The organism is Motilimonas sp. 1_MG-2023 (genome assembly GCF_030547455.1).
Taxonomy (GTDB): Bacteria; Pseudomonadota; Gammaproteobacteria; order Enterobacterales; family CBDFNC01; genus Motilimonas.
Genome location: NZ_JAUOPX010000001.1, coordinates 1 through 57,671, shown reverse-complemented (window position 1 = coordinate 57,671; position 57,671 = coordinate 1). Strand labels below are relative to the sequence as shown.

49 protein-coding genes (1 of these 49 running past the window's edge) are annotated in these 57,671 nt (G+C 44.0%); 10 read left to right on the top strand and 39 right to left on the bottom strand.

Annotation, left to right across the window (positions count from 1 at the left end; all coding sequences use genetic code 11):
- Positions 1 to 628 carry the 5' portion of a hypothetical protein gene (locus Q4519_RS00245; RefSeq protein WP_303508253.1) on the bottom strand. It extends 383 nt beyond the left edge of the window, so only the first 628 of its 1,011 coding nucleotides appear in the window; the start codon lies at positions 626 to 628; the stop codon falls past the left edge of the window.
- Between the two features lie 406 nt (positions 629 to 1,034).
- On the opposite strand from Q4519_RS00245, the gene Q4519_RS00240 reads away from it, so the two are divergent.
- Positions 1,035 to 1,805: a transporter substrate-binding domain-containing protein gene (locus Q4519_RS00240; RefSeq protein ID WP_303508250.1), complete on the top strand. Its 771-nt coding sequence runs from the start codon at positions 1,035 to 1,037 to the stop codon at positions 1,803 to 1,805.
- Between the two features lie 110 nt (positions 1,806 to 1,915).
- Here Q4519_RS00240 and Q4519_RS00235 read toward each other — a convergent pair whose 3' ends face one another.
- From Q4519_RS00235 to fdxA, 10 genes are all read right to left on the bottom strand, one after another.
- A complete protein-coding gene (locus Q4519_RS00235; RefSeq protein ID WP_303508247.1) occupies positions 1,916 to 2,824 on the bottom strand; it encodes a hypothetical protein in 909 nt (302 codons plus the stop codon).
- A 35-nt stretch (positions 2,825 to 2,859) separates the two neighbouring features.
- On the bottom strand, positions 2,860 to 3,399 hold the full coding sequence (locus Q4519_RS00230; protein WP_303508245.1) for a hypothetical protein: 540 nt from the start codon (positions 3,397 to 3,399) through the stop codon (positions 2,860 to 2,862).
- 432 nt (positions 3,400 to 3,831) lie between these two features.
- The gene (locus Q4519_RS00225) at positions 3,832 to 4,740 is read right to left on the bottom strand and encodes a hypothetical protein (RefSeq protein ID WP_303508243.1); all 909 of its coding nucleotides are present in this window, start codon (positions 4,738 to 4,740) and stop codon (positions 3,832 to 3,834) included.
- 52 nt (positions 4,741 to 4,792) lie between these two features.
- The gene (locus tag Q4519_RS00220) at positions 4,793 to 6,145 is read right to left on the bottom strand and encodes a hypothetical protein (protein ID WP_303508241.1); all 1,353 of its coding nucleotides are present in this window, start codon (positions 6,143 to 6,145) and stop codon (positions 4,793 to 4,795) included.
- Between the two features lie 226 nt (positions 6,146 to 6,371).
- Complete coding sequence (locus Q4519_RS00215; protein WP_303508238.1) at positions 6,372 to 7,787, bottom strand: hypothetical protein; 1,416 nt, start codon at positions 7,785 to 7,787, stop codon at positions 6,372 to 6,374.
- A 321-nt stretch (positions 7,788 to 8,108) separates the two neighbouring features.
- Complete coding sequence (locus Q4519_RS00210; RefSeq protein ID WP_303508236.1) at positions 8,109 to 9,596, bottom strand: hypothetical protein; 1,488 nt, start codon at positions 9,594 to 9,596, stop codon at positions 8,109 to 8,111.
- Positions 9,593 to 10,687: a hypothetical protein gene (locus Q4519_RS00205; protein ID WP_303508232.1), complete on the bottom strand. Its 1,095-nt coding sequence runs from the start codon at positions 10,685 to 10,687 to the stop codon at positions 9,593 to 9,595. Before Q4519_RS00205 ends, Q4519_RS00210 begins: the two co-directional genes overlap by 4 nt.
- On the bottom strand, positions 10,677 to 10,889 hold the full coding sequence (locus Q4519_RS00200; protein WP_303508229.1) for a hypothetical protein: 213 nt from the start codon (positions 10,887 to 10,889) through the stop codon (positions 10,677 to 10,679). Before Q4519_RS00200 ends, Q4519_RS00205 begins: the two co-directional genes overlap by 11 nt.
- A gap of 3 nt (positions 10,890 to 10,892) precedes the next feature.
- Complete coding sequence (locus tag Q4519_RS00195; RefSeq protein WP_303508226.1) at positions 10,893 to 11,465, bottom strand: DUF4124 domain-containing protein; 573 nt, start codon at positions 11,463 to 11,465, stop codon at positions 10,893 to 10,895.
- Positions 11,466 to 11,717: 252 nt separating this feature from the next.
- On the bottom strand, positions 11,718 to 12,041 hold the full coding sequence (gene fdxA / locus Q4519_RS00190; RefSeq protein WP_303508223.1) for a ferredoxin FdxA: 324 nt from the start codon (positions 12,039 to 12,041) through the stop codon (positions 11,718 to 11,720).
- A gap of 184 nt (positions 12,042 to 12,225) precedes the next feature.
- Here fdxA and Q4519_RS00185 point away from each other — a divergent pair, with 184 nt between their 5' ends.
- A complete protein-coding gene (locus Q4519_RS00185) occupies positions 12,226 to 13,833 on the top strand; it encodes an NAD(P)/FAD-dependent oxidoreductase (protein WP_232800015.1) in 1,608 nt (535 codons plus the stop codon).
- A gap of 84 nt (positions 13,834 to 13,917) precedes the next feature.
- Here the strand turns inward: Q4519_RS00185 and Q4519_RS00180 are convergent, their stop codons facing one another.
- From Q4519_RS00180 to Q4519_RS00145, 8 genes are all read right to left on the bottom strand, one after another.
- Positions 13,918 to 18,471 (bottom strand): hypothetical protein, encoded by a 4,554-nt coding sequence (locus Q4519_RS00180; RefSeq protein WP_303508220.1) that lies wholly within the window; start codon positions 18,469 to 18,471, stop codon positions 13,918 to 13,920.
- A gap of 385 nt (positions 18,472 to 18,856) precedes the next feature.
- Positions 18,857 to 19,369, bottom strand: a complete 513-nt coding sequence (locus tag Q4519_RS00175) for a GDYXXLXY domain-containing protein (RefSeq protein ID WP_303508217.1) — start codon at positions 19,367 to 19,369, stop codon at positions 18,857 to 18,859.
- Entirely contained in the window at positions 19,366 to 20,463 is a 1,098-nt protein-coding gene (locus Q4519_RS00170; protein ID WP_303508215.1) for a DUF4401 domain-containing protein, read from the bottom strand. Before Q4519_RS00170 ends, Q4519_RS00175 begins: the two co-directional genes overlap by 4 nt.
- Positions 20,460 to 21,485, bottom strand: coding sequence for a DUF2157 domain-containing protein (locus tag Q4519_RS00165; protein ID WP_303508214.1), 1,026 nt, complete (start codon positions 21,483 to 21,485; stop codon positions 20,460 to 20,462). Before Q4519_RS00165 ends, Q4519_RS00170 begins: the two co-directional genes overlap by 4 nt.
- 375 nt (positions 21,486 to 21,860) lie before the next feature.
- On the bottom strand, positions 21,861 to 25,265 hold the full coding sequence (locus Q4519_RS00160) for an ImpA family metalloprotease (protein ID WP_303508212.1): 3,405 nt from the start codon (positions 25,263 to 25,265) through the stop codon (positions 21,861 to 21,863).
- Between the two features lie 167 nt (positions 25,266 to 25,432).
- Positions 25,433 to 26,218: a DNA-binding domain-containing protein gene (locus Q4519_RS00155; RefSeq protein WP_303508209.1), complete on the bottom strand. Its 786-nt coding sequence runs from the start codon at positions 26,216 to 26,218 to the stop codon at positions 25,433 to 25,435.
- Entirely contained in the window at positions 26,215 to 27,105 is an 891-nt protein-coding gene (locus Q4519_RS00150; RefSeq protein ID WP_303508206.1) for a DUF692 domain-containing protein, read from the bottom strand. The genes Q4519_RS00155 and Q4519_RS00150 overlap by 4 nt, the downstream gene beginning before the upstream one ends.
- 102 nt (positions 27,106 to 27,207) lie before the next feature.
- The gene (locus Q4519_RS00145; protein WP_232800025.1) at positions 27,208 to 27,663 is read right to left on the bottom strand and encodes a hypothetical protein; all 456 of its coding nucleotides are present in this window, start codon (positions 27,661 to 27,663) and stop codon (positions 27,208 to 27,210) included.
- Positions 27,664 to 28,027: 364 nt separating this feature from the next.
- Here Q4519_RS00145 and Q4519_RS00140 point away from each other — a divergent pair, with 364 nt between their 5' ends.
- Positions 28,028 to 28,858: an HDOD domain-containing protein gene (locus Q4519_RS00140; protein WP_232800026.1), complete on the top strand. Its 831-nt coding sequence runs from the start codon at positions 28,028 to 28,030 to the stop codon at positions 28,856 to 28,858.
- Between the two features lie 159 nt (positions 28,859 to 29,017).
- Here the strand turns inward: Q4519_RS00140 and Q4519_RS00135 are convergent, their stop codons facing one another.
- The 11 genes from Q4519_RS00135 to Q4519_RS00085 form a co-directional block, all read right to left on the bottom strand.
- The gene (locus Q4519_RS00135; protein WP_303508201.1) at positions 29,018 to 29,866 is read right to left on the bottom strand and encodes a Rossmann-like fold-containing protein; all 849 of its coding nucleotides are present in this window, start codon (positions 29,864 to 29,866) and stop codon (positions 29,018 to 29,020) included.
- Positions 29,867 to 29,943: 77 nt separating this feature from the next.
- Positions 29,944 to 30,996, bottom strand: coding sequence for a chemotaxis response regulator protein-glutamate methylesterase (locus Q4519_RS00130; protein ID WP_232800028.1), 1,053 nt, complete (start codon positions 30,994 to 30,996; stop codon positions 29,944 to 29,946).
- Positions 30,989 to 31,609 (bottom strand): chemoreceptor glutamine deamidase CheD, encoded by a 621-nt coding sequence (cheD, locus tag Q4519_RS00125; protein WP_232800029.1) that lies wholly within the window; start codon positions 31,607 to 31,609, stop codon positions 30,989 to 30,991. The genes Q4519_RS00130 and cheD overlap by 8 nt, the downstream gene beginning before the upstream one ends.
- A 2-nt stretch (positions 31,610 to 31,611) precedes the next feature.
- Complete coding sequence (locus tag Q4519_RS00120; RefSeq protein WP_303508194.1) at positions 31,612 to 32,448, bottom strand: CheR family methyltransferase; 837 nt, start codon at positions 32,446 to 32,448, stop codon at positions 31,612 to 31,614.
- 165 nt (positions 32,449 to 32,613) lie between these two features.
- A complete protein-coding gene (locus Q4519_RS00115) occupies positions 32,614 to 34,935 on the bottom strand; it encodes a methyl-accepting chemotaxis protein (RefSeq protein WP_282561069.1) in 2,322 nt (773 codons plus the stop codon).
- 2 nt (positions 34,936 to 34,937) lie between these two features.
- Positions 34,938 to 35,444 carry a chemotaxis protein CheW gene (locus tag Q4519_RS00110; RefSeq protein ID WP_232800031.1) on the bottom strand — a complete coding sequence of 169 codons (507 nt, stop codon included), beginning with the start codon at positions 35,442 to 35,444 and terminating at the stop codon, positions 34,938 to 34,940.
- Positions 35,437 to 37,512 (bottom strand): chemotaxis protein CheA, encoded by a 2,076-nt coding sequence (locus Q4519_RS00105; RefSeq protein ID WP_303508189.1) that lies wholly within the window; start codon positions 37,510 to 37,512, stop codon positions 35,437 to 35,439. Before Q4519_RS00105 ends, Q4519_RS00110 begins: the two co-directional genes overlap by 8 nt.
- Before the next feature lie 27 nt (positions 37,513 to 37,539).
- Positions 37,540 to 37,905 carry a response regulator gene (locus Q4519_RS00100; RefSeq protein ID WP_232800033.1) on the bottom strand — a complete coding sequence of 122 codons (366 nt, stop codon included), beginning with the start codon at positions 37,903 to 37,905 and terminating at the stop codon, positions 37,540 to 37,542.
- Between the two features lie 2 nt (positions 37,906 to 37,907).
- The gene (locus Q4519_RS00095) at positions 37,908 to 39,596 is read right to left on the bottom strand and encodes a SpoIIE family protein phosphatase (protein ID WP_303508187.1); all 1,689 of its coding nucleotides are present in this window, start codon (positions 39,594 to 39,596) and stop codon (positions 37,908 to 37,910) included.
- Positions 39,583 to 39,867 carry an STAS domain-containing protein gene (locus Q4519_RS00090; RefSeq protein WP_303508185.1) on the bottom strand — a complete coding sequence of 95 codons (285 nt, stop codon included), beginning with the start codon at positions 39,865 to 39,867 and terminating at the stop codon, positions 39,583 to 39,585. Before Q4519_RS00090 ends, Q4519_RS00095 begins: the two co-directional genes overlap by 14 nt.
- A gap of 29 nt (positions 39,868 to 39,896) precedes the next feature.
- Positions 39,897 to 41,042 carry a methyl-accepting chemotaxis protein gene (locus tag Q4519_RS00085; RefSeq protein ID WP_303508183.1) on the bottom strand — a complete coding sequence of 382 codons (1,146 nt, stop codon included), beginning with the start codon at positions 41,040 to 41,042 and terminating at the stop codon, positions 39,897 to 39,899.
- 409 nt (positions 41,043 to 41,451) lie between these two features.
- On the opposite strand from Q4519_RS00085, the gene Q4519_RS00080 reads away from it, so the two are divergent.
- Complete coding sequence (locus Q4519_RS00080) at positions 41,452 to 43,890, top strand: EAL domain-containing protein (protein ID WP_303508181.1); 2,439 nt, start codon at positions 41,452 to 41,454, stop codon at positions 43,888 to 43,890.
- Positions 43,891 to 43,973: 83 nt separating this feature from the next.
- On the opposite strand, the gene Q4519_RS00075 is transcribed toward Q4519_RS00080, so the two are convergent.
- The 3 genes from Q4519_RS00075 to Q4519_RS00065 form a co-directional block, all read right to left on the bottom strand.
- On the bottom strand, positions 43,974 to 46,007 hold the full coding sequence (locus tag Q4519_RS00075) for a glycoside hydrolase family 19 protein (protein WP_303508179.1): 2,034 nt from the start codon (positions 46,005 to 46,007) through the stop codon (positions 43,974 to 43,976).
- Between the two features lie 226 nt (positions 46,008 to 46,233).
- The gene (locus tag Q4519_RS00070; RefSeq protein ID WP_303508177.1) at positions 46,234 to 47,424 is read right to left on the bottom strand and encodes an NAD(P)/FAD-dependent oxidoreductase; all 1,191 of its coding nucleotides are present in this window, start codon (positions 47,422 to 47,424) and stop codon (positions 46,234 to 46,236) included.
- A gap of 150 nt (positions 47,425 to 47,574) precedes the next feature.
- The gene (locus Q4519_RS00065) at positions 47,575 to 47,943 is read right to left on the bottom strand and encodes a hypothetical protein (protein WP_232804095.1); all 369 of its coding nucleotides are present in this window, start codon (positions 47,941 to 47,943) and stop codon (positions 47,575 to 47,577) included.
- Between the two features lie 797 nt (positions 47,944 to 48,740).
- Here Q4519_RS00065 and Q4519_RS00060 point away from each other — a divergent pair.
- Positions 48,741 to 49,004 (top strand): Lpp/OprI family alanine-zipper lipoprotein, encoded by a 264-nt coding sequence (locus tag Q4519_RS00060; protein WP_232804096.1) that lies wholly within the window; start codon positions 48,741 to 48,743, stop codon positions 49,002 to 49,004.
- A 283-nt stretch (positions 49,005 to 49,287) separates the two neighbouring features.
- On the opposite strand, the gene Q4519_RS00055 is transcribed toward Q4519_RS00060, so the two are convergent.
- Both Q4519_RS00055 and Q4519_RS00050 read right to left on the bottom strand, forming a co-directional pair.
- A complete protein-coding gene (locus tag Q4519_RS00055; RefSeq protein WP_303508175.1) occupies positions 49,288 to 50,226 on the bottom strand; it encodes a L,D-transpeptidase family protein in 939 nt (312 codons plus the stop codon).
- Positions 50,227 to 50,451: 225 nt separating this feature from the next.
- Positions 50,452 to 50,634, bottom strand: coding sequence for a hypothetical protein (locus tag Q4519_RS00050; RefSeq protein ID WP_303508173.1), 183 nt, complete (start codon positions 50,632 to 50,634; stop codon positions 50,452 to 50,454).
- Positions 50,635 to 50,744: 110 nt separating this feature from the next.
- Here Q4519_RS00050 and Q4519_RS00045 point away from each other — a divergent pair, with 110 nt between their 5' ends.
- Together Q4519_RS00045 and rarD are read left to right on the top strand one after the other, a co-directional pair.
- Positions 50,745 to 51,953 (top strand): RsmB/NOP family class I SAM-dependent RNA methyltransferase, encoded by a 1,209-nt coding sequence (locus Q4519_RS00045; RefSeq protein WP_303508170.1) that lies wholly within the window; start codon positions 50,745 to 50,747, stop codon positions 51,951 to 51,953.
- 91 nt (positions 51,954 to 52,044) lie between these two features.
- Positions 52,045 to 52,962, top strand: a complete 918-nt coding sequence (rarD, locus tag Q4519_RS00040; protein ID WP_232804099.1) for an EamA family transporter RarD — start codon at positions 52,045 to 52,047, stop codon at positions 52,960 to 52,962.
- Here the strand turns inward: rarD and Q4519_RS00035 are convergent.
- The 4 genes from Q4519_RS00035 to Q4519_RS00020 form a co-directional block, all read right to left on the bottom strand.
- On the bottom strand, positions 52,952 to 54,481 hold the full coding sequence (locus Q4519_RS00035; RefSeq protein WP_303508167.1) for a hypothetical protein: 1,530 nt from the start codon (positions 54,479 to 54,481) through the stop codon (positions 52,952 to 52,954). The genes rarD and Q4519_RS00035 overlap by 11 nt on opposite strands.
- Positions 54,478 to 54,999, bottom strand: coding sequence for a hypothetical protein (locus Q4519_RS00030; RefSeq protein WP_232804101.1), 522 nt, complete (start codon positions 54,997 to 54,999; stop codon positions 54,478 to 54,480). The genes Q4519_RS00035 and Q4519_RS00030 overlap by 4 nt, the downstream gene beginning before the upstream one ends.
- Positions 55,000 to 55,030: 31 nt before the next feature.
- On the bottom strand, positions 55,031 to 55,444 hold the full coding sequence (locus Q4519_RS00025) for a globin (RefSeq protein WP_303508164.1): 414 nt from the start codon (positions 55,442 to 55,444) through the stop codon (positions 55,031 to 55,033).
- Positions 55,445 to 55,542: 98 nt separating this feature from the next.
- The gene (locus Q4519_RS00020) at positions 55,543 to 56,094 is read right to left on the bottom strand and encodes a chromophore lyase CpcT/CpeT (RefSeq protein WP_303508163.1); all 552 of its coding nucleotides are present in this window, start codon (positions 56,092 to 56,094) and stop codon (positions 55,543 to 55,545) included.
- Positions 56,095 to 56,285: 191 nt separating this feature from the next.
- Here Q4519_RS00020 and Q4519_RS00015 point away from each other — a divergent pair, with 191 nt between their 5' ends.
- From Q4519_RS00015 to Q4519_RS00005, 3 genes are all read left to right on the top strand, one after another.
- Positions 56,286 to 56,741 (top strand): DUF3592 domain-containing protein, encoded by a 456-nt coding sequence (locus Q4519_RS00015; RefSeq protein WP_303508161.1) that lies wholly within the window; start codon positions 56,286 to 56,288, stop codon positions 56,739 to 56,741.
- 15 nt (positions 56,742 to 56,756) lie between these two features.
- Positions 56,757 to 57,212 carry a hypothetical protein gene (locus tag Q4519_RS00010; RefSeq protein WP_232804105.1) on the top strand — a complete coding sequence of 152 codons (456 nt, stop codon included), beginning with the start codon at positions 56,757 to 56,759 and terminating at the stop codon, positions 57,210 to 57,212.
- A 143-nt stretch (positions 57,213 to 57,355) separates the two neighbouring features.
- On the top strand, positions 57,356 to 57,559 hold the full coding sequence (locus Q4519_RS00005; protein ID WP_303508155.1) for a hypothetical protein: 204 nt from the start codon (positions 57,356 to 57,358) through the stop codon (positions 57,557 to 57,559).
- Positions 57,560 to 57,671 lie beyond the last annotated feature (112 nt).

The following is a 57,671-nucleotide window of genomic DNA, read 5'->3' as shown; positions in this document are numbered from 1 at the left end:
TTTGTGGTGATTGCGCCGCCGGCACGGTTTTAACCACGCCATTAAAATTAGCAAGGTTACCATCGCGATCTTTCACCCATTGTGCCGTAAACCAAATAGCACCACTTAACTGCGCCTCACCAGGGTTATTCACATCTCCGGTAGCACGCGAGCAATGGTTAGCCGCAAACCAATAAGACAACACCGCCTGCTGTGAGTTATCTACCGTACCGTCCACTAAGCTATGTTTTTCTTGATGTACCGCATAAGTGGGTTGGTTTTGATAGGTATCGCCATTGATGCAGCTAGTGAGTGCTTGATCAACCGCATCAAACACAAAGTCCCCTTTAAACTGCGGTGACACATTCAATTCCTGAGTGCGCGCCAAATTGGGTAAGGTAATTTTAGGCGGGGTATAAGGTTGATTAAGCATATCCAGTGGCGTGCGAGCAAAGTTTTCCAACTCAAAAATCACCGACGCCACGGTCACCACGTTATCAGGGGTGATCGCCAGTTGTTTCTTCTCATAAACATGAACCGCATCTGGGCTCACCGATTGACCATCATTGTGGCTACTACCGCCACCACCGCCACAAGCGCTAAGCAACAACATGCTACCTAATGCGCCAACATACGTTAATTGTTTCATCCTGAAACCTCATTTAATTGTCCTGCGCGGATTATGCGCAGTGGGACTAAAAATGAAAAGACTTAACCTTATCTAGTACTTAAAGAACGAACAGCGGTAGAGTTTGGTAGAGGTCATGTCTTGTTGATAAGAGAGCAAAGCCAGCTCGGGCTTAAGGCTGGTTAATCGAACAAGATAAGCATTGCTGGAAGGTTTACTTGGTCAGGCTTCTTATACCTATTAAATTTGATATCCCTATTATTCAAACATTTGCTCCACAATACGATGCCAGTAACCTTGCTCAGTCTGCTGAAATAAACATCTTTAGTTGACTTAGGTCTATATACAACTGGTTGACTATAATGCTCAGATAAGACTTCTGTTATGATAGATTAGATAGTTAACAACACGTCAAGGACCTCGACGAGTGTATAAAATAGTCACTAAGCTAATCACTTCGCTATTGCTTCTATTTAGCTCCGTCAGTATGGCGAAGCAAGTCGTGTTAGTTGGCTTAGCTCATTTTCCTCCTTTTATTGAAGCGCGTGGCAGCCACCTTAGTGGCCTAGCCGTTGATATGATTGACTTAATGAATGCACAGCAAGATAAATACTTGTTCAAAGGAGTAAAAGTGATCCCTGCCACTCGGATCCAACTTTTTAAGCTAGGCCGTTATGATATGTCGATGTTTGACAGCCTGCATTGGGGCTGGCAAGACTTACCGGTAGATGCGTCCAATGTCTATTTACAGGGAGGCGAAGTCTATATTGCCGAGATGAAAGAGGGCCGAGACCAAAGTTACTTTAGTGACTTTAAAAATAAAACCATGGTTGGCGTTGAAGGTTACCATTACGCTTTTGCTGACTATAACGCCGATGCTGATTACTTAAAACAGACCTTTAATATGCAGCTAACCCGCAGCAACTTAGGCAGTATATTAATGATACTCTCGGGAAATCGCGGCGACATAGCCGTGGTTTCCAAGGCCTTTTTGGCGCAATACTTTGCTAACCACCCGCAACATCGTGAGCGCATATTAGTATCTGATAAAATGGACCAAGAATATAATCACACCATCATTCTTCGCCGTGGCATTAAGCCTGATATTGGTGAAATTAACCAACTTTTAAAAGAGTTAGCTGAGACTGGACAACTAGCACAATTATTTCAAAATATTCAATTGCCAAACAAACTTTAGCGATTTCCTCATATGAGCTAGCATTGCTGGAGCCTCACAACAAGATCAAACAACGGCTCGAAAATAAGCAACTGTATTGATTAATATACAAATTTTTTCAAAGCTTACGGTCAAAACCGCTGCCATGGCTTTTCTACTGCCACTTCACCTGCTTTGACTTGCTGCCATAGTTGTTTAAATTCAGGCAAGAAGTCGCCCTGCTCAATTAACTCGCGTAAATAACGCACGGCATTGGCGCGAGGGGTGTCGCCTTCTTGCTCTAAGTCAAAATGAGCAATGCGATAAAGGGCTTTGTGAAACTCCTCTAATACAGATGGATGCAAGATGTCTTTTGAAAATTCATTATCATATTTTAGGGTTGTCATGCACCAATCCAACACATCGGGGTATTGATATAAACAGTCGCGACAAAATATCGACGTAGAATCTTGTATCAGCCAAGCACCAAAAAAACCAAAATGTGTATAACCTAGCATACCAAAGATATCTTGCTCGGCTTTGGCCAGCTTGCGCTCCCTGACATCGGCGCGCCCCGCTGTGATAACCTGCTGCAACCTATTTTTAACGTACAAGGGTTCGGCAAACATAATGCGAAACAGGGTTATATTTTTTTCACCTAGATAAGGGAACTGGTATTCATGTAATGATTTGGTCGTACCGGTATGATCGATAAACTCACTAACAATAAACCTTAACCCTATCAATATATCCAGCTCATGGACTTGTTCAGATTCCATATAAGCTTTAAATAAGGGGGTTAACACCTCGGGATCATCACTGGGATGCAGCCATAAAAACATCATTAAATCCAGCGGCCGCGGCGATTTATCACTGGCTTTTAATTTTTCCCAATTGGGCTGCTTGCCACGTAAATAATAGGCCTTAGCCATATTGGTATCGCCCTTGTTCCTGCGCAGTGCTATGCCCGGCTCGATATCTTGCCACTTGGCTTTGCGCTCGGCCACCCAAGCCTTATCTTTGGTGAGCCAGAAGCGGGTGTCAAGTTGTTGTAAATCCATTAACGCTTTCCTTAAAGGGATTAAGCCAAGCTGGGCTAGTCAAAAATGCAGTGACACTCGTAATCGAGCTCAACGCCCTTGTCGCGTAGCGCCTTAAGTTTCGCATTCGCTTGTGCAATCACTTCTGGAGTTGCTTGGTCGGGAAAATAAATTGCCTGCTCTGCTACATCGCCACCGGGTAAACAAGAGTAGGCGAGAAGATCAACGATATCGACATTCAGATCGAAACGAATTTCGCCGCCAAGGTCAATTGCAGCGCCGCCACAGCCAGCCTCTACCGCCTTTTTGAGCAACTCGATGGCTTGCGCCCGGTCTGCGGGATCGTTTGTTTGGTCAAACGCTTTGGCATGAAAAAATGCTTGCTGATGCAGCCCCTCTTTCATGCCTCGTTGCACTGCAATATCAACCATCATTTGATAAACGGGTAACTCATCCGCCAGCTCTGCCTCGTATTCTTCCTCGTCATCCCACTCGCAAGGATCAAAAGCCACTTTGAACGAGTCCATCAACCTGATTAAGCTCGCATCATTTAACTGCGCTAGCTTCTGCTGCAGCGCCACTAATTCCGGATCCATATATCACTCCTTTACTTAGGTTGTTATTTTCGCAACTTTTGCGGCTCACAAGCCAACTTACCTATTCTGGCCTTGCTTCAACTTGTATATACCCAAGCAACTTCAAGATACTGGTTATCTAACATCATCAATATTAGATGATTTCTATTTTTACCTACATTGCGAAATTAGAATAATTTGACTTGGCGCGCAACGCAGCAAGAGTTGATGAACTTAAAGGCGGGTTAAGGTAGCAATAATGAAGCGACCAGTCGCAAGGCTTTAACACTTTTTAATGCTCTTAAAAAATCCGTTTCATTCATGATTTTCAATATCCAAACATGATGGGGTCAGGTCTTGCATTGTGCAAAGTCTGCACATTGCAAGACCTGACCCCGTTGTTCTTTTTTGTGCGAGGTGCTCGGTTGGCCGCTTATGCCATCCAAAGGATCATCAAAATCGCTGCCATGGCTTTTCCACTTCCACTTCGCCAGCTTTTACTTGCTGCCATATTTGCTTAAATTCAGGCAAGAAGTCACCCTGCTCAATTAGCTCGCGTAAATAGCGCACGGCATTGGCGCGCGGCGTGTCGCCTTCTTGCTCCAAGTCAAAATGAACAATACGATAAAGGGCTTTGTGATATGACGCTAATGCTGATGGATGTTGGATTCTTGCAATAAAATCAGTATCGTAATTAAGGGTTGTCATACACCAATCCAACACATCAAGGTATTGATATAAACAATCGCGACAAAATATCGATGTTAAGTCTTGCAGTAACCAATTACTAAAAAATAAAAAGTGCTCATACCCTAGCATACCGAAAATATCTTGGTTGGCTTCGGCCAGCTTGCGCTCCCTGACATCAGCGCGCCCCGCTGCGATGACCTGCTGCAACCTATTTTTAACGTACAAGGGATCGGCAAACATAATGCGAAACAGAGTTACATTCTTGTTACCTAAATAAGGAAATTGATATTCATGCAGTGGTTTGGTATTCCATGTATGGCGAATAAATTCCGTTGACATAAACCTTAACCCTATCAATATATCCAGCTCATGGACCTGATCAGATTCCATATAGGCTTTAAATAAGGGGGTTAACACCTCAGGATCATCACTGGGATGCAGCCATAAAAACATCATTAAATCCAGCGGCCGCGGCGATTTATCACTGGCTTTTAATTTTTCCCAGTTGGGCTGCTTGCCACGTAAATAATAGGCCTTAGCCATATTGGTTTCGCCCTTGTTCCTGCGCAGCGCGATGCCCGGCTCGATATCCTGCCACTTGGCTTTACGCTCGGCTACCCAAGCCTTGTCTTTGGTGAGCCAGAAACTGGTGTCGAGTTGTGCTAATGTCATCTGTTTTTCATCCTTGATAACCCATTAAATTGCGTTGTCATCACTTAGGCTGCTAGCTCCAACGATTACCGCCTCTTTTCAACTTAAAAGTATAAAGCTGCTTTTCCGGTTGATACTCGGGCGCATCGCGCACTTTAAAGCAAGCTACAAAGTAGGTAATCATTTTGTCAATAATCGCTCTTTGCTCGTCATTAAGCTCGAGTCCAGTTAAATTTAAAGTGAGCTTATTGCTAAAACGCCTATCTTCTCGTCGCTCTTGCTTCTCATGCCAAGCATCTAATATGGCCCAAAGGCGCTCAGTTAAGTGGCGCAACGCGGTATCAAAGCGAGTCGGTAATGGGAATGAGAGTTGAATATCGTAACTGGACTTCAATAAATGATGATGGGTTTGCACCACATTTTGCTCTTCCTCCGTTACTGTTAATTCCGTGCCATCCAGCTCACTTAATGCAAAACTTAATAGTCTGGCGCTAAACTCTGCATGAGTCCGTGCGCGACAATAAATTCGACCATTTAAGTAAGTCCAACTATGAGTATAAGCAAGGGATCGATCGAGTAAGCGCGCCTTCCCCAGCGCTTTGCCACTGGGCACCTCATATAAATAAACCCAGCCGTTGCAACCTTTTTCCAGCTCTTCAAAAACAAGGAGTTTAGTTGCATTGTCAAACAACAAGTGTCGGTAACGATAAGATGAGGAATAGGGCGCGACATCAAATTCCACAAGCTCCAGCGTATCGATATTCCAGAGCCAATGATGCCCAGCCTCAGAAAAAGTGTGAATATAGTTTGAAAAAAAATCAGGGCCTAATGTGTCCGTTAACTCAAGCCGAGTGACTTCCTTACCGGTATTCACGTCTAATGCTACCCAGCTTTTTTTGTGTTCCGTGATAATACAATTCGATTTTTCAGAAAAGGTCCTAAAGGTAAAACTGCCGACATCCGCTTGCCATAATACAGCGCCTGTTAACAGGTCAATTTTCATTAGCGATTTATCGTCATCACGCTCTGCAATACAAAACTGCTCATTGGCAAAAGAAAAAAATACATTACCGCATTTAATTTCAGCCACCTGCTCCCGAGAGGCGAGGTTGTAAATAAAAAAACGTTCCGTATCTTCTTGATAGGAAAAAATAATATACTTTGTTGACACAACAATTTGCCCGACCACATTTTCTGGCAATTGAAATGAAGCAGACTTATTTTCAATGCGGTTAAACCAAGTTAAATAACGCTCATTATCGAGCTTGATATCGATTAAGTTTTTATCAACGTTGCCCACCCTTTTGCCTTGTTCACTATTATATGAATCAATAAAATCAAACGTTGTGGCCTTGTACATAGCAAAAAAGTCAGAATAACGTTCGCTATTAATTTCGCCCATATAACAGGCTATCATTTTTTTCATCTTCAATATTCCTTTCAAAAGGCCTAGCGCTGACGCCAATATCGTACGGCACTGGCTTCAACGTTTCCCACTTGGCTTGCGCTCGACCACCCAAGCCTTGTCTTGAGTGCACCAAAACTGGTATCTAGGGCTTCATGGCTGCCTTTATCAGGCCATCTAATGATGTTGTGATGAAAAAGGCCAATAAATACTGGCCTTTATCATTACCTATCGCCTTGTATCAAGGTTAGTTTAACTTAGTAAACTGCACCGTTTTTGTGACAACGGCACCAGTGGCAACTTCATAGGTGTATAAGTTGTAGCTGTACACTCCCGCTGGCCAATGTTTTGGCACGTAGAAGCTGGTTGGACCATAAATACCGTCTTTAAATAGGTCCACTTTTTTCGAGCCAGTTTTGTTATACACAAAGCCATTTGGCCAAGTGATGTTTTCACCATAACGAATAAAGAATAGTTCAACGGGCATAGAATAGGTTGGCGGCTCAATAAAATACACATCACGCATAAAGGTGATTTTGCCACCTTTGGCTGGCACGATTAAATTAGTGTCAGGTGTGTCCAACATCGTATTGATAAGCACCTTAGGCTCAGGGCCAGCATAAGCAGACTGATGGGTTAAGCTCACCACCTTTAAGCCACCCGCCATGGTGTGAATGCGCACATCAATGTCGGGAGTTTGCAGTGAGGGCAAACTTGTTGGCACGGATAAATCGCCTGTGATGGTTGGATTTGGCATATAAACATCAAGTACAAAATATTGAATAACGGGCGCAGGATTACCAAACTTATCTTGCCCCAATAGCGGATAATGGTAAGCAAAATGATAACCCCTTAACTTTCCTTGGCCATCGGTATGAGCGCCAACTCTTAAAACATCACCCTCTAACTGTGGATCGACTGTGTAGGTATAGTCACCCACGGTTAGCGTTAATTCTGGCGTGCGATCTTCATAGTCTGCATCGGTTTCACCCGTGGACACCTTAGCCAAGTCCGTTTCCCATGAAAGCGTCCCCTTGGCCAGTTGATGCTCGGTAAAAGGCGATTGATTAGCAAATTCCACCACGGCTTCAAAGGCATAACTCACTTTGTCTACATCACCAACAGCATCACCACCAACTTGACTCAGTTCGGCGACATTATTTGGATTGCGCGATGGGAAATGAAGATCAGCCCAGTCGTTACCGGAGCTAAAACGATTAGGCCCAACTACAGGTTGTAAATTAATACTTGAAGGCAGCGACGAGCCAAACTGCGCGCCATCGGCATCAGACATAATGATATCCATGGCTCCAATATTCTGGCCGTTAGCACTCATTAACGGGGCTTGTGATTGGATCACTAGGTCTCTGCGCCCATCGCCCATGCCATGATATAAATGCAACTGAAATGGCGTATACATCGAAGCATCAGCACGATAAGTTTGACCATCTAAAGTCACTTCAATAAAGCTACTGTTTGAAGTATCGACATATTGATGGGTGTATTGATCAGAGAAATTGAGTTGGGATTGGTCGTCGTATGACACCATGCCCTGCACTGGCTGGCCATCAGCAAAACTGCCACTAAATGGTACTTGAACTTGCTTGGCATAGACAGATGTTGCCAATAATGAAGCGGTGATCACACCTAAGGTTTTTAACATAACGGTTCCTTTGCTTGTCATAAATAAACACTACGGCTCGATTACGTCCCAATCGCCACTGCAGAAAATTATCTGACTGATCGAGTCGGCGTGGAGTTATAACGCACAGCTGCAGAAACGGGGTTAAATAATCACAAAAACATAAAAATCGCGTTTCCTATAGCCATCACTATCGAATCAATTCAGTTTTACAGCAAACCGATTAGGGACATGGGCAAAGAGATGAATATGGGACAAGTGAGCTCACTTGCCCCACGTTTATACCCAATCAACTTGAAGATGCATGTTTCAAGCATCTCCAGGTTGATTGGGTATAATGAGCTAGTTTCGCCTAATGGACTTTTCAAACTGATTGCTAATTTGCTTATCGAGTGTTCTTAGACCAAAGGAAATAAGCAAATGGTTTGGAAACTCGGGGGAGATTTGTCGAAAAGTGTACCGAGTTGACGCTCTGCGCCACTTTGTGGCCGGCGTGTATTGACTCATCACCGCGATCACCACAGGCGGCTTGCCAACCAATGGGCCATCAATAAAGGTGAACGTCACCGTGTCTTTATCAGCCTTGCTGGTTACATAACTTGGTAACGCGGCGCTTACTGGAAGTTTAGTTAAATCAACCAGCCAAAACGGCTCTTCTTCACCCACTTTCATATTTTTTGAAATATAAGTTAGGCGCGCCATTTGCAGGGCTTGATAGAGTTTACCGATGTAATGGCCTACGGCATTGGCTGATTCTGCGTCTTCATAACGCACGATGCCTTGGCCTAAATATTTATTCAAACTGGTAAGTACTTGGTCACCCACTTGATAACCACTGCGAAACGCCCAAAGCTTGTCAAACACTTGCTGCTTCCACTGCGCAATTTGCTTATCTGGCAGCACAAATGAAGCTTGCTGAGTCGACTGCTGAGCGGCTAAATATTGTTGGTAGTTAATCCAGATAAAAAAGCTGTCCACTTCTTCACCAATTGCCGAGATCATACTGGCTTGGTAATTAGGCCGCAGATCTTCATCAGCGATATAGCTCAGTCCCTCATCAATAAACTGGTTCAGCTGCCGCCATTCTTGTTCATACAAAGTCAGGCTCAGATCTTGTTGCATACTGGGGTATTCATTACGCCCATCTTGCAAATGCCGACTGATTTCAACGTACTCACTTTGATGTAAGTAATTACCCACTTGGCTATACAGCCCGATACCACCAAAGATAAAACAGAACAGGGCAAATAAGGTGGACGATTGCAGCAGTCTACGCTGCAATGGGTTTTCACGATTAGGTAAGAACAAAGCCAAAGCTAGACCAAGTAGTCCAGCAAAACCAAGCATGGCTAAATAACCACTATACCCTTTCAGCTTTACAAAGTGGTACAACCCCTTACACATCACTAACACGCTGGCGAGATAAGGTAAAACGCCAAAATCGAGGTTTTCCATTCCCGGTAAAAACGCACCTAGTAAGGTGTTATCCACCACATAGCCGATGATTAACAAGGTGGTGGCAAGAGACAAAAAGCGCTGTGCTTTTAAGCCGTCTTGATTCGCTGGCTCGGGCGGTACATCTACTTCTTGCTGCGAGATGACTTGCGCCTTTAAACCTGTGTCAGTGAGTGTACGTTGTAATATTTCGGCATCTTGCTGCGACAAACCTTGACGATAAAACACTTGCCGTTGGCTAAGCCAAGCTTCGCATTCTGACTCACTGAGTTGCCATTGCTGAGTTAAATTACTCGCCACATCTTCAGTTGTAAAACCAGCTAAACATTCACCGCTGGCAAGGACACAATATTGATCATTATTAAACAAACTCATGCGTTTTTACCTGCCATCAGTAATTGCAATAACAGCACAATATTTAACTCGTTTTGGTTATGGCAGCCAGCTTGTATCTTCACGGCCTCACCGTCGAGAGACCAGCTACCTAACTTATCGCCGTCCATATTGCGGGTGACCCATGCAGCATTGCTATCAGTGTCTTGATTGATGCGTAAACCGAACCAGCCGAGCATTTTCTTGCCAATGCCCGCGAGGTGATCAAAATAGTCAAAATCCATTAAATCATCGCGCATTTCTGTGGCTAGATTTCCCGCCTTTTCTTCGGTGCCCCATTCATACTCACAGCGGTATAACTCCACCCCAGAGTCATCATAAAAGCACCAAATTTTAGCGCCGCGTAAATGACGTATTTGACCAAGCACATCGCCATGCTCGTCATAAACTTGATAAGCAAGTTGCAAAGGTGAATGAAAAAACAAACTGCGACACCACAAACGTGCAGGCAACTTAGCGCTATAGACTTGGTTAGCACTGAGTAGCGCATTGATAAATAACATTAAGCCAAACAAACAAAAAACTCCCAAAGCGGTCGCTAAGCCATGGGGCAAGGTCGTCATAAACTGGGTTTTTAAGCCATGTTGCATTACAAAGTAGCCCGACACCATCGCCAGCAGCGCACCAGCCGCTTCACTAAAGCCCGCTGTTTTACGATGAAATATTCGTTCGGTTGCGCTAGACAAGGTGACTGGGGATATTTGAAAACTGGCCGCGCGGTTAAAAATAAATCGTTTAAAACTAGCATGTTCAAAATTCAGTTCCGCCTGAAAAACCTTTTTCAGTACCGTATCTTCAAGGCTATTTTTATCGCGCATAAAAGGACTAAGTAAACCCCCATTAGGCGCGAAGGTCACTTCAGTGAGCAGACCAAGTTGACGTAACTTTTGTTGGCTAGCTTGTAGCTTTTCCAGCTCAAGGGCGCGCTGCAATACAACTTTATTCCCTGACACTAGCTTATCGGCTTTGCTTTCACTGATTTTTAACTCATCAACTAACGCAAACTTTACTTCGCCCCGCTCTAAACCTTTGGCTATTTCACCACGACACGTTAATAGATATTCATGGTGCATGCTTTTCAATCAACCTCTGACTGATGGTTAACAAACAAATGCCAATCAAAATAGATAATAAAGGCCATGCTGGTGCTCGCTCTATAGCGGTCATGTAAACCGAACTGATGCAGTTTAGTACACCTAACAACAAAAATCCCCATGCCAGCCAGCGCAATACTCTACCTGATTTAAAGCTGGCCAAAAATGCCGACTCGGTCATATGTTAATACCCCGACATACCTGTTAATTGTCTGGCATACATACAAAAAACAAATTCTTCCGGATAGTTTAGATTGGCCAAACAATCAATATCGCGACTTTTACCAGACGTATAATGCTCAAGACAACTTGATTGTATACCCGGAGACGATACGGCTTTCATGGCTTTGCTATATTGCGCTTCAAACTCATGCTCTTTCATACCACGAGCAAGCTGTTTTTCTTTTGCTTCTTTTTTGATCGCTTTTAAACCTGCACCTAGGTTTTTAATGGCGCTGTAGCATTGAGTGGCAGGATCTTTGCCTCGTTCTTTTTTCGCACTCGAATCCGAGTTGTTACTTAGGCTGGTATAGGTTGGCTTTTTCGCCACTCCACGATAGTTTCCAGCGGGTAAATCTTCGGTAACCGAGACCTGATTAACATTGTGGGTGTCGCTCATGGCGGAGGCAGGCGTGTTATCGCTATAATGAGTAACTCCCTGCTCATCAACCCATTTATAGACTTTTTTAGCCATGCTAGGTTGACAAAATGCACATAGCAATAGAGGCAGGAGGATCTTATTCAAGCCACTGTTCATTGTCACTTCCTTGTTCCTCGCCAAAGCCGAGCCTGCACGACTTTGACGAGACAATTTAACTAAATATACGCAATTAAAGTTGTCAGAAAGCGACTATTAACCGCTCATCAATTAAGTATATACATAACTGTATTATTGATAAAAAATAGATAAAAGTACAGTTAGCCTAATAAATTCGACTGAGTCATGCATATGAGGAGTATCAACCTTCGAGGTGGGAATAGGGGTTAACAGATCGTGCAAAAAAGCAGCTTAGGTCTCAAGATATTGCAGCTTGTCGGCAACACCGTTCCACTCATCTGCATCGGCTGGCGCGTCTTTTACTTCGGAAATGTTGGGCCAAGTCAGCGCTAACTCTTCATTAAGGGCCAGAAAATCTTGCTGTTCGGGGGTTAAATCATCTTCCTGCACGATGGCGTTAGCTGGGCATTCCGGCTCACATAAACCACAATCAATACAGTCAATTGGGCTAATGGCTAAAAAATTTGGGCCTTCGTAAAACGCATCGGCAGGGCACACAGCAACACAGTCAGTGTATTTACATTTAATGCAGTTCTCGGTAACAACAAACGCCATGTTCATATCCTTTATCGCGTTTCAAGTACGCCCAAAAATTCGTGGCGGGATCATACTTAACTGGTGTTAAAAAACAAGCAACAAATGGCCTGACACCTCGCCCTGCTTAACGTAAAATACGCGCCATTGTGAGCCGCTGATGTAAGTCAAACGCTAAGACACCAACCAAAACCTGAGTATCCCTATGCTACGTTTAACAGAAATAAAACTGCCTCTTGATCATGATGAAGCAGCCTTACCTGCTGCCATCGTTACTAAGCTGAATATTAGCGCTGATCAATTACATTCTTTTCATATGTTTAAACGTGGCTATGACGCGCGTAAAAAAACCAACATCTTTCTGGTTTACACCTTAGATATTGAAGTGGACAACGAAGCCGAGCTGCTGGCGCAATTTAAAAACGACCCCCACGTTAAAATGGCACCTGATACCAGCTACAAGTTTGTTGCCAAGGCTCCATCCAACTTGACCGAACGCCCAGTGGTGATTGGCTTTGGCCCCAGTGGTTTATTTGCCGGCTTAGTATTAGCGCAAATGGGGTTTAACCCGATTATTTTAGAGCGTGGCAAAGAAGTGCGCGAACGCACCAAAGACACCTTTGGTTTTTGGCGCAAGCGCACACTGAACCCAGAATCAAACGTGCAATTTGGTGAAGGCGGCGCAGGCACTTTCTCCGATGGCAAGCTTTATAGCCAAGTGAAAGATCCTAATCACTATGGCCGCAAGGTACTTACCGAATTTGTTGCCGCTGGCGCGCCAGAAGAAATCATGTACGTTAGCAAACCGCATATCGGTACCTTTAAACTGGTGACCATGATTGAAAAAATGCGCGCTGAAATTATTGCCCTTGGCGGTGAAATTCGCTTTAGCGCCCGCGTGGATGACATTCATTTAGACGGCGAGCAAATTACCGGCATAACCCTCGCAGACGGTGAACGCATTGATAGCCGCCATGTGGTGTTAGCGGTCGGTCACAGTGCTCGCGATACCTTTTATATGCTGCACGACAAAGGCGTTTACATTGAGCCTAAACCCTTCTCAGTCGGCTTTCGCGTTGAACACAAGCAGTCAATGATTGATGAATGCCGCTTTGGCCCTAATGCTGGCAATCCAATTTTAGGCGCAGCGGATTACAAGCTAGTGCATCACTGTAAAAATGGTCGCACTGTGTACAGTTTTTGTATGTGTCCGGGCGGCACTGTGGTTGCGTCATCGTCAGAGCCGGGCCGCGTGGTCACCAACGGCATGAGTCAATATTCACGTAATGAGCGCAACGCTAACAGTGCGATTGTGGTCGGCGTTGATCCAGAAAAAGACTTCCCCGGTCACCCACTAGCAGGCATTGAATTTCAGCGCGATTTAGAGCAAAAAGCGTATGTAGCGGGCGGCAGTAACTACAATGCCCCCGCGCAGTTAGTCGGTGATTTACTGGCTGGTAAAGATTCTAGTGAATTAGGTGACATCACCCCGTCTTACACCCCCGGCATTACCCTAACCAGCTTTAAAGGCGTGTTACCCGATTACGTGATTGAAGCCGTGCGTGAAGCCATGCCCGCCTTTGATAAAAAGATTAAAGGCTTTGCCAATGCCGATGGCCTGTTAACCGGCGTGGAAACCCGCACCTCATCACCCATTTGCATTAAGCGCGGTAAAGATTATCAAAGCATCAACATCAAAGGCCTTTACCCCACCGGCGAAGGCGCAGGCTATGCTGGCGGTATTTTATCGTCAGGGATAGATGGCATTAAAGTGGCTGAAGCGCTGGCGCTGGATATATTGGCGAAGCAGTAAGTATTGTTGAGCTAGTATCAGCTTTACTTGAAATAATAAGCCTCGCAAAAGCGAGGCTTATTTACTTTTCGCTGTTAAAAACGCTTAGTACATTTTTGGCGCTGTCGGGATAAATGGATCAAAAAGATTTGGATTAGTTCGCGCGGCAAACTCGGCCAAATTATCATAGTTATCACCATCCATATCTAGCTTCGCATCCTCCGGCATATGATCCGATAGCCCATATTGCATTTCCCAAGTGGCAGGAAGGCCATCTTGGTCATTGTCTACACGGTATTGAGGATCAAGTGGGAAAGCATCTTCACGATCGGAGACACCATCAGCATCTGAGTCAGCACGATGAGGATCGGTTCCGGCTTTAAACTCGGCAAAGTTAGTTAAGTTGTCGCCATCGTTGTCCGCTAATGCATCTTGTGGATCGGCGTCACTCAAACCATACTGTATTTCCCATTGCTCAGGGATACCATCAAAGTCATGATCATAGCGAAAGCGTGGATGTGCAGGGGCAAAATCTTCATTGTCGAACACGCCATCAGAATCGGAGTCCTGCTCTCGAGGATCCGTGCCCATTAGGTATTCTTCCAAGTTATTTAAACCGTCATTGTCCAAATCATTATTGGCATCTAATGGATCATTAACCTGCATACCAAACTGCATTTCCCATTCATCCGGTAGCCCATCTTTATCTTGGTCAAAACGATATTGCGCATTAGTTGGTGCAATGTCTACCCCATCTAGCTCGCCATCATTATCTGAATCAGAGATTTGTGGATTAGTGCCAGCTAGGAACTCCTGCAATGCAGTCAAACCATCGTTATCAAAATCATGATGTGCATCATCAGGATGCGTATCATCTAAAAAGCTGTACAACCTTTCCCACTCATAGGGAATACCATCGCCATCATTATCATGACCGTATCTAGCATCCAATGAATCAAAGTCGAAGCCATCGGGTACACCATCACCATCCGTATCGGAGTTGATAGGATTAGTACCAAGTTTAAATTCTTCTAAGTTGGTTAAAGGATCCATATCCGAACTTTCAAACGCATCGTTACGGTATATGTCTAAGCCGTATTGCATTTCCCAATTATCAGGTAAACCATCTTTATCACGATCAAAGCCGTAACGAGGATCAAGTGGCGACATGTCATCACCATCAAATACGCCATCCCTGTCAGTGTCTTGATCCCGAGGATTGGTACCAAGGACGAACTCTTCAAGATTGGTTAGGCGATCATTGTCAACATCAATAAACGCATCCATCGGATCTTGATCATTCAAGCCATGTTGATTTTCCCACTCAGCTGGTAAACCATCCTTGTCTTGGTCAAGGCGGTATTGCGCATTGGTTGGCGCAAAGTCTTCACCATCAAACACGCCATCCAAATCACTATCAGGATGATGAGGATTGGTTCCTTGTTGGAACTCTTCCAGGTTGGTTAGGCCATCACGATCGAAGTCTTCATTCGCATCGAAAGCGTTAAGCTCGCTAAATTGATTAGCAATTTCCCACGCATCGGGCAAACCATCATTGTCTTGGTCCAGACGATATAGGGCATTGGTTGGTGCAACGTCAGTACCATCAAGCTCACCATCGTTATCCGTATCAGCGAGGTTTGGATTGGTCCCCGCTAAAAACTCTTGTAAGTTGGTCAAACCGTCAGCATCGAAGTCATCTTTGGCATCATGTGGCGAACTATCGGTCATTGGTGGGTATAAACGTTCCCACTCTTGAGGCATGCCATCCTTGTCGCCATCAAAACCATAACGCGCATTTAATGGTGCAAAGTCGATATTGTCAGGCACATTATCACTATCCGTATCAGGGTGACGTGGGTCGGTCCCCAACTGGTACTCTGCCAATGCTGTTAGCGTATCACCATCTTGATCGTCAAATGCGTCAAGCGGGTTGTCATCGGATAAGCCATTTTCAACCTCCCAGCGCTGCGGCAAACCGTCTTTATCGTGATCCCAACCATAACGGGGACTCAATGGCGATATATCATCACCATCAAGTACGCCATCCTTGTCAGTGTCTTGATCCCGAGGATTGGTACCAAGGACGAACTCTTCAAGATTGGTTAGGCGATCATTGTCAACATCCATAAACGCATCCATCGGATCTTGATCATTCAAGCCATGTTGATTTTCCCACTCAGCTGGTAAACCATCTTTGTCTTGGTCAAATCGGTATTGCGCATTGGTTGGCGCAAAGTCTTCACCATCAAACACGCCGTCCAAATCACTATCAGGATGATGAGGATTAGTTCCTTGTTGGAACTCTTCCAGGTTGGTTAGGCCATCACTATCGAAGTCTTCATGCGCATCGTTTGAATTAACATCGCTAAGTTGATTTGCGATTTCCCACGCATCGGGCAAACCATCATTGTCTTGGTCCAGACGATATAGGGCATTGGTTGGTGCAACGTCAGTACCATCAAGCTCACCATCGTTATCCGTATCAGTGAGGTTTGGATTGGTCCCCGCTAAAAACTCTTGTAAGTTGGTCAAACCGTCAGCATCGAAGTCATCTTTGGCATCATCAGGCATGTCATCAGATAGAGGCTGATTGGCTAGCTCCCAAGATAGTGGCATGCCATCTTTATCTTGGTCGATTTTATAGCGCGGATTAATGGGGGCAAAATCGATAGCATCTGGTACACCATCATTATCTGAGTCTGGATTAATTGGTGATGAGCCTAATTTAAACTCCTGTAAGTTAGTTAAACCATCTGCATCAAAATCATGATGTGCATCATATGCACCATGTACATCTAGCCCATAAATCATTTCCCACGTATCGGGTAAACCATCTCCATCTTGATCATGCTTATAAAGCGCATTATTTGGCACAACGTCTGTGCCATCTGGCTCACCATCCAAATCCGTGTCAACAAGATCGGGGCGAGAGCCACGCTTAAATTCTTGTAGGTTAGTTAATCCATCTGCATCAAGATCAAGATGCGCATCAAAGGGATCAAAATCGTGTAAGCCAAAACGCAATTCCCAGCTGTCGGGCATGCCATCGCTGTCACTATCAAACATCCACTGCGGTCCGATTTCAGCAATGTCGAGTAGGAATGCCTCGGCTGGAATAATTAAATTCTCTCCTAGAGTATATTGATTAGAGAGGCCGATACGTAAAATACCAGCCGCGCTTTCGCTGCCATACAACTTAGAAGCGATGGTTTCCCATGTGTCTGTCGCTGTAACTCGATAATATAATGGCGCATCAACACCTTGCTCAATTAACCTCAAGTTACTAAACGTGATATCACTTTTTTTATTCGCGTCATCATCGCCAATCAACAGTAGGTGGCTAAAATCAGATTGGAAGTACTGACCGGCATTAATCTGAAAACGCGTTTTTTCACCTAGCATAGGCTTAACAAAATCTCGGTGGCCCCAAGCTTGACTCCCAGAAAGATTGAAAGTCAAATTCGAAGATGCACTCATGTCATTATCAAAGCCGATCCCTTGAACTTCACCCGGTGCGTTAAGCGTAAAATCAAATTCCAAAATGGTATTACTTGTTACAGAGTAATTCATCGGAATCGTCATCCACCGGTTACCCACCATACGCAAGCTGTTACCGTTATCGAGTATTTCAATATTACCCGTGGTAGCATCATCTTGGTTCGAATGTGGCGTTAAAGCAGCAGTTTGAAAATTAATGACGGTCATTGCATCACTAGTAAAAGCGTTGGCGTTTAGCGCCATGTTTTTCAGCACTGGGCTTGTACCTGCGGCTTGCTCTTCAAAATTCGAACGTCCATCTAGATCGGCATCATCATTTCGCCTTTGCTGAAGATTGTTAAAATGGAAAAGTTCCCACTCATCTTTTAAACCATCCCCATCACTATCAAGCCAAGCTGGATCAAGATGATTAGACAGTTGCTCAGGTAAATCACTTATACGAATTTTTTCACCTTCCGCTAACGAGTATTTACCAGCCAATATCGATTCTAATGGTTGCGCAGCCAGCTCATTACCGTACAACGCACTAGCAATACTGCGCCAGTTATCATTTTTAACAACTTGGTAGAAAGACTCTCCCGCGGTATCACTTTCACTTAAAACAACATTACGAAACTCAATATCGCCACTTGAATCACGATCATTATCCGAAATAAAAACGAGGTTTTTAAAATTTCCGGTAAAGTTTTGGCCAACTTTAATTTTAACCTGCTCGATCGAGCCTAGATTTTTGTAGCTGTAAGTTCTGCTCGCCCAATTTTGTGTACCGGCTAATTGAAATGTTGTACTTGGAGTAGGTGATAAGTCGTTATAAAAGGCAACCCCTTGAATCTCGCCTAAGGAATGCATTAACACATCAAAGCTAATAACGGTGTGTTCGGTTATTGTGTAATTTACAGGTATGTATTGCCAACGGTTGTCAGCCATCGTCAACGTAGTACCATCAACAGAGACATTCACCGCCCCTACTTTATCCGAATCTTGACTGCCAAAAGAAAGCACGGGATTGTTTACGAAATCGATCGCCATCGAAGCAGACTGCAATACGGACTTATTTAATTGATATGAGCCAGAGCTTTCACTGGCAAAGGCTTGAATAGACAAAGGGCCAAGCATTAGTGGCAACAAACCCAAACCTATTATATTTGCTTTACTCATACACCTTCCTTATTAATGCCACTTAGGCACTATTGTGTTGAATCAAGACCAAGGAAAATCGCTATTAGTTCATTTCGCATGGCTATATGTGCATCCAATTTGCCGCACAAGATATCAATAAATAGTCAAAAACCAAACCATCAATTTACATTTTCATCAAAAATAGCCTAGTCATTGACCATTGATACACGCGCACCGAGGGAGTTTTTACGCAACGGAGGTTATAACCCGATATTTTTGAGGAGGGGTTAAATAATAGTGAAAAGCAAAGTTCAACAAATCTGAGTTGTTCGATGGGCAGGGATTAGCAGCGAGAGTTAACTTAAAAAGTCAACGGGAGCTTAGACTCCCGTTTTGTTATCTGTTTTATTATCTGTTTTATTATCTATAGTGGTTTCAAATTTTGATCAAGCAAGGCATCAAGCAACAACTCGCCCTGTTCATTCACTCTAAACTCGCCATATTTCGCTGCCTCAAAACGCTCGCCTTGGCCTTCTTGAAAAAAGAACGCATTGGTTGCCAATTTAACTTGGCCGCCGCGCAGTCGAACTTGCAGCAATAGTTCATCTTTAGGCAACGCACTGGCATCAAGATAGCTGGATTCAAAACCAACAAACTGCGCGACCAAATCGGCATTGCGCTTAATCCGGACATAACCATTCAGGTTGTCGCCATCAGTTGCTGCGCGGATCCTTGCCATGATCTGATAATTTAACGTCATGTAATCCCCCTGCATTAACGAGCGGGGATCAACCGGCGCCAGTTCAAGGCGCACCACCTCCCCTTCAGCTAACCAAGCCTCACGTTTAACGATATCCCAATTGATCATCGCCAATAGGCCTACACTTAATAGCACCACTGCGGCGATACTCCGCTTTACTCGCTGTAATGATTTCATAACGCCTCCTGTGATGCGACTGAACTTGGCTGAGACAGGTAACGATTAAGCCCCCAACGTGCAAATAACAGCACCACGCCTAATGCGGTCAGTAATAGGGATTTTTCTAACAGGCTCACACTAAGGGAGTAATAATAGGCGCTAATAAACAGTGGAATGCTGAAAATAGCTAACGCCGTAAATACCTTATCGCGCAGTTGTAAGCCCAATAATAAAAACAGTACCGCCGTGCTTAGCCCCGTTAATGGCACGGCTAGCGCGCCAATCACCACCACAGTGGCCATCGCTCCATAGCCTACAGGCGTCGATAACGAGATTTGCCTTTGCGCAAAAATATGGCGCACCAACAACAAACTGGCCAGTAGGCTCAGTGACCAAGGCAATAGCCAAGACCAAATGGAAAGCTCACCAATAGTCGCGCTGAAAAAATCTAACTCCGACGCGCCAAGACTTAATAAAGCTTGAGCCAACAAGGTCCAGCTCGCAAAGCCATAGGCCAAGGTGCATAAACGGCCATAATGTGCGCCGAAGCGCTCTAAATTCAAGCATAGCCCTATCGCCAACACCAGCATCACCAGCGGCATCACGCTCATCATCTGCCATTGATACAGTAAGCCAGTAATACAGCCAGCAATGCCAATGCTATTTAAAAACACACTCAAGCGATTATTAATAAATGCGCTGTGAACAATCAGCAATGCACCAAAACTGAAAAACCAAGCTTGCTCACTGCGATAGCCCAGTATTTCTGACAGTCCCCAGCCAACGCCCAGTAAGCCACTTAAACCAAACACCAACGCCAGCTGAGTAACAAATACCTGTTGTTGCAGCGACTTACGATCCAGTACCGCACCAAGCACCACAAAGATTGCACCGATGAACAAGATCCCCTCGTCAAGCACTTCACCCAATGACAACGCCAAAAAGCTGCCCATAAAGCCGAGTAAAAACAAAGCCGCCACCCAGCCAGCAAAGCCCTGTAGAATGCCTAAATACCAAGGTGGCATTAATGGCTGATCAGGTAGAGGCGACGCAGTATCAACGCATCTCGCTTGTTGCAACGCTTGCCATAATTGCGCATTTTCAGTTTTCATTGGCTGGCCTTCCCATTGAGCTCGGCGGTGTTAAACAAGGCGCGCATTTTGGTTAACCAAACCGATATCCCTGCTGTCGCGCCCACGATATACATGGCTAAAAAGAAAAATACGCCCACCTCACTGCTGGTATCAAACATATTCCGCCCTAGCCAAACCGTGCTCACCGCAATGGCACTAAAGCACACCAAGGCCAGCGGTAATAACTGTTTAAAGACAAAGCGCGATAGCAAAAACACTGTCGCACTGTAGAGCAAGTAAAAGCTAAAAGGGGAAGAATCGCCAATTTCAAGAGCTTGCCAGCAGCCGTACCAAGTCAGCGCGACCAGCGCCAATAAAATACTAAGGGACTGACAAATAGGCGCATTTAAGCGTGCAATATTAAGCTTTTGCGCGGCCAAGAAAACCAAATAAACCACGCCATTGAATAAACTTATCGCAACTAACACAAATACATAAGAATCAAAAAACCACCAAGCCTGCGGCCAAGTATGAAAATACAACACTAAAGTAAGGTTGATTAATGCCAATAGCTTAAGCCACAACAAATCAAAGCCCGCCAACCACGCCAATGGCAGTAAGCACAGCGACCAAATAGCAAACAACTGCCAAGGATCAGCGCCGGTTTGATAGGTTTGCCCCACCAATGCTAATAACGCGCCAATCATTAAGCTTAACCCCAGCAAACTGGCATTGGCCTTAGTCGCGCCTAAACCTCTAGGGTTGATATCACGCTCTTGCCAGCGCAACACGCCATAAGCCAAGGCGCAAATCAGCAACAAGCCTTGCACGAGTGCAAACTTGCCAAATTTACCTAACTCTTGCCAATTGAAGGCGAAAAAGATGATCACGCCCGCACCAACAAACAGCACACCCAGCCAAAGCAATAATTGCCCTATCACCTCACGCCACGCCACTTCTGGCTGCGTCTTGCCAGCCAACGCCAACGCTTTGGGCATCTGTTCAGCCTTGATTTCACCTTGTTGATACCAAGCCCATACTTGATCACGCAGATTACTCATTTATCTTCCCCTATCTGGCTAATATTGCCAGTTAACTGAAGATAATATTAACGCTTATTGTTAAGGGATGTAATAGCAGGACGAACGCATGAACGTACAATATTTGAGCACAACCTTCAAACAAGTCACATTTTATTATACGAAACGCCGTGAAATCATCCTTGATGGCTTAACTGCCGCTTCCTTGCGGCAGATATTCGTCTAATAAAACATCACTTATCGTTCAAAAATATTCATGCGTTTGCCCTGCCTTCTACTCCCGGCTCTGTTGACAAAATTAACGCATTAATTTCAATAACACGTTCAATCCCCTTCAGGAGCAGGCGGAATCGATTATAAGAATCAAGCTGGCATCCGCATCACACAACAAGCAGCCTACAACCCACAATCCGCAGGCGAGCTGTTATCTCTGGGCCAGCGCGCCGTCGGATTGGCTAAATCCAGCGCAATAAAGTCTAAGCCTTCACTCATATTCACTGGCGGCAGGTCGGTTTCTAACACATACATCCCCGGCGTCACACTCCCCTTGGTTGCGTTAGCTACCGCTTGGCTTGCAGCTAAGTCAGAGTAACGTAATCCAAACATGTCAAAATACGGCTGCCAGTTTTTTGCGGTCAAATAACTCAAGGCCACCAACATAAAATCGCTACCCGGTATGCTCGACACATTACGACCACCATAAGTGGCATCGCCAGAGTAAGCAAATTGGGCAAAACCTAAGCTGGCTTTTTGCGCATCCCAACTAGCTTGATCGCGCGCGGCATCGGCAAAAATACGGCTGTATTGATACATCAAGGTAAACAAGTGAAAACCGTTCTCTAACTGGCTGCCATCACTCAGTACCGCTTTATGGTTTTGCAACGCTAATTGAATATAAAACGCCATGCGATAGCCATTGTGAGTGGCGTAAGCATTACTGGCCCATGGCCCTTCAAAACGATCGCCTGAGTCTAACGCGCTACAGCGACTACCGAGTACCACGCGATCGCCTTGGCTATTTTTCAGTGCCAATGCGTCAGACATAAACACATAAAACAAGTCTTTATGATTCATGTGACCATCAGTGATAATACTGGTTTGCAAGTCACGTTGGTAATGGGCGCGCCATTTAACAAAGTAAGGGAAAATATTGTTGGAGTTCTCCCCCGCACGTGAGCCGTATTGCCCCCAATCATTGCGACCCGCTGCGGCTGCGTATTGCACATTCAACTTGTTGGTTTGCAGATTATGACCCAGCTCATGATTATCGCCCCAACCGGTTGGCGAAATATTCCATGCCGCGTCCCAAGGGTTACCACTACAACCTGCGCCACAATGGGCGTTTTGGTCATAGTTAGCATGTTGGATCAGCTGTCGTGTATGGAGTGAAGTATCGACACAAGCATCACGGCCAAATAAGCCGGTACAACTGGCTAACACATTGGTAGGTAATGACTCGGCCAAGGTTTTACCTTGCACCTTAAAGCCAGCTAAGGTGTAAACCGCACCGATGTGATCTTCTTGTACCGACTTTAACAGCGTGGCCACTGCCCCCGCATCCACGCTGCTAGCGCCTAAAAATTTATCACGACGCATATGCTGCTCAGCGCCTTCGGTGCGCAAGTCAACATGGGGGATTTCTGTGTTCAACATCAGCTGCGTAAAGCGTGCCACTTGTGCGTCATCACTAGGGTCTAAAATCGCCGGATGAAAGCTAATGCCTTGGGCTTTCACATTCACCCGATACGGCGCTTCTCCGCCATTAATATACAAATAAATCGGGCCACCATAGGGGCTACTAAAGGTGGTGGTTTCACCTGCAGCCAACGATAAGCGAGACTGCTCCAGCTCTAATGGCGAGTAATAATTAGCGCCGCTAAAAACGCGGTTAGTGTTTGATCTATGGTAGTTAAGCTTAATCTTTACATTGGCACTATTGCTATCAAGGCGCGTTAAGCTAATGGTTTGCCCAGGCAGCGCATACCACCCCGTGGTGGTCCATTGGCCTTGATAAGGCACTTCAACCCACAGGGTTTGCTCTGCAGTCGCGGGATAAGCATAGTGACTATTGCTACCTTGTTGAACTTGGCTTTTGTCCACCACAAATTGGCCTAAATCAGGCTGGGCAGCATTTTTAGCACGGGCATAGCTTACCAGCCAATCAGCAAGTAGCGCCTCAGAAAAGGCTTTTGGCTGCGCCAAGGTAATCGGGTAATCAATTTGCTGGCGGTATTTATCTGCTAATAGCAGGGCGGTTTTCAGTACACGATAGCTCGACGCGGAAGTGCCGTTAAAAACATCTAAACCCCAATCGTCAACAGCGATAGCGCCTGAGCGCAGCCAGTCTGCTGCACTTTTAAACTCGGCACTGAAGGTTGCATCACCGCAATTGATATAGTTAGTGTTACAACCTGTTACGCTGTCACTGGCAACCTGTCCTTGGCCGTATTTTGTGAATAATGTCGCGACCTTGGTAAGGTCGGCATCTGCTGCCATCTGCTCACTTGGCAATGCATTCACCACTTGATGCTTAGACCAATAGTTACCACTGGTGTGCAGTGCCATATATCGGTACAAGTCTGCACTCATGGCACTGGCTTGGCGGCGATAATTAGCCACCAGCAATGGGATTTTATTACGTTTTGCTAATTCAATGGCTGGCTCAAGGGCGGTGTTACCGCGTTCTTCGCGGTCAATGTCACTAAGAATAATTAAATCGGGCTGCAGCTGATTAATACAATCCAACAAGGCTTCATAGTCACAAGTATTAGCAGCATTAATCTGATAGCGAGCGGCAAAGTGAGTATCTAACCAACTGCGGATCCGCTCATTATGAGGGAAATACCAGCTGTCAGCGTTAGACGGCACATGGCTGGTAATCACCTTTAACTGACCACTAGAAAGATCGCGCGCGGTTAGCCAAGTAAGCAAGTTTTTTAATAACTGGTCGGTTTCGGCATTGGTATTAACCGCAAATAAATTAGCCGCCATAGCACTATATCGATGACCATTTTGCTCTCCCGCAACAATCAATCCCGCTTGTGAAGGGTCGCCACCGCCGTTTTGATTGGCGCGCAATACAATGGTGCTTTGGCTGGGATCAACCACATTAAAAGTGATGCTGTCATGGCTTGGGTTCCAAGTTAGCGGAGCGGTAATTGCCTGAGCAATTTGAGTATCATTAACCGCTGCAACCTCCTGACTATTTCTTGCTGTAGGCACAATGGCGCCTTGATAAATCTGAGCTAAAAGACTCTGTTGCACTTGCCCAAGCTCAGTAATTTGCTGCTGAGCAAAGCTAATTAGCTCTGTTTCAGAGACCAAACGATGATCGCCCCGCTGCAATGCGAGCTCTGGGTTGGAGATAAATTCGGCTTGGATCTGACAATTTTGCACTGCGTTAAACTGATACTGCATCGCAGATAATTGACCACCACAGCCTTGGATATTCAATAGTTGATAGCCCGAGCTTGCTTGAACGCTAACACTAACACTTTCACCCTGTGATACTTGCAGTTGGGCTGGTGTAATTTGCCCGCCAGTGCTGACGCGAGTGGTAATAGCCACTTGTAGCGTAGGCTCTGTACTCGGAGCGGCACTCGGAATGATATTTGGTGAAGGGCTCGGCGAAGAGCTTGGAGCGATACTCGGCACGGAACTTGGTATGATACTGGGTTGCCCCCCAGCTCCGCCATCACTACTGTTGCCCGTATCACTGCCACCCGATCCGCCACCGCATGCTGTTAACCCCAACAGTGCGCCAGTAAGTGCCAATATTTTACCGGTATAATTTAGAGCCAAGCCTGCCACCTAATACTTTTGCATGAAAGCCGCGACTATAATCTATTAACAGCTTTTTTGTCAGTAAGGATATTTAAAGCTGCAATATAAATCACAGATAGATTTTAATATTGTTATGATTTGCAAAATTAGCGTAACAAGTCATCATTCTGCTGCAGATTAAGCCATTACGTACAAAGGCTTATAATCAGCCCCATTTCAAACCAAGCTTGCAACGCACTTAGCACTTGCTGCGGAGCTTGTTCTGCGTCGAAAAACTGCATCATCAATTCACATTGCTCAGCGAAATTACGACCTTGGATAAAACCCATTAGTAATTCATGTTGAAAAGGTGCGAGGGAGATAAATTCGGTCAACAGAGTATCGCCACGCCATAACAGCCAGTGTCGAGTAGCACTATAATCAGGCTCTGCGGGCGCGTGCCCAGCTTTAATACTTTGCCAAGCTTCCACCGCATTACTTTGGCAACTGTAAATCTGTACGCTAGGATGAAACCGCAACTGACAACGGGGCCAATCTGGCACAGGTAGCTGCTGTAAATCACTAAAGCCAAGACGTTGTGCATCGGGCGCATCAAAAGCATTAAGCAAGCGGCGCTCAAAGGCAGCAATGTCGGCTAAAATGGGATGCTCAGAAAAAGGCATTTTCTGAGCTAAGAATGTCGGTAAAGCATCGCAAAAATCCCTTAATGACGCTACCGTTGAAGGACATTGCTGAATGTAGCCTTGAACCATTTGATCAAATAAGTCATCACCTAAATAAAGGCCAAGCACTTCGTGGTCAGTTTCGATGGTTTCGGTTAAACGAATGCGATAGGCATTGCGATAAATCGCCAGCCGCGTGCCTGTTGCAACCTTGCCCTGTGCAACAATTTGAGGTTGGAATGATGCCGTTTCACCTGTGTTTAAATAATCCATAAAGGCGTATTGCAACTGGCGTAATGACTCACTCATGTCGTTTGTCCTTGCGCTAAGACCGCGGCCTCAAAGGTGCGGTTCACTAAATGGGGAAATTGTTTAGCGGCCAACATTGCCGCTTGCTGCAGCTCTTGTTGCAGTGCTGGAAATTCGGGAATATTGCCATCGCGTTCAATCATGGTGCTAACTAAACCAAAACGCTGCAGCGCTTGTTGGTACAACTGCCAAATCGGCTCTACTACGTCCTGATCGTGGGTATCAATCACATAGTCGCCGTAGTCGCTATGACCCGCGAGATGAAATTGCTGTACTCGCTTAGGGTTGATCTTGCTTAAGTATTCGAGGGGATCAAAGCCATGATTGCGGGCGCTAACGTAAATATTATTTATATCGAGCAAAATCAAACAATCGGCTTGCTCGGCGAGCGCGTTTAAAAAATCCCACTCATCCATGGTCGAATCTTGATACGACAAATAACTTGATACGTTTTCCAGTAAAATACGCCGCCCGAGAAAGTCTTGCACTTGCCCAACTCGCGCTGCGACATGGTTAATGGTGTCTTGCGTGTAAGGTAACGGCAATAAATCATGGCTGTTTTGACCGTGCACTGAAGTCCAACATAAGTGATCGGAAATCCATTTTGGCTGCACTTCATTAGCGAGTTTTTTCAGTGCTTTAAGATAATCCATGTTCAGCGGGTCGGTGCCGCCAATGGACATAGACACGCCATGCATCACCAACGGATATCGCTCGGCAATCGCATGTAAATAATATTTCGGTTTGCCACCCGCCACCATAAAATTTTCTGATAACACTTCAAACCAATCCACCTGTGGCTGATGCTGTAACACATGCTCAAAGTGGGCTGTGCGCAAGCCTAAACCAAAACCGAGAAAGTCGTGGGTGAGCTGATCGTTTATCATATTATTCCTAATAGGTGGATATACCAGATCTGCTTGCCTTCGTATCGTGTTGATGACCAAAGGCAAGCTGTATCGAGTACTATGCCCGCTATGAGTTTAGAGTTAAGCGCTGGTTTTACCGCCGATATCAGTGCACGATTTAGCTGGCGTATTTACAAAACCTTGGCCTTTACAGCTGGCATGACCGGCACAGGCATTGTCAGCAGTTTTACAATCATTGTGGCCCTTACAGGTATTCACGCCATAACATTGTACTAATTCCGCTTTAGTTGTTTCACCTTTCCAGTCATCTTTAACGTCACCGCCAACGTCACCACAGGCCTTACTTGGCATAGCCACAAAACCTTGGCCTTTACAGCTAGCTTTACCAGCACAGGCATTATCTGCGGTTTTACAATCATTGTGGCCACCACATACATTCACACCGTAACAATGTACCAAGTCTGTTGAGTTAGTCGCTGCTTTCTCTGTACTGCCGGCATGAGCCAGTTGTGACATACCAGCCATTGCCATCGCAAGAGCGGCACCAGTAAAGACATTTTGTGCTGTTTTGTTCATGGTTTGTTCCTCGTTAACCATACTTGGCTTACCTTGTAGGCGACCTTTGTACAGTCTAAGTTAACTATCAATTAATTGAGGTTATGCGTATCTAGCTCCATCACAAGCAACAAAATAGATACTTAACCTTAACACCCCTGCAACATACAGGTTGATTAGATAGACCTTAGGCCATAAGAAAAACTTTCGTGTAAAAATAAATAGTTTATAAATGTGAGTTGCAAAATAGACTGCTAAATTTAACTATGGGTCAACAGCCTATTTCCATGCTGCTGATATCACTAATTTATTTACTCTATAATTGAAACTATGACGGCCAGTGTTTTATGGTAAATGTCTTCTAGCCAATCTCGCGAGGAAAATGATGGCGACTAACCTGAGCAGTAAAGAAAAACGCGTTTTGTCCGAGCTGATTATCCCGCCCCAGCCTGATACATTGCTCAAGTTGTTAGAGGAGGCCGATAAAAAAGAGCCGAAAATTGACATTCTCGCCGAGCTCATTGCGTCAGATATGGCGATGTCCAGTGTGATATTGCAGCTAGTCAACTCTGCCGAATACATGCTCTATAAAAAGGTAACATCTGTACATAAAGCGGTGCTGATGCTCGGCTTGGCTCGCACCATTCCATTAGTCAAAGCGATAGCACTAAAAAACGCCTTTGAACAAAGCCCCGCATTAGTGAACTTTTGGCAACAAATAAATCAGCTTGGTTTAGCCAGCATCCGCGTAGCTAAACAACTAAAAAAACCGCAGCTAGCTGAAACAGCTTATATGTTAAGTTTATTTCACATGGCAGGGATCCCCGTCATGATCGTGTCGTTTGATAACTACGAAACCGACATGCTACCTCGGGCAAAACAAGATGGTTGGTATCACTTATTAAAGCCAGAGAAGGACTATTATGGCTCGTGCCACCCGACAATTGCAGCAATGCTGGCGCAACGCTGGCAATTGCCCAAGCAGCTAATTGAAATTATTTACCATCAATATGATTTAGCAGAGTTAACGCGCTCTAAATACGTTAATACCATTGGTCTAGATTTAATTTCAATTATCAAGATTGCACGGCGCGCGTGTTTGCCTGAAGGTGAAGATGAGTGGCAAGGGTGCGAACAAATCATACTGGATCAGCTGCAGCTAGACCAAGAGCAGCTCAATGACATATTCAATGAGTTAAGGCCCAATAAATCCTAACTAATCAAGTTATGGATAAGCGAAATAGTACGAATAGGCCGAACTTAGAATGAAGCGAAAGTATGCTTTGCCCGAAAAAAGCTGTGAATAGTCCCTGAAAACGAAATTTTACGGTAAAACATACTTTCAATTTGAATGCTTGGTTTAAAAGAATTGAGGTTATTCATTTACCTCTGCTTCAAATAACCCTAAATCTTCCAACCAGCGCTGGTGAAATCCTTGCATTTTTAGATGACGCTTAGAGGCGTGATGATCGCGTTGCTCTTGTTGCGAATGAAAAGGGCCCGCCTGACAAAGTTCACAATAAGGCAAGTCCGTTTCAATCTCTGGCGCGTTAGCCTGTAATGATATAGCTAACGCAGCAGGAATCGCTTGGAGACATAGATCAAGCTGCCACACATAAGTGAAACTTGCGGTATCGCGCACAAACTTATCTCGATCCACATTACGCATTTGATAACCGGGAAACTGCTCGAATGAAAACGGCATTTTACCCAAAAACTGTAAATCGGTTTTAAGGTGCAAGCTATGCTCAATATCCCACTCACTATAAGGCTTAACCTCTTTTGAGCTGATATAGATAAGGCCCGCGCCATCAGGGTTAAGGCCAAATTTCTGGGAGTGTAATAAAAACTGATGCAATAAACGGCGATTACGTAAGTTACTGTCGATCCTACCGTGGGCTTCAAATTCTGCTTTGGAGGTAAAACCCGGCACTAAAGGAAATTGAAAAATAATTAAATCAAATTGTTGATGATTTGCGGCCAAGGTTTGCCATTGTTGCGGGTCTGTCACGTCAAATTCGGTTAATACTTGAACCGGAAAAGATGTTTGTGCCTGAAGTAATTGCAGTCGATATTGCTCACCATACTTACTAGCAAGCGTGGCCACACTGTCGTAAATAGTCGCGCACAAATAGCGAGGAGGGAAACGCTCTGCTAACGCTGCCGAAAATGAAAAATCACCATCACCTACCACTAAAACCCGCCAACTAGGATCGAGAAACATAACGCGCCTTTGACAATGAAAACAAGCATATTACAAAGGTGCTAAAAAGGAGGCAAGTTTAGTGATTATCAGCCAGCTTAAACTCGATACTCGGTGCCTAAGTGATTCATGCTTTTGACTATTTGAGCGGGTATATTTTGTAATCCTAAAATCATTTGCACGCCCCCCATTTCAATGGCTGCCTTGGGCATACCAAAAATAACTGAGCTAGCTTCATCTTGCGCTATGGTTATGCCACCCGCTTGAGCAATTTCTAACATACCGGCGGCGCCGTCTTTGCCCATTCCCGTTAAAATCACACCTAGTGCATTTTGTCCAACCGCTCTCGCGACCGATTTAAGCATCACATCCACCGAAGGCTTATGACCACTTATTCGCTCACCATCATCAAACTTTATTCGATAATCCGCGCCGCTGCGTATCACTAATAAATGTAAATCACCCTTCGCCAAATATGCACAGCCAGGAAGTAAACGCTCACCATCTTGCGCTTCTTTCACAGATATTGCGCAGTGTGTATCTAAACGTTCGGCAAACGTTTTAGTAAAGCCCGGAGGCATATGCTGAGTAATCACTATCGCAGGACTGTCTACTGGCATTTCAGATAACAGGGATTTTAATGCTTCGGTTCCCCCTGTAGAGGCACCTATGGCAATGACTTTTTCCGTGGTTTTAAATTTGAAGGTGTAAGCACTTGGACTTAGCGTAGGTGGCCGTCGCTGTAATTTTGCACTCGCCACGGAGCGAATTTTGGCTACGATTTCACTACGATAATCTTCAATTCCTTTAGCTATATCTAGCTTAGGCTTGGGAAAAAAATCCACTGCACCTAACTCTAATGCTTTAAGTGTTACATCTGCACCTTGCTCAGTTAAGCTTGACACCATTAACACGGGAGTTGGTCTGGCTTTCATCAGGCGATCTAAAAAAGTTAATCCATCCACTTTAGGCATTTCGACATCGAGGGTGATGACATCAGGACTATGAGTATTCACCATGTCTTTCGCGATGTAAGCATCGGGCGCAACCCCAACCAGTAAAAAGTCAGGCTCCGAGCGTACAATTTCACCTAGTAAGCTACGAATTAAAGCTGAATCATCAACTACTAATACTTTTATTTTTTCAGTCATTAAACAGCTCCACTTCCCCACTTTCAGGCTGAGTACGTAATTTCAATCGGTACTCACTTTCACGATCAATAATGGTGCTATTGTGTAAGTTTTTAATCTTACGAACCATCACCCGACCAGTGTCAGGAAAAAAGTAAACCTTACGCGGGTATATATCGAGCAAGTCACTGGCAATAATAGGGATCTGTTCGGTATTCAGATAATCTTGCACAAATTCAACGTTTCGCTCGCCAACATTAACTGTCATAAACCCTTTCAGCACATTACCACCACCAAACACCTTGGCTTCGAGGCGCTCTTTTTTTGCTCCTAACTTTAATAGATGGTTGATCAATATTTCCATGGCATAAATGCCATAACGACCCGACTCTGATAACACACTATCTTGCTGGCTGTTATCTTGTGGTAGTAAAAAATGATTCATCCCTGCAATACCTAACAGTGGGTCGCGCAAACACACCGAAACACACGAGCCCAACACTGTGACAATCAAGGTATTATGCTTAGTCGCAAAGTATTCACCGGGTAGTATTTTGACGGCATCACAATCAAAATGCCGATCATAATATCGGTTTGGTGCCAAGTGTGAATTATTAACGTCAAATGTAAACAATCTTACCTCACAGCCAAATTAGGGTGATAAGTAGTCCGTCCGGCAGGCTTAACTAAATGACTAGCATGACTAAAGTTTTCCGAGTGACCCGCAATGTAAAGGCCATCACTTGGCATTAACTGCACCATTCGTGTCAGAACTTGTAATTGCGTTGATCGATCAAAGTAAATCATGACGTTACGACAGAAAATAACATCCACTGGCCCCTTTACCGACCACGTTGGATTAAGTAAATTTAACTGCCTAAACTCTATCATTTGCTGTAACTCTGGCACCACTTTAGCCAACCCTTCCTGACGCCCTTTGCCTTTGAAAAAAAACTGCTTACAACGCTCACCTGACAGTGCTTTGATACGCTCGAGCTGGTAAATACCAGCTTGAGCTTTTTGCAAAACCTGACTATCAATGTCCGAAGCAATAATTTTCACCGGCACATCAAAGCGACCAAAGGTTTCTGCGACGACCATGGCGATTGAGTAAGGCTCTTCACCGGTACTACTGGCGGCACACCAAATAGTACGAGTGCGCGGATGCGCCATTAAATACTCTCTCAGCACATCAAAATGATGTGGCTCACGAAAAAATGAGGTTAAATTCGTGGTAAGAGCATTGATAAACAACTCTTCTTCAGCCGGGTGATGCTCTAGATAGCTTAAATACTGCGTAAAACCAGTCAGCTTTAGCGCCCTAACGCGTCGTGCCAATCGGCTGTACACCATCGAGTCCTTACTATCGGCTAGGCGGATCCCCGTTAATTGATATAGCAGACTTCTTACGGCATCAAAATCGGCTTTGCCGTAGCGAAACTCTCTGTCATTCCAATTATCCGTTTGTGTCATGAGCTAAGATCTCTGCCAAATCAACTAACCATTTATCCGCTTGTGTCATGAGCTCAGCTCTCTTCGCTTCCACTAACACGCCATGAGCAGCCCTCATGACAACTAAACGCGAGTGTCATGAGCCCACAACTCATCATTTGTGTTATGTGTAAAACGCCCACAAGGTTAAAAACTTTCCCACTCATCGTCATCGGATTTTGCTGGTTTCACCGGTGTTCGTGTCACGACCGTTTTTTTGGCTCCAATGTTCGGCCTTGATACAGGCTGAGATAATTGCGGAGCAACAAGTTGATGCTGCTGACTTTCATCTAGTTTAAATTGCGCGACATTGCGTGCCATCTGCGCGGCTTGCGATAACAAACTTTCAGCAGCAGCTGCTGCTTGCTCCACCAGCGCCGCGTTTTGCTGCGTCATCTCATCCATTTGGTTAACGGCCTTACCTACTTCATCTAGCCCAGAAGCTTGTTCGGTAGAAGCGGCAGCGATTTCCGCCATAATATCGTTAACCCGCTTAATGGAGGTGACAATCTCTTTCATGGTATCGCCTGATTTCCCTACCAGCTCATTACCATTATTAATTTTGCCAACTGAGTCAGAAATCAGCGCTTTAATGTCTTTTGCGGCATTGGCTGAGCGCTGCGCTAAGGTTCTGACCTCCGATGCCACCACGGCAAACCCACGCCCCTGCTCTCCGGCGCGAGCCGCTTCGACGGCGGCATTTAATGCCAATATATTGGTTTGGAAGGCGATGCCATCAATCACGCCAATAATATCGGATATTTTTTGTGATGATTCATTAATGGAGGCCATGGTTTTAACGACTTGCTCGATTAATTCACCGCCATTAACTGCAACTTCTGACGCCTTGGCTGATAAGGTATTAGCCTGTCTGGCGTTATCAGCATTTTGACGCACTGTACCGGTTAGCTCTTCCATACTAGACGCTGTTTCTTCAAGGCTTGACGCTTGCTGCTCTGTACGGCTAGACAAGTCCGTATTACCTTGAGATATTTCACTCGACGCGGTGTTAATGGTGTCGGCTGCTTGGCGAATTTCACCGAGCATTTGGGATAAGTTTTGCGCGGTTTGATTACAGCCATTTTTTAAAGACTCAAACGTCCCTTGATAATCCGCTTCCACCCGTTCGGTTAAGTCGCCCTCAGAGATTGCCTTAAGCACACGACCGATATCATTTAATCCACTTTCAGTAGTGCGAAGTAACGAGTTTAAACCTTCGGATAATTTTAAGAAGAAGCCTTCTTTGCCCTCTGTCGAAACGAGGCTACTAAAATCACCCGCCGCCGCCGCTTCAACAGCTGAATTCACTTCCGCTTCAATAAATACTTCCTGAGTACGATCTAACCATTCCACGACGGAACCAAGGCGCGAGCCATCTTTAGCAAAAATAGGGTTCGCCACTAGTCTGAAATGACGCTTACCAACGACAATATTCGCGGTATAAGATTTAGTTAATTTTTCTAACAAATGCATTTGATGGGCAGGATTTTTGTGAAAGATATCCATATTGCTGCCTACTATTTTTGCCACCGAAAAATTTGGCAGTACGGCTTTTAAGTCTGCTTCAGCAGCACTTAGCATGGTTTCCACAGACTTATTCATATAAATAATCTTACGTTCAGTATCAGCGATCATCACATTGGTCGTGGTGGTATCAAGTGCACCAAGAATACGACTGAGCTCTTGCTCTGCTGCCACTTCTTTGGTGCGATCTATCCACTCAACAACAGAGCCTAAGCGATCACCTTTGTCATCAAAAATAGGATTAGCAATCAGGCGAAAGCTGCGCCCTGCCACCACGATATTACCCACGTATGTTTTCGTTAGGGTTGCCAGTAGCTGACGTTGGTGAGAAGGGTCTTTATGGAAGATATCCATATTGCTGCCCAACAACGAATCCACTGAAAAATGTGGCAACGCCTTACGCAAATCTGACTCAGCTTCGCGTAGCATGCGCTCAACAGCCTGATTCATAAATATAATGTTACGTTCAACATCGGCCACCATCACATTCGATGATGTGGCCTCAAGGGCCGAAGTCACCCGCAATGACAGCAGCGCATGCTTTTTCAACTCAGTAAGGTCGTGCCACTCAACGGAGGTGCCGAGCGATTCACCTAGCTCATTACGCAGTGGGTTAAGCACTAACCGAAAACAACGCCCCCCAACGGTGATTTCGGCAGTATGGGTTGTGGTTAGCTGGCTCAGAATATTTTTTTGATGCTGTGGCTGCTTATGGAAAACATCGATACTACTACCAATCATTGCGGCAACAGAGAACTGAGGTAAATCCTTGCGAATATCGCTCTCAGCCTCTGTCAGCATCGCCACTACAGCTTTGTTTGCATAGACAATATTGCGCTGAGCATCGGCAAGCATAAAACAAGTACTGCTGTTGTCTAATGCCAAGCTAGCCCGAGCTAACGACTTTTGTTGCTCACTATTACCAAACCAAGATGCGATACCCATAGTTATCCCTCCAGCGCCACAGCATTATTGTCAAATAAGCCCAGCTCTTGGCTGGAAATCAATTTTTCGATGTTCAATAAAATAATCATTTGTTCATTCACCGGCGCGAGGCCATATAAATATTGACTGTCAAAAGCAACACCAAACTCTGGTGGAGGTTTAATATCAGACGCCTGCATATTGATGACATCGGACACAGCATCAACCACTATCCCAACAATGCGCTCATTAATGTGGAGCATAATGACAATGGTAAATTCGTTGTAACTGGCTTCACCCACATTAAACTTAAGCCGCAAATCAACAATAGGTACAATGTCGCCACGCAGATTGAGAACACCTTTAATGAACGCGGGGGCATTAGCTATTTTGGTCACGGGTTCATAGCCTCTAATTTCACGTACTTTCATAATATCGAGACCGTAATGCTCATCACCTAAGGTAAAAGTTAGATACTCTAAGGAGACCGTGTCTTGGCTCGCTGGAGCCACTGTTGGTTGATTATTCATTCCCACTCCTTACTGCGACCGACTCTTCCACGCGTAAAGCGAGAGACTCTGCATCTAAGATCAATGCAACACTGCCATCTCCCATAATGGTGGCGCCAGCCACTCCTGGAACACGGCGGTAGTGCTGCTCTAAACTTTTAATAACAACTTGTTGTTGGCCAATTAACTCATCCACTAATAGGGCAAAGCGAGTTTTGCTGGTTTCAATTAAAACCAGAATCCCCTCACAGGGGTCCTCTGATTTAGGCTCAACTTCCATCACCTGATGTAACCGCACGATCGGCCAATAAGCATTACGTAAATCCAGCACTTTCTGGTTACCAATGCACTTAAGTTGAGGCTTATCAGGTTGCACAGATTCGATAATATTAACTAAAGGAATAATGAACATTTGCCCGCCGACGGCAATGGACATACCATCTAAAATAGCCAGTGTGAGGGGTAAACGAATCTGAAAAGAAGACCCTAAACCCGCTTCGGATTCTATCTCTAAACGTCCACCCATCGACTCGATATTTCGTTTCACTACGTCCATACCAACGCCGCGACCCGATACATCGGTCACTTCAGCGGCTGTTGAAAATCCTGCGGACATGATCAACTGCCAGACCTGCTGGTCGGTCGGATTTTCCACTACATCAATATTGTTTTCATAGGCTTTGACGAGAATACGATCACGATCTAGACCGCCGCCATCATCCAAAACAGAAATAAGAATATTGCCGCCTTTTTGCTCTGCTTTAAGGGTGAGTCGACCTGTTTCAGGCTTACCACGTGCCGCCCTAACATCTGGCAGCTCAATGCCGTGATCTAAACTATTGCGTACAAGGTGGGTTAACGGATCCACCAGCCGTTCAATTAATCCCTTATCAATTTCGGTTTGTCCACCTTCAATTTGCAAGTCGACTTTTTTGTTTAGTTTCTTAGATAAGTCTCTCACCACGCGAGGAAACCGGTTAAAGACAAAAGACATTGGCAACATCCGAATGGACATGATGCCCTCTTGTAGTTCGCGAGTGTTGCGCTCTAACTCAGACAAAGCACTATGCAACCGTTCAACGGTTGGACCAGTAAGCTCATCACCAATTAGATTTAACATTGATTGGGTGATCACTAGTTCGCCAACCAAATTAACCAAGCTGTCTATTTTTACAATATCAACACGAATACTACTGGCTTCTGTACTTTCAGGTTTTGCTTTGGAGTCGGCCTTGCCACTTCCGGTAACCGCTAACTTAGCCGCAGCAGGACGCGGCTTATCCATTAATCCGGTAGCAGGAGTGATTGCCTCCTCACTAACGCCATCACTTACGGGGAAACCCTTTTCATCAGCATAAACTTGATTATCTGATTGGCCTGAGGGAGCAAAAAAGCCAAAGCCTTCATCGTCAACTTGATCTAACTCAGCGGTCGCTGGACCAGGTAACGGCTCAAAGAAACCAAATCCTTCATCATCGCCATTTTCAGTGACCTCATTAGATCCTTCCCCGCCGGTTTCCATCGGAGCTTCCGATGTACTCACTAAAGGTTCAAAAAAGCCAAATCCTTCATCATCACGCTCTCCAACCTTGACCGACGCCTCAGTTGAGCCCTCTGATGACTCAGAAGATGACGATTCAGCGCCAACAGAAACAAAAAAACCATAAGCCTGCTCTTTAGTGTCAACCGCGGGCTCACTAGAGGGGTCTAAAATTAACTCCAAGTCGGCTGTCGCCGTATTGACTAATGCCCAATCCGGCTCAGTCGCATCGGTATAACTTTTGAGTAATGTACGCAGTGTGTCAACAGCACTTAACAAACCGTCAATCACGCGTGCTGAAAATTGAAATTTACCTTGTCGAGCGCGATCAAAGATGTTTTCCATCACATGGGTAACAGTAATCAGAGCATCAAATGCGAACATACCACTGCCGCCTTTTATGGAATGAGCAGCACGAAAGATGCTATTTAGCTCTTCGACATCAGGACTACTAGGGTCGAGCGCCAACAGCAAGTGCTCCATCTCATCGAGATGCTCGTGACTTTCTTCAATAAAAACGCCATGAAACTGGCTCATATCCATCGACATAGTGTGTCCCAAATGTGGTCTAGCGCCTTACCCCAGCACTTTCGCTGCAACTTGAAGTAACTTACTCGGTTCAAAGGGCTTTACCATCCAACCGGTGGCACCTGCGGCCTTGCCTTTCGCTTTCATTTCTTCACTGGCTTCAGTGGTCAATACTACAATAGGCTTACTGCGATAAGTCGCGAGACCTCGCAATGATTTAATCAAAGTTAGGCCGTCCATTCTGGGCATATTTTGATCTGTTAAGACAAAATCAAAGCTCTTGGTTTTACATAAGTCATAGGCTTCTTGCCCATCTTTTGCCAAGGTAACTTGATAGCTAGCCGACTTTAAAGTCGCTTCGACCATTTGGCGAATTGACGCAGAATCATCAACAATTAAAATACTTTTGCTCATAGTTAATCACTTCCAACGAGTACCACCCGGACGGCATTTCCAGGTGCAATAATTTCAAGGGAATCAGCTAAGTGCTCAATTAAAGTTAAGCCTCGGCCATAGCTTTTAGAAAAGTTAGTGCTTTCAATATTGTCATGAAAAAATCCATGACCACTGTCTTTAATGTAAATTTCTAATCGATTTAAATCACTTTGCCATTGCACTTGTAAAACAATTCTGTGCTCTATTGTCAGCTCTTTAACTTTTTGCTCTTTTTGCTCGTAGAAAGTCAAAAAGCCATTTTCTTGCGATTTAATGTCACTATTTAGCCCAAGCACGCCATGCTCGAATGCATTCATGTACAACTCAGTTAAAACAGTAAATACTTTTTGCACTAATGACAGGGGCAGTTGTTTGGATAACAGATCCGAAAAATGCCCAGGTATATCAAGTAAATCCAATGCCGCACCAGACAAGGTATGCTCGATTAAGAAAGCACTTTGCTGAGCAATCTGATTGGGCTTATAAGTAACAGACGATTGGAGAATGTTATGGGTATCAATCTGAACAATAGAAATATCATCAGAGGCAGGAGGGCAATCAATATTGAAATATTTTTTCACCCCTTCAAGTGGCTTACCTGGCATATTGAGTAGCGGAATCAGTGCTTCTTGGCTAAGGAGCTCACCGTCACCTGATAAGGTTTCTATTACGCCGTCACTAAACATAATAATGCGCTGGTTATCAACAAGCTCTATCCGTTCAGGATGAACACTAAACAAGGTATCTGGTAAAATACCAAGCGCCATATTGGCAGAATTAAGCTGCTTCACTAACTTACCGTGCTCATCTAGGACGAGCACTGGTGGCATTGCACCATTCCACACATCAATAATCTTACTGGCAGGTTGAATATGAAGAATGATCACCGCAACAAAGCGATCTTGTGGCAATAAATGAGTCAACTTACTATTCAGCTCAAACACAATATTTGAAAGGGGCAGGGCTTTTTCTGCCATGGCTTTAAATATTGGCACAACAGGCATTAACGAAACCGCTGCAGCTAAACCATGTCCCATAGCATCTGCCAACATAACATAGTCACTACCATCAACCCCCTGACAATTAATCACGCTGTCTCCGCTAAACTGCGAAGAGGGTTTAACCCAGTAATGAATGGCATCAACATCAGAGCGCACTTTGGCAAACATGGCTCCAATAAGGTGTCGAGCAAGCGCTTGTTCTTGTAACTCTGCATCACGCCATTGATTGAGTGCTTCTCGTTGCTCATTGTTTAGTTTTTCAAGGCGACGCTGATGCACCGACTTTTTCATCTTGAGCCAGAGCAAATCCATATTAACTGGCTTTAGTGCATAATCATCAATACCTTGGTTAAAAGCTCTGAGAAAGAAATCTGCATCATCATTTGCACTCACCATAATGACAGCCGTGGTTTTGAGATGCTCTTTTATCATTGGCAACAGCGTTACCCCTTCCCCGTCAGTCAGGTGGTTATCAAGCAAGGCAACATCGAAATGCTGCTGCGGCCGAGAAATGACATTTCTCGCATCCGCCAATGTTAAGCACGTTGTTGTCAGTACTCCCCTTTCTTTAAAAAAGTGCTCATAGAGCAAGGTAAATACTGTGCTGTCTTCTACGACCAGTACAGAGTAAGGCGGGCTTATGTTAAGTGAAGGATTAGAGAAAGGCATATAGTTTTGCCATGTTGGCCATTTCCAAGATATCCAGCGCATTACCTTGAGCGCCGCGAATAACTAATTTGGCCTGTACCGATTGCTCATTCTTTTTAGACATTAATACCAGCATTCCCAAAGCCGAACTATCTAAGTACTGGACTTGGGAAAAGTCGAGCTCAATTTCCTTCAAATCGGTATGTGCGAGTAGTACTTCCAAATCTTGGTTAAAGACTCTGTGATGATGAAAATCAAATTTACTCGGTAGTCGAATACAATGTTTTTCCATATACGTTCCTTTTCATTTACACAGATTGATTAGAAAAAGTTAACATCGCCGCTATCCATTGAGTTAGCTGATACAGGGTTAGATTTTTCTGCTTTGAACTTCACCAGACCATCAATAATCCGCTGTAACTTTCCTGCATCCGTTAAATTTTCAGGCTCCATTAATTCATGTAACTGAGTATTAATGGCACTTAGTTGTGAGGCTGTAAAACTGAGGTGCTGTGAATTGATATCACCAAATTGCAGACCTCGCATCGCATCATATAAAGATTGCTGTAGTAACTTGTTATGCTCTTCTAGCGCCGTAGCGTGACCTTTGTTGCGCGATGCATTGGTCATAAGTAACTCAATGGCATTATGTACATTTTTTTTCGCTTCCATCACATAGGTAACATCCTGAGAAGCGACTTCGCCGATATCGTGAGTTAACGCTTCAATTTGGTCAGCCATGTTTTTCAGTTTTTGCTGAATTTGATTACTAAACCCTGCCGAGCGAGTTGATAAAGACCGAACTTCATCTGCCACGACTGCAAAACCTCGACCAGCCTCACCTGCCCGCGCAGCCTCTATAGCTGCGTTTAGCGCCAGTAAATTTGTTTGAGAGGCTATTTGGTCTATGTCTTGCATCGCTTTAATTACATCAGGTACTGAGCGATTAATTTTGTCGACTTTTTCCACTAAATTCATCGATGCTGCGGACATATTGACAGTGGTTTCAACAAACTGCTCCAAGGTCGCACTAGTTTCATTGGCAAAAACCGCCATCCAAGAATCACCACTTTCGTCAACTTCTGATGCCAATAAGTGCATCACACGCTCACTTTGCAATTCGGCAAGCTCTTTCAGCTGAGTAAAGGCTGTTGTGAGGGTTTCAACGGCATCAGATTGAGTACTATTAACATCATCCACACCGCGCTTACATTCCGTTAAAGTGTCGGCAATATCTTGCAAAAGACGCTGTTGTAATTGCAACGTTTGAGATTCAGTGTGATGATATTCTTGCTTATTTTCTTCTGTCTTAGTTCGAGAAGCCTGCAGTGCCAAAACACCCGACGCCATACTAATAATTACTGCGACTATCAAGGCCAAAGCAGCTGGAAGCAAATTAAGTAAAGCAATACCTACCAATAGTGCGATGAAGGCCCCTACTGCTAAACGCATTGTAGAAATCGACATAAAAGCCATCCTTATCATTTAACCAGTCAGTTGAGCCCATATTGATTTAGTCTAGTAAGGAATACCTAATCGTGATGTTTTTTTTACCCATTACTTCTGGTTATTTGCTTTAACTCTCACTTTACATTACGCCTCAATTAGGAAGTTTGCAGTAATCGAAATAACCCGCTAAAACATAGCTATAGTTAGCTAGGGTCAGTTGATTTTTGGTGCTGGTTTTTGCAACTATTGGTTGGGCATTTATACAAAACAATCGTTATAGCCAGCACCTTTGTGGCATAGTGACGCGAAAAGGCGCTAACGCAGTAGAAATGATCAACAGACCCTAGGTATTTTTTCTGATTGCATTCACATCATGCCCTCACCGAGCTAAAACGCTCATTATTATTCTTCATTGCGAGGTTTTCCTATGGCGACAGTCATAGATAGTTCACTTTTTCATTCTATGAGGGAAGAGGCAGCAGAGTCTTGGTCTATTCAACTCCAAAAACAGCTTTTTTCTTGCTCTATAGTCCTTGCCAAACAACTTAAACTGACCTCAAATAATGTTTCTCTTAGTCAATTTTTGGCTTTGTGCGACAAAAGTCAGACCCACTTATTAAAACAAGCCATTAAGACAGCTTGTGAACAAGGCTTAGCCACACAGCTACACCTTATTTTCAGTATTGATAAGCAGCGCTACTTGGCCGAATGCAGCATAGAAAAAGGAGAAGCAGGCACCGCGAACCTTCATGGCCACTTAAAATTACTTCAGTGTTACCTCAGTCACGAACAAGAAACTACTTTACTCAAAACACTTTTTAATGAAACAAAAAATGGCTTGATGGTCGCTGATATTAACCATCATATATTGATGGTTAATAAGGAATTTTGTCGGGAAACTGAATTTACGGAAATGGAGCTACTCGGCACCCATGCTGGCGTAATTAAGAGTTCGCGATACGATAGCGATTTTTACAGCAAGCTTTGGGATGCAGTTAATCAGCATGGCTACTGGGAAGGAGAGTTACTAGCACAAACGAAACATGGCAACAGTTATGCGCACCACGCTTTAATCAAACGCATCATGCTTGCTAACAATATGAAGGTATATGCCACCACCACACGTAAGCTTGATGTTTCATTAGCGGCCTTATCAAACCAACAAGCGATTGAGCCTCATATTCGATTGCCCGATAAAAAGGCATTCAGTGCCGAACTTGAGCGTCTTTATCAAAGTCTACCAAGTAATCAAACAATTGTTTGTATCGCCTTTAATGCCAATATGAGCTCTTCAATTAGCGACGATATGAAAGCTTGGTTAATCTCACAGCGATTTGACTCGATGGCTTTTAATGGTTTTCTTGGGCAAATAAATCCATCGCTGTACGGCTTGTGTTGGTGCAGTGAAAAAAAGGTCGACATCATCAACACAACCCTCTGGTCTATTATTCGTCGCTTAGTGGGCACACGTAAAGATGATGCCTTAAAACTTGCTCCGGTGATGACAGTAGGTTGCTCAGTGCTAGCCTTAGATGCCACCAGCCCAAAACAACTTTTAGCTCATGCTATCCAGTCTTTAATTGCTAATCAGCAGCAACTTAGCTCGACACTCTATTATTTTGATCGCCGCTTAAGCCACCGCTTTGAACGCGTTACAGTGTTAACTAAGTTACTCGATAACGCCCTGCAGGCTGAGCGAATCGAAGTGTTTTATCAGCCTATTGTCACTTTGCCAGGTCTCAAGGTTGTGAAGTTTGAAGCCTTATTTCGAACCCACCTAGACACGGGGATGGAATACTCAACCCAAGAATTAATTCAAATTGCGGAGAAAAACCTTTGGATCGATCGAATTGATGCCACGGTGGCACGCCAAGCTTTACAAGATTTGCCCAAGTTGCAGCGCCATTTCAACAATCCAAACTTAGAAATGTCTATTAATCGCTCTTTGCACAATGATCTCGTCAGCCAAAGCTGCTTAGAAGAAACACTACAAATCCTCTCTTACTCTGGCGCCGACTTAAATAATGTCACATTAGAACTCACTGAATCCGCTTTTTTTCAAGATCTTACTCGGCAAAAACAATGGATAAATAAATTAAGTAAGATAGGAGTAAAAATTGCGATCGATGATTTCGGTACCGGCTACTCATCTTTTTCCTATTTACTTAATCTACCAGTGAGTATTGTTAAAATTGACAAACTATTTGTTGATAATCTTAAGGAAAACAGCTGCGAACTAGCCATGATCGAAATGTTATCTGCCCTTACGCACAAAATAGGTGGCAAGGTTATTGTGGAAGGAGTGGAGTCCGTTCAACAGTTAAACATATTATCAAGGGTAAAAGTGGACATGCTTCAGGGTTACTTATTTAGTAAACCAAGAAACTTAGCGGACACTCTCCAATTGGAATCGGAAAATACTTTTGTCCATTTAACACCTCATGTTTATTGTCACGCAGAGCTGACCGCGGCCGATGTGATGGAAAAGGATTTTATTGCCATTAGCCTAGACGATAGGTTGAGAAAGGTTAAACAGCTCTTTGCTCAGCATCCTGTTGATCACCTTGTCGTGATCGAAAACAGTCAGTGCCAAGGCATCGTGACTCGAGCGGCTTTATTTCAGGCGCTAAGTCCCTATATAAACACTAAAAGCGAGCAACACCGCGATGCGGTTACCTTAAATAAGCGGGCACATCAAATCATGGAGAAGAGCCCAAAAACAATGATGACCACTTCACCGATAGAACAATGTAGCCAATGGTTACTCGAGCACAGTCAAGATATTATTATTGTTACCGGCAGTGTGGATGTGTGCATGGGCGTGATCACTGCAAAAGAAATGTTAAGACAGCTCATCCCTAATTAGCCCCCGTTTTGTTTAAGCCTAGCGGCATAATACATAAAAAAGCCACCCGAAGGTGGCTTAATTTATTGATAGATTTAGCAAGCTTATTTGCCTTCTGGGATCACCTCACCAAACTCATCTGTTGCTTGTACGTTGAAGATATCTTCAACACAGATTTCATAGTCACCTTTACCCCAAGCACTGTAGGCGGTTTGGTAACCAGCAAGCTTACACTTAAAGCTATGATTGCCTGGCGTGTTAGCATCCCAACCCCAATCTTTATCCCAATACACTTCTAATGCACCAGAGCCATTAGTATCAAAGGCTTTCATATCAGCACAATCAAGCTTCTCACCTGTAATGTCTAGGCTTAAGTAATTAGCAATTTCTTTGTAGTAAGCAATACGCGCTTTTGCTTGGTTAGTCGTTGAGCCCTTACCACATTCAAAGGCGCCGTTGATGATTTGAATGGTTGAACCAAAACCATGCTCAATACCATTGGCTTTGTCGGCCGCATTTGGCTGCCAAGTGCCATCAATAACGTGCAGCATACTTGGCTTAGGTGGTTGCGGGTAAACGTAGAAGAACACTGCCGACGCTAAGTTTAACCAAGTGTCAGCCACTAACTCAGGGTTCTTCAGTAGTACCATCTTGTCGCCAAACATGGCTTCAGAGAATGGCCCATAGTTGTAGTTCCAGCTTAGTTGTTTAGCACCACGGCCAAAGTAACTCTTGTTTTGACAAGGCCATCTTTCACCCGCCCAGCCAGTACATTTGTTGTAAGGACCTGTGGTATCGGTTTCTGATTTGTACATTTCACGAACGTAGTACAAACCTTGACGCCACTCAGGGTTACCTTTCGCACCTTCCCAGCCTGGGGCGTGCGCTCCTGTTTCTTGTACAAAGTGGGCAAACATAGTAACCAATGAACGCTTACAAATATCGTCTGAGTTACGACCATCTTCATAGGTGCGACAGAAGGCTGGGAACTTAGCGATGGCTTGTAAGAAGCGTTGGTAAGTGTAGTTTTCATGACGAATGGGGAATAAGAATTCCCAGTCTGCTGCACTAACAATAGCTTCGGCGCGACGCACGTTTTCTGGGTTTTCAGCGCGCAGTGGTAACACAGCTTCAACAGCAGCATTATCTAAGGTTTGCGTATCGGCGCGAACCAGATCAAATAGCGCAGATGAAGTTAATGCGGTTTCACGCGCTTCTAATTGCGCACGAGGGATCAAGTAGCCACCTTGACCATCTTCAGTGACGGTTAATTCAGTAGGATCAATAGAAGGTGTAATAGATGGCTCAATCGTAGGTTCAATCGTTGGTTGAAGTGTTGGCTCAGGCGTTGGCTCAGCGGTTGGCTTAGGCGGTAATGGTAAGTTGTACTTAGTAGCAGCCCAGAATTCAACATCATATGCCGATTGTGCATTGGTAATAGCTTGGCTATCCTCTGGCGTTTCAATACAAGCTTTTACACCCAAAACATTGCTACACAGAATAAGCTCGTTCTGTGGTCCACAACCTGCAAAGTGGTAACCAAATACCCAGTTGTCACCACATAACTCTGGCTCGGTTGTCGGTGTAGGTGTGATCTCAGGCGTAGGCTCTGCCGTTGGAGTTGGAGTTGGAGTTGGAGTTACACCACCACAACTTGCTTCATCCCAGAACCAACTTCCGCTACGTGGGCTTTCCCAGGTGCCGGGGTTATTTTTAGCCACGTAACAAATTTGGTTAAACATGACTAAGTCGCCATTGGCCACTGTCGTTTTGCCTGGCACCCACTGAACAATATTGCTTGGCTCGCTAGTTGGCGCAGGCGTTGGCTCTAGGGTAACAACTGGCGTAGGTTGTACCGTTGGCTCAAGTGTTATAACAGGGGTTGGCTTTGGTGTTGGCGCGATTGTTGGTTGAACATCACCACAACTTGCGGAGGTCCAAAACCAGGTGGAAGAAGCCGAAGGTGTTTCCCATGAACCAGGGTTATTTTTTGCCACATAACAGGCGTCTTGATAAATTACCAAATCACCATTGCTTACCTTGGTTTTACCTGGCTGCCAAGTTGTTGGCGTAGCAGCTTGTGCTTGGGCAGACACGCCCATCACCAAGGCAGCGATAAGACTGAGTTTCATACTCATTTTAGTCATCCTTGAACAAATTAATAAAAATCGGCAAATACTATTGCCGATGTTAATATTAACAATTCTGGGAAAAGTATAATTTGAGCTACCTCTATTTATCCTTACTTTTAAGAGGGATTAAAGTATGGTTAATTTCATACTCAGTAGCTTATTTGACTAAAAAACCAACGAAGCTCCCCAGTTAGCTTTCTGCCAACAACGACAGGGCAGCAAAGCATCGTAATTATAAAGTATCACTCAAGCCACACGCGACACCAGACGACCAGGCCCATTGAAAATTGAATCCTCCTAGCCAACCGCTGACATCAACCACTTCGCCGATAAAATACAATCCAGCCACTTTTTTCGCTGACATATCTTTTGATGACAGTTCATTAGTGTCAACACCGCCTAAGGTCACCTCAGCCGTACGATAACCTTCGGTGCCATTCATCAGCAGAGGCCATCGTGTTAAAGTTTGGCAAAGCCGCGCCCATTCGCCGTGGTTTATTTGGTTTAACGGGCTGTCGGTAAATTTTTGCTGGGTTAGCCATGTCTCAGCAAAACGTTTAACTAAGAAACGGCTCAAGGCATTCTTTAAACTTAACTTGGGTTGTTGATCGCGTAATTCATTTAATGCAAGAGTAACATCTAATTCCGGTAAAAGATTAATGTAGATCGGCTCACCCGCTCGCCAATAGGACGATATTTGTAGCATAACTGGGCCAGATAAACCTCTATGGGTCAGTAGCATATCTTCTTTAAATTCTACTCCTGATACCGAGCTGACTGCCACAGGCATACTGATCCCCGATAACGGTTCAAATAGGGTTTTATCACCTTGGTGCCAAGTGAAAGGCACTAAGCCAGCACTGGTTGGCAGTACTTTTAAACCAAACTGCTCTGCAATTTTATAACCAAATGGTGTCGCGCCTAATTTCGGCATTGATAAACCGCCAGTCGCTACAACTAGGGAATTACATTGATACTCGCCAGCACTGGTGACTAACTGAAAGCCTTGATCCAACTTGTTAATTTTCGTTATTTCAGTTTTCAGCTGAATTTGTACCCCAGCCCAGTCGCACTCTGTTAATAACACGTCAAGAATATCTTTAGCTGAGTTTAACGCGAACAGTTGTCCATGTTTACGCTGCTCAAACGCCACGCCATGGCGCTCAACTAACTCAATAAATTGACTTGAGGGGTAGCGCGCTAAAGCAGATTTAACAAAGTGTGGGTTTTGGCAAAGGAAATTACTTGGCTCAACTTTAGTGTTGGTAAAATTACACTTACCACCACCACTAATGAGGATTTTACGGCCCGCTTTTTTGGCGTTATCAAGCACCAGCACTTGTTTACCACGATATCCAGCGGTTGCGGCGCACATTAGCCCCGCGGCACCCGCGCCGATGATGATGACGTCAACTTTTTGCACTACTTTTCCTATTTTAGAATTCAGCTAAGGGCAACAAAATATTACCCCGCGCTAATGTTACTTGGCTAGCGTGAAGAGTGCGAGCTTTAAGCTAAAAACCCAATAGAGGGCTGGAAGAAGTAGCTATAGAAGATGCTGTGAGGCTTAATTTTATTCTTTGGTATCAGTAGGACTAAGCGCTTTGATTGCTTCACGTATCAAGCCTACACCTTCTTTAATTATTATTGCACCAAGTGCAACTAACTTTACACAAGCGTAGATAAACACCACCACTACAACGACTTTGATACAGGCTTGGAAGATTTGATAGAATTCTATATTAACCTGATTAGATAATTGCTCCGAGCCTGCCATCAGCCAATTAAACATTTCGTTCATAAATGGCACTTTAGCCGGCATTGAAATAATGGCTAACGCGCTGGGTAATACATAAAAAATGATTAAAGACCCAAGAGCAATTAACACTGCTCCTACTGCGGTACTCAGCATTAAGCCTAATTTTTGATTATTTGCTTGCATAACTCACTCAGACAGATCGATTTTAGAAAAATATGATGCAAAGTATCCACACCACAGCCATAAATGAAAGCAGAAAAACTAAAAAAATTAGATCGGGGCTAGTTAGCCGGTAAAAATTCCTCAACCTGAATCTGGTCTCAAAAAGCTGGAGGAGACATAACGAGCGCTTTTTATCTGCTCCTTTGATCAGGTGAAATCGTGAACATTTTTCAAATGATAAATTATTAGACGAAGTCAGCTCTTAGAGGTTGCAGCGAACCATCAAGGGTGATTTCAAGACTTTTCGTAGATGGGGTTGCGCGGGATAATTAAAATTCACTCTTTCATGGCTTAACCCTGATTCCTTCGTTGATAAAAAACCCTGAAGCCCCCTAACTTTGACTATATTGTGATTTAATTTAAAAGCACCGTATCAAACGATATAAAACTGAACAAAGCTCAGTAAGGAACTGAGCGAGAGATGAAATAATTTTGTAGCAATGTGCGCCTAAATTTGAACCGTAAACACCACGTAAATCCAGCGAAAAATATGGCCATATTCAACGATAATTAACGCTATCACAGCCCTCATTTTTAACAGTGAAAACGCTATGATTTCAATAGCTTTACAAGTAACTAGACCAATAAGTCCAGCGTCATATAAATAGGAGTCAATCTTTTTTTCAAAAAAACGTGCTGAAAAGCAAAAAAAAACTTGCTCAATGTCTAAATTTAATTAATTATTGCAATAACTTAAATCAGGTGTGCCATAATGAGTATGCTGTAATTTAAGCTAACCCTAATTTTGGAGAAAAATAATGAAACGTAATCTAATGATCCTTGCTGGTGCTGCTATGACTTTAACTCTAGCTGGCTGTTCTAACACTGCTCTAGAAAAAAATGTTGCAGAATTAAGCAGCAAAGTAGATCAACTGACTACTGAAGTTAGCTCACTGAAAGATCAACAAATGACTCTTGCTAACGATGTAAATGACGCAAAAGCAGCTGCAATGGATGCAAGCAGCGAAGCAATGCGTGCTAACGACCGTATTGACAACATCGCTACTACTTACAGAAAGTAATAACGTTGTTACACAGCTAGCATCATCAGGTGCTAGCTGATATTCCCTTGTTAATCAGCCTTCTCGGCAATGTACAAATATCATTACCCACTTTAAGCTCAGTGCTTCACAACGTTTACACAAAAACGTGCAAACACAATCAATGGCAAACTAACTAGCCTTTAGCATATTATTACCATAAGTGTTTACTTAAGCTCATCCTGTTATTGCCTAAGGGAGATCCATTTATACAACAAAAAACGGCCTACCCAAGTAGACCGTTGAATGAAAAAAGCAGTAAGCCTTACAGCTCAAAGTCTACCTCTTCCTCTGCTTCCTCTTCCCATGCTCGACCAACCAAGTTAGGCAAGCCATTCATTGTCTTGAAAATACTCTCTAAAGCGGCTTTCTCACCATTATGCTCGGCGACAAAATTAATCACATCTGCGGTCATCGTTAATTTTGGTGCGGGCTGCCCTTCGTACTTAGATAAAGGCGAATGCACCTCTATTAAGACATCGCCATTAGGTTCAACTGACTGCTTAATTGGTTCATTAATAATTCGAACTTGTTCACCTTGCTCCACCTGATGAAACAACCACTCAATATTGGCTGGCTCAAGACGAATACAGCCGGCACTTACACGCATGCCAATACCGAAATCTTTATTCGTACCGTGGATCAAGTATTCGCCATGACCATATGCAAGGCGCATCGCATATTCACCTAGCGGATTTTCAGGTCCAGCAGGAACAACAGCTGGTAAAGGCTCACCTTTCGCCGCGTACTCTGCCCTTGTTGTAGCGGTTGGTGTCCACGTTGGATTGGCACGCTTACTGCTCACCTTAGTCATCATCACCGGAGTTTCACGACCTACACGGCCAATACCAATTGGGAATACGGTCACCTCTTTACCGTTAGGATGGAAAAAATATAACCGTAATTCAGGTAAATTTATCACAATACCTTTGTATTCAACCTCTGGCAGTAGCATTAACGTTGGGATCACCAGCCTCATACCAGGAGTTGGCACAAAAGGGTCCGCGGCTGGGTTTGCATCCATTAACTCCAGTAATCCCACACCGTAAAGTAAACCTATTTCATGTAAGTTTTCACCTTTCGCCACCGTGTGAGTCTGAAGCTGCCCAACTAAACGCCCACCATCTGCGGGTAAAGAGTAAATATTTGCCCATGTTACTGGACTGATAAAGAGCAAAAACAAAAGACTAAACAATAATTTCATAACATACCGAGCAATAGGAAACAGACCTTCATTATAACGATACCTGCTCTTGATCTCGATGCTTTTATACCCAATCAGCTTGGAGATGCTTGATTTCAGGTAATCGCTTTCCCCCTTTTAAAAATCAATCACGCGGCATAAACGCGTGTAAAGTTTTCCCTTTGGGAGCGCCGCGCCATGTTTCCCTGATTTAAACTCAAGAGTATTGTTACGCTAGTAAAGGGCCTATATGCCTGTGTTGAAGTGCTTAGTACTGAAAATGCTACGGGGCTCTGAAACATTCATCGCCAAGTCGATTGGGTTAATCCGCAGGGATACGGCAGTTAAGCCATCAAGGATGATTTCACGGCGTTTCGTATAATAAAATGTGACTTGTTTGAAAGTCATGCTCAAATACTGTACGTTCATTCGTTCGCCCTAGGCTGATCCGTTCGATAGCAGGCCATTTATCGAAGTCACTTGCACCAGAAACGTACTCCTTCTATCATCCCTAGCTTCAATTGAGTAGAAGGTTGTTTATGTCGGTATTAACTGTGTTTCAAGCTGAATTAGTCGTGTCCGTGGTTGAGCTGGTGCTAACTCAGCACATGGCTACAGATCGCGCCTATGCAAAGTTTTTTGCTGGCCAATCTCTTAGCTCAAAACAAAAAGCGCAAGTCACGACATCGACCGGCGATATATTACGCCGACTCAATTTATTTTGTTTTCTTGCTAATGTGCCGCTGGAAAAAGCTCACGAAAATGGAGCAAAGTTGATTGCAGCCTGGCATTTATTGCAAGGCTATGAACAACCTCTACTCCATAAAAGTGCGGTACTATCAACCGCTGAATTTAACAATAAACTCACTCAAGCCAAAACTGCCCCCCTACTATGGCAAGGCTGTCCAACTTGGTTAGATAATTTAGGCACTGCGCAACTAGGTGAACAATGGCCCAAAGAGCGCGCAGCCCTTGCCGAACGACCGCAACGTTATATTCGGGTTAACGAGCTGAAAACTACACGTGCAGCGTTATTGGACGATTTAGTAACACAAGGCATTAAAGCAGAGCCCGTAACAAACGTCGCCACGGCAATAAAAATTAATGATCAATCCTCACTGTTTAACAACAACGCTTACCAGCAAGGTTGGTTTGAACAACAAGATGCCGGCTCCCAATGTGTGGTACAAGCTCTGGATGTAAAGCCTGGCATGACAGTGTTTGATACTTGTGCGGGTACTGGAGGTAAAACGCTACAATTAGCAGCCATGATGCGCGGTAAAGGCCGCTTAGTTGCCATGGATATAGAACAATGGAAACTCGATAAGTTACAACTGCGGGCTAAGCGCGCAGGCGCATTTAATATTGAGACCCGTCTAATTGAAAGCAGTAAAACTATCAAGCGCCGCAAGCTGAGTGCTGATCGGGTATTACTTGATGTTCCTTGCTCTGGTCTCGGCGTTTTAAAACGTAAACCCATGGCTAAATGGCACGATACCGCTGAACGTTTACACACCTTAACTCAATTGCAAACCGATATTTTACAGCGCTATAGTCAGTTGCTAAAAGTAAGCGGCATCATGATTTACGCCACATGTTCTATTCTACCGCAAGAAAACAATGAACAGGTTAAGCAATTCCTAACCAATAACCCTAATTTTTTATTGCTCGAAGAGCAGACCATCAGCCCAGCGGAAACGGGGTTTGATGGCTTTTATTGGGCCAAAATAGTACGTATCGACAAATAAAACCTTCGTTATTGTGCTAGGGCTTAAGCAAAAATAGCTTAAGCCCTCCACCCTTGATAAACTAGTCAGCCGTTCATTCTGGTTTTTACTCATGCATACCGACGAAACACTAGCTGAAACCCGTAAAGGCGTATTTTTTGCCCTATTTGCTTACACTTTTTGGGGAATCGCGCCAATATATTTTAAGTCTCTTTCTCCTGTTCCAGCTTACGAAGTACTGAGCCACCGTGTCATTTGGTCTTGCCTATTACTTTTTATTATTGTGGTTTCGTTTGGTTATGTGCGCCGTCTCATTACGGCCCTGCGCACACCTAAAACCTTGCTCTATTTAACCCTCAGCTCAGTTTTGATCGGCATTAACTGGTTTGTATTTATCTGGTCAGTTAATCATGACCGCATGCTTGAGGCTAGCTTAGGTTATTTTATAAACCCATTAGTTAATGTCTTAATTGGGATGGTTTTCTTAAATGAAAGGCTCAGAAAAAACCAGTATCTCGCTGTGTCCTTAGCTATTATTGGCGTATTGGTACAATTAATAAGCTTTGGCTCACTACCCTGGATAGCATTAGTACTGGCTTTTAGTTTTGGTTGCTATGGTTTAATTAGAAAACAACTGCAGATTGATGCCATTACTGGGCTACTACTTGAAACTCTAGTATTGCTGCCAGTGGCCTTAATCTATTTGTTTGTATTCGCCAATTCAAGTAGCTCAAATTTGACTAACAATGGGCTGAGCTTAAATCTATTATTGTTCGCTGCAGGTGCTATCACCACGATACCGTTACTGTTTTTTGCCGGAGCAGCAAAGCGGCTTAAGCTTTCAACCTTAGGCTTCTTTCAATATATCGGGCCGTCATTAATGTTCATTCTCGCCGTCTTTGTTTACGAAGAACACTTTAACCTTGATACCTTAATCACCTTTGCTTTTATTTGGGCTGCCCTCATCATTTTCAGCTTTGATGGGTTACACCAGCATAAGCAAAGTAAAAGAGCCAAGCTTAACTCTTAACTTTAGCCTGCCAGCTCGCTAACCAGCTAAGGTTAGCGATTTGCTTCGCAGGCGGGAAAGGCTGTGATAGCCAACGTTGCAATAGCTCGGGATCCTGTTGTTGAACAATTAGCTCAAGTACATCTAATGTTTCTTCATTACCTAAACTAAGCATCACGGCAGAAGCATCCGGAGATTGTTGTAAAAATAAAATCAACCCCTTTACCTGCTCAATTGAATGATACTGAGTCAAGTCCTCCAACAGCTCGACTATCTCTAAACGACGAGTAGGTTGCGTCAGATAATGACGAAACAATAATTCGCCTATGGCATGAAAAGCCCCCTTTTCACTGATCGCCATTTGCTCTTTAAGCCAAATATCCATTAACTCATGAAATCCTAACTGCAGCTTAACTGTGCGCTCAGCTTGTTGATAGGCGACCACTATCTCCTTTATTTCTTCTATATTCAGCTCTTGATGCGATGCTATGTCTGTGGCATTTAAAGCCACAGCTCGATACCAAACCTCATTCAAAGGTTGTCTAATCTGCGGTTGTAGATTGCTAGCATAAACCAACTCCTGCTGCTGAAATAAAAATTCCGCGAGGCGCATTGTTTGTAGCTCTTTCTGCTCAGTTGCTGCAATATTCGCTATATTCACGGAAGCATCAAGCAGTGCCTGCTCCTTCCATTGTACTAAGGTTAAGCTAGGCCATTGAGCCTTAAGTTGAAACAACTCAGCTTGAGCCAATAAACTCGGATCGCTGATTTTTTGCTGCTGGATCTCAGCGAGATTAAAGAAACCATGGCGCACTAATGCAGCACTGTAGTTTACGTAAAGGGTGTCTTGTTTGATTTCCCACAAACCAGATAAGGTCATTAAATCAGGAATATAACTGGTACTACTAGCGATATTAAAATATGCGGCCATGCAGTTTTGCTGCATTTTATGGTTAATATTACCACTGAGTAATAAGCTTATTTGCTCTAACCAACGATGATTTTCTTCCACTAACGACTGCCAAGCTAATACTTCATAAGCTTGGCATAAAGATGTCGCATTAGATTCAATTTCTACTAACTGCTTCAGCGTGGAATAAAATGACATTTTTTGCTGTTCATTTCCTCGCTTTCTTACCGTTGACGCCAATTTTAGCAAGTATTCTAAGCGCTCATATTCAGCCTGTTGCTGGATCAAATGAAGGGATTGGGACAAATAATCAGGCTGTGAGGAATGCTGTCCTTTAGATGCCAGCTGATTATATTTAGCTTGTAGTAGGCGCACATCTAACATCGAGCTTTGCTCTAAATCTGCGTACACTTGCGATTCAGGAAACTGACGTTTCAATTTTGAAATATCACTTAAGGCTTGTTCGTAATGATATTTTTTTTCAGATATTTGTTCTGCTTGCGCAGCAGACTCTAGGTGTGCCAATGCACGATTTAAGCGCTGTGAGGCGAGCACCTCCACATCTAAAAAAGCGACCACTAAGCCAACAGTTAAAATAAATGCGCACCAGTAATAAAGATATTTTTTCATTTTGTAATGGGAGTAAATTTAACAGCCTTTTGCGGCAGGCTAAAATCTTCAGGCAGCCCTGGAAAATAGACTTTTAGTTCCTTGATATCCTTTAGGGCGTTACTGTCAATAAACATCCAGTCTGTCCCTGCTTCGCGGATTGCAAATAAATAGCTATCTGTATTCACTCTTCCTTGCTCACTTTTTAGTTCAAGCTGAGTGCTCAGGACAATCAGCTCCTTATCTTTTCCGACAAAATATTCAAGAGGCTCTCCTATAGTCAAATCTGAGATAACAACCCCTTCTTCATTAAGCAGGCGAACGGCTTCATAAGCGATTTTAGCGGCCATACTCGGCCCACCAATTTTATTTACCATCGCCGGATAGCTAAGGGCTATCACTTGCTCATAGTCTTCTAACAAAGTGGCTGATGCCAGCATGTTGGCGCGCTGGCTAACTTGGGAAGCAATATCTGCAGGCACTGGCAATGCTAACGCGGGGCCAATCATAGTGAAAAATAATAATAAAAACTTATACATGAATCTTGTTCCTTAGCGGACTTATAATTAGTTAACGAGAGTGAGCGCTCATATATAAAATCAAAGGGCTTAACACTAACTTCCATGCCAGCTCTACATCTTCATTAAACCTTGGGTCATGAGCTTTAACCGCTTTAATCAATGCATCTAGCCACAATACATACATATCTGCAGGCACGTTCCGCTGTAACGGGCCATGTACATCTGCGTATTTTTTTATTGCTTGGGTTTCTATCCTTGTACTTGAGAAGTCCATTGCTAAGTACAAAGAGCGCTGTAACATTAACTTCTGTTTCGTTAAGTCGACACCAAGGAACATGTCTGCGACCGCCGGAGAAGATGTGATAAATAACTCATAAAAAAGGCTGAAGAAGGCATCACCTTGATCACCACGATAAATAATCCGCTCATAGCTGTCGTTAAATATTTGGTCGAAATTCTTCACAATACGTTCCTTTTCATTATGACTGACTACGATAAAGAACTCATCGCATATAACCAAACTAAGCTTACATAATATGTTAAGTAAAACGTGCTATCGGATTATTTTTTCTTGATAAAGTGATAACCCGGTGCTGAAGTTGACCATACTTTCTTTTCTTTGTCTTGATACCCTGCTACTTGTTGAAAAAATTGATCAGAATAAAGTGCATAAGTAATTTTTACATGGGTTGAGCCTCGAAAGTTTAAATGGCACTCATGACTTTCTGTTTCACCCACAAATTGTTTTAACTCTTTCTCATAAGTGAAAAGGATATCGCAACCTTGCTGCATTGTTAACTGTTGCAAAGTGAGCTTATCAAGTAACTGGGGCTGATAATAAGCCCCAGTAAAATCAATAGGCTGAGGTGTTGTATAGGTATGTAGTCTTATCAGACCATTTGGTTGATCGATTAGTTGCATAATACGTTGTTGGTAAGGTAATACCCCGCGTTCGTTTTTAATTTGTTCTATATAAAACCAAACCCCATCGGTTCGGGTATGCCAGAATCGTCGAACCAAAAATTGCACTGACTCAAATGCAGAGTTTTTATTTGCCTGATTGGTATTTGTGAACTCTCCTTCAAACCAATCGGACAGTAATTCAAGCTGCATGGAGAAGGCCCATAACGGCGTACTAAACAAAGAGAGAAAGCAAAATAACAGTTTATTCATAGTACATCCTTGGCGAGGGCATTGACGCAATGATAATCACTAACAACATACACTCATATAGCAGTTTAATCTGCCTGTAAAGGCCCCCATCATAGGGTACAATAATCTTAATTTTAACCAATGGGTAAACTATGGAAAAGGTATATTTAGGCTGGATATTCATTGCGATAGGTTGCTTCGCCCTGCTCCCTATCTGTTACTATATTTTTATTGCTATTAAGAGTCGAAGTTGGCCTAAACGAATGGCCATGATTACTTACAATAGCTTAGCGGTTAAAAAAGCAGGGTACTGGGAAGGTCGCTCGTTACTTAGCGGAGACCTGATAAAATATCGCTATAACGTTGAACGTGTTGATTATGAAAACAGTCAAATAACAGCTGCAGACTTGATCGTGAAATTGATGGTTGCAAGTGATGAATTACTGGCCAATTTTCCAGAAAAAGAGATGTTAGAGATAGCTTATAACCCTAACAAGCCGCAGCAGTCATTACTGATTACTGGATTAACTAAGTGGAATTTCTTGCCTATTGTAACAATAGGTATTTTCATTGCTGTGGGCATCGCCCTTGTTATTGGACGAATCTAAGAAGGTTATTTATAAATGGATGATATGAAAAGCTTTATACCTGGCTATGGTAGTGAATCAAACGTCGCTAGGTTACTAATGCTAATGTCGCTATTCCTGGTCATAGTACCAGGCATTATTGCCGCCAAAACCGCACGCTTAAGCTTTGGCGGTGAAGTCATCATGGCTAATGTTATCGAAGTAAACCAAGTGAGCTTTGTAGACGAAGCCACTAATGAAAAATTTACGGACAATATTCCTAAGGTTGAGTTTACGGCAGTTAATGGTAAAACATATCAAGTGGACTTATTGCCTTACCTAGTACCTCCTAAAGTAGGTGAGCAGGTAGAAATCGTATATTTAAGATCAGATCCTAATACAGCGTTACCGAATGCCTTTGATCGAGGCCCCTTGTATACCTGCATGTTTTTTATTGCCTTAGGCCTAGTTCTGTTCTTACGCTCCGCAAAAATGATGAGAAGTCGCTACTAACATTCAATAAAGGCCTGCAGTTTGAACACTGTAGGCTTGCCCACCAAGCAGCCAGCAAGCTTGCTGAACACGTCAGAGCCATCTCTACTAATGCTGGCAATCATCATATCAAGCCCAATTAGCTAATCAAAATACTGATGTTAATGGCTTCAGACCGTTTACTATTTCCTAAGGTGTTGGTATTTGATCCCGCAGTGCCAAGAACAGAAGCACCAATTATCGACCTCGAAGAAGCGGGGTTGACCATCGAAAAGGTCATTAAACCACAAAGCCTACCACCCTCGGTGCATGAGTACCTCAACCCAAGGGTACGAACCAGCTACTATTTTGAGCATGATAAACCATAAGCCACTTTCGAGTGGTTTTTTGTTTGATGTGAGTTTTTTTTCTTCAAACGTAAAAAAGCCCGACTCTTTCGAATCGGGCTTCTACTGCTCACTATGAGCTTATTTGGCGCTT

What these genes read in the sequence shown, in the direction of transcription:
- Q4519_RS00235 (WP_303508247.1), bottom strand. Translation starts at nt 2,824, where the DNA reads ATGGATTTACAACAACTTGACACCCGCTTCTGGCTCACCAAAGATAAG.
- Q4519_RS00230 (WP_303508245.1), bottom strand. Translation starts at nt 3,399, where the DNA reads ATGGATCCGGAATTAGTGGCGCTGCAGCAGAAGCTAGCGCAGTTAAAT.
- Q4519_RS00225 (WP_303508243.1), bottom strand. Translation starts at nt 4,740, where the DNA reads ATGACATTAGCACAACTCGACACCAGTTTCTGGCTCACCAAAGACAAG.
- Q4519_RS00220 (WP_303508241.1), bottom strand. Translation starts at nt 6,145, where the DNA reads ATGAAAAAAATGATAGCCTGTTATATGGGCGAAATTAATAGCGAACGT.
- Q4519_RS00215 (WP_303508238.1), bottom strand. Translation starts at nt 7,787, where the DNA reads ATGTTAAAAACCTTAGGTGTGATCACCGCTTCATTATTGGCAACATCT.
- Q4519_RS00210 (WP_303508236.1), bottom strand. Translation starts at nt 9,596, where the DNA reads ATGAGTTTGTTTAATAATGATCAATATTGTGTCCTTGCCAGCGGTGAA.
- Q4519_RS00205 (WP_303508232.1), bottom strand. Translation starts at nt 10,687, where the DNA reads ATGCACCATGAATATCTATTAACGTGTCGTGGTGAAATAGCCAAAGGT.
- Q4519_RS00200 (WP_303508229.1), bottom strand. Translation starts at nt 10,889, where the DNA reads ATGACCGAGTCGGCATTTTTGGCCAGCTTTAAATCAGGTAGAGTATTG.
- Q4519_RS00195 (WP_303508226.1), bottom strand. Translation starts at nt 11,465, where the DNA reads ATGAACAGTGGCTTGAATAAGATCCTCCTGCCTCTATTGCTATGTGCA.
- fdxA (WP_303508223.1), bottom strand. Translation starts at nt 12,041, where the DNA reads ATGGCGTTTGTTGTTACCGAGAACTGCATTAAATGTAAATACACTGAC.
- Q4519_RS00185 (WP_232800015.1), top strand. Translation starts at nt 12,226, where the DNA reads ATGCTACGTTTAACAGAAATAAAACTGCCTCTTGATCATGATGAAGCA.
- Q4519_RS00180 (WP_303508220.1), bottom strand. Translation starts at nt 18,471, where the DNA reads ATGAGTAAAGCAAATATAATAGGTTTGGGTTTGTTGCCACTAATGCTT.
- Q4519_RS00175 (WP_303508217.1), bottom strand. Translation starts at nt 19,369, where the DNA reads ATGAAATCATTACAGCGAGTAAAGCGGAGTATCGCCGCAGTGGTGCTA.
- Q4519_RS00170 (WP_303508215.1), bottom strand. Translation starts at nt 20,463, where the DNA reads ATGAAAACTGAAAATGCGCAATTATGGCAAGCGTTGCAACAAGCGAGA.
- Q4519_RS00165 (WP_303508214.1), bottom strand. Translation starts at nt 21,485, where the DNA reads ATGAGTAATCTGCGTGATCAAGTATGGGCTTGGTATCAACAAGGTGAA.
- Q4519_RS00155 (WP_303508209.1), bottom strand. Translation starts at nt 26,218, where the DNA reads ATGAGTGAGTCATTACGCCAGTTGCAATACGCCTTTATGGATTATTTA.
- Q4519_RS00150 (WP_303508206.1), bottom strand. Translation starts at nt 27,105, where the DNA reads ATGATAAACGATCAGCTCACCCACGACTTTCTCGGTTTTGGTTTAGGC.
- Q4519_RS00145 (WP_232800025.1), bottom strand. Translation starts at nt 27,663, where the DNA reads ATGAACAAAACAGCACAAAATGTCTTTACTGGTGCCGCTCTTGCGATG.
- Q4519_RS00140 (WP_232800026.1), top strand. Translation starts at nt 28,028, where the DNA reads ATGGCGACTAACCTGAGCAGTAAAGAAAAACGCGTTTTGTCCGAGCTG.
- Q4519_RS00135 (WP_303508201.1), bottom strand. Translation starts at nt 29,866, where the DNA reads ATGTTTCTCGATCCTAGTTGGCGGGTTTTAGTGGTAGGTGATGGTGAT.
- Q4519_RS00130 (WP_232800028.1), bottom strand. Translation starts at nt 30,996, where the DNA reads ATGACTGAAAAAATAAAAGTATTAGTAGTTGATGATTCAGCTTTAATT.
- Q4519_RS00120 (WP_303508194.1), bottom strand. Translation starts at nt 32,448, where the DNA reads ATGACACAAACGGATAATTGGAATGACAGAGAGTTTCGCTACGGCAAA.
- Q4519_RS00115 (WP_282561069.1), bottom strand. Translation starts at nt 34,935, where the DNA reads ATGGGTATCGCATCTTGGTTTGGTAATAGTGAGCAACAAAAGTCGTTA.
- Q4519_RS00110 (WP_232800031.1), bottom strand. Translation starts at nt 35,444, where the DNA reads ATGAATAATCAACCAACAGTGGCTCCAGCGAGCCAAGACACGGTCTCC.
- Q4519_RS00105 (WP_303508189.1), bottom strand. Translation starts at nt 37,512, where the DNA reads ATGTCGATGGATATGAGCCAGTTTCATGGCGTTTTTATTGAAGAAAGT.
- Q4519_RS00100 (WP_232800033.1), bottom strand. Translation starts at nt 37,905, where the DNA reads ATGAGCAAAAGTATTTTAATTGTTGATGATTCTGCGTCAATTCGCCAA.
- Q4519_RS00095 (WP_303508187.1), bottom strand. Translation starts at nt 39,596, where the DNA reads ATGCCTTTCTCTAATCCTTCACTTAACATAAGCCCGCCTTACTCTGTA.
- Q4519_RS00090 (WP_303508185.1), bottom strand. Translation starts at nt 39,867, where the DNA reads ATGGAAAAACATTGTATTCGACTACCGAGTAAATTTGATTTTCATCAT.
- Q4519_RS00085 (WP_303508183.1), bottom strand. Translation starts at nt 41,042, where the DNA reads ATGTCGATTTCTACAATGCGTTTAGCAGTAGGGGCCTTCATCGCACTA.
- Q4519_RS00080 (WP_303508181.1), top strand. Translation starts at nt 41,452, where the DNA reads ATGGCGACAGTCATAGATAGTTCACTTTTTCATTCTATGAGGGAAGAG.
- Q4519_RS00075 (WP_303508179.1), bottom strand. Translation starts at nt 46,007, where the DNA reads ATGAGTATGAAACTCAGTCTTATCGCTGCCTTGGTGATGGGCGTGTCT.
- Q4519_RS00065 (WP_232804095.1), bottom strand. Translation starts at nt 47,943, where the DNA reads ATGCAAGCAAATAATCAAAAATTAGGCTTAATGCTGAGTACCGCAGTA.
- Q4519_RS00060 (WP_232804096.1), top strand. Translation starts at nt 48,741, where the DNA reads ATGAAACGTAATCTAATGATCCTTGCTGGTGCTGCTATGACTTTAACT.
- Q4519_RS00055 (WP_303508175.1), bottom strand. Translation starts at nt 50,226, where the DNA reads ATGAAATTATTGTTTAGTCTTTTGTTTTTGCTCTTTATCAGTCCAGTA.
- Q4519_RS00050 (WP_303508173.1), bottom strand. Translation starts at nt 50,634, where the DNA reads ATGAACGTACAGTATTTGAGCATGACTTTCAAACAAGTCACATTTTAT.
- Q4519_RS00045 (WP_303508170.1), top strand. Translation starts at nt 50,745, where the DNA reads ATGTCGGTATTAACTGTGTTTCAAGCTGAATTAGTCGTGTCCGTGGTT.
- rarD (WP_232804099.1), top strand. Translation starts at nt 52,045, where the DNA reads ATGCATACCGACGAAACACTAGCTGAAACCCGTAAAGGCGTATTTTTT.
- Q4519_RS00035 (WP_303508167.1), bottom strand. Translation starts at nt 54,481, where the DNA reads ATGAAAAAATATCTTTATTACTGGTGCGCATTTATTTTAACTGTTGGC.
- Q4519_RS00030 (WP_232804101.1), bottom strand. Translation starts at nt 54,999, where the DNA reads ATGTATAAGTTTTTATTATTATTTTTCACTATGATTGGCCCCGCGTTA.
- Q4519_RS00020 (WP_303508163.1), bottom strand. Translation starts at nt 56,094, where the DNA reads ATGCAGCTTGAATTACTGTCCGATTGGTTTGAAGGAGAGTTCACAAAT.
- Q4519_RS00015 (WP_303508161.1), top strand. Translation starts at nt 56,286, where the DNA reads ATGGAAAAGGTATATTTAGGCTGGATATTCATTGCGATAGGTTGCTTC.
- Q4519_RS00010 (WP_232804105.1), top strand. Translation starts at nt 56,757, where the DNA reads ATGGATGATATGAAAAGCTTTATACCTGGCTATGGTAGTGAATCAAAC.
- Q4519_RS00005 (WP_303508155.1), top strand. Translation starts at nt 57,356, where the DNA reads ATGGCTTCAGACCGTTTACTATTTCCTAAGGTGTTGGTATTTGATCCC.